Annotated in this window: 43 protein-coding genes (1 of these 43 cut by a window edge); 5 read left to right on the top strand and 38 right to left on the bottom strand. The window is 53.5% G+C overall.

Features of this window, described 5'->3' with window-relative positions; translation table 11 throughout:
• Positions 1–908: the 3' portion of an AraC family transcriptional regulator gene (locus ACQUTG_RS09800; RefSeq protein WP_428919203.1), read on the top strand. It extends 112 nt beyond the left edge of the window; the window shows 908 of its 1,020 coding nt (coding positions 113–1,020); its start codon lies beyond the left edge, outside the window; its stop codon occupies positions 906–908.
• Between the two features lie 228 nt (positions 909–1,136).
• Here ACQUTG_RS09800 and ACQUTG_RS09805 read toward each other — a convergent pair whose 3' ends face one another.
• The 6 genes from ACQUTG_RS09805 to ACQUTG_RS09830 all read right to left on the bottom strand — a co-directional run bounded on the left by ACQUTG_RS09805 (position 1,137) and on the right by ACQUTG_RS09830 (position 7,082).
• On the bottom strand, positions 1,137–2,348 hold the full coding sequence (locus ACQUTG_RS09805) for an argininosuccinate synthase (protein ID WP_428919204.1): 1,212 nt from the start codon (positions 2,346–2,348) through the stop codon (positions 1,137–1,139).
• Positions 2,349–2,683: 335 nt separating this feature from the next.
• Positions 2,684–4,132, bottom strand: coding sequence for an exodeoxyribonuclease I (gene sbcB, locus ACQUTG_RS09810; RefSeq protein WP_428919205.1), 1,449 nt, complete (start codon positions 4,130–4,132; stop codon positions 2,684–2,686).
• Positions 4,133–4,366: 234 nt separating this feature from the next.
• Complete coding sequence (locus tag ACQUTG_RS09815; RefSeq protein ID WP_428919206.1) at positions 4,367–4,609, bottom strand: DUF2442 domain-containing protein; 243 nt, start codon at positions 4,607–4,609, stop codon at positions 4,367–4,369.
• Entirely contained in the window at positions 4,590–4,820 is a 231-nt protein-coding gene (locus ACQUTG_RS09820; RefSeq protein WP_428919207.1) for a DUF4160 domain-containing protein, read from the bottom strand. Before ACQUTG_RS09820 ends, ACQUTG_RS09815 begins: the two co-directional genes overlap by 20 nt.
• A 180-nt stretch (positions 4,821–5,000) precedes the next feature.
• The gene (locus tag ACQUTG_RS09825) at positions 5,001–5,912 is read right to left on the bottom strand and encodes a hypothetical protein (protein ID WP_428919208.1); all 912 of its coding nucleotides are present in this window, start codon (positions 5,910–5,912) and stop codon (positions 5,001–5,003) included.
• A 432-nt stretch (positions 5,913–6,344) separates the two neighbouring features.
• Positions 6,345–7,082 (bottom strand): PEP-CTERM sorting domain-containing protein, encoded by a 738-nt coding sequence (locus tag ACQUTG_RS09830; protein ID WP_428919209.1) that lies wholly within the window; start codon positions 7,080–7,082, stop codon positions 6,345–6,347.
• Between the two features lie 360 nt (positions 7,083–7,442).
• On the opposite strand from ACQUTG_RS09830, the gene ACQUTG_RS09835 reads away from it, so the two are divergent.
• The 3 genes from ACQUTG_RS09835 (at position 7,443) to ACQUTG_RS09845 (ending at position 9,892) form a co-directional block, all read left to right on the top strand.
• Positions 7,443–7,691: a helix-turn-helix domain-containing protein gene (locus ACQUTG_RS09835; protein WP_428919210.1), complete on the top strand. Its 249-nt coding sequence runs from the start codon at positions 7,443–7,445 to the stop codon at positions 7,689–7,691.
• A gap of 3 nt (positions 7,692–7,694) precedes the next feature.
• On the top strand, positions 7,695–8,993 hold the full coding sequence (locus ACQUTG_RS09840; protein ID WP_428919211.1) for a type II toxin-antitoxin system HipA family toxin: 1,299 nt from the start codon (positions 7,695–7,697) through the stop codon (positions 8,991–8,993).
• A 251-nt stretch (positions 8,994–9,244) separates the two neighbouring features.
• Positions 9,245–9,892: a transposase gene (locus tag ACQUTG_RS09845; protein WP_428919212.1), complete on the top strand. Its 648-nt coding sequence runs from the start codon at positions 9,245–9,247 to the stop codon at positions 9,890–9,892.
• Positions 9,893–10,081: 189 nt separating this feature from the next.
• On the opposite strand, the gene ACQUTG_RS09850 is transcribed toward ACQUTG_RS09845, so the two are convergent.
• From ACQUTG_RS09850 to cysC, 6 genes are all read right to left on the bottom strand, one after another.
• Positions 10,082–10,450 carry a histone-like nucleoid-structuring protein, MvaT/MvaU family gene (locus ACQUTG_RS09850; RefSeq protein WP_113864292.1) on the bottom strand — a complete coding sequence of 123 codons (369 nt, stop codon included), beginning with the start codon at positions 10,448–10,450 and terminating at the stop codon, positions 10,082–10,084.
• 168 nt (positions 10,451–10,618) lie between these two features.
• A complete protein-coding gene (gene tviB / locus ACQUTG_RS09855) occupies positions 10,619–11,881 on the bottom strand; it encodes a Vi polysaccharide biosynthesis UDP-N-acetylglucosamine C-6 dehydrogenase TviB (protein ID WP_428919213.1) in 1,263 nt (420 codons plus the stop codon).
• 179 nt (positions 11,882–12,060) lie between these two features.
• Positions 12,061–13,563, bottom strand: a complete 1,503-nt coding sequence (locus ACQUTG_RS09860; RefSeq protein ID WP_428919214.1) for an MBL fold metallo-hydrolase — start codon at positions 13,561–13,563, stop codon at positions 12,061–12,063.
• Between the two features lie 224 nt (positions 13,564–13,787).
• On the bottom strand, positions 13,788–15,197 hold the full coding sequence (locus ACQUTG_RS09865) for a mannose-1-phosphate guanylyltransferase/mannose-6-phosphate isomerase (RefSeq protein ID WP_428919215.1): 1,410 nt from the start codon (positions 15,195–15,197) through the stop codon (positions 13,788–13,790).
• Between the two features lie 72 nt (positions 15,198–15,269).
• On the bottom strand, positions 15,270–17,039 hold the full coding sequence (locus tag ACQUTG_RS09870; RefSeq protein WP_428919216.1) for an SLC13 family permease: 1,770 nt from the start codon (positions 17,037–17,039) through the stop codon (positions 15,270–15,272).
• 12 nt (positions 17,040–17,051) lie between these two features.
• On the bottom strand, positions 17,052–17,660 hold the full coding sequence (gene cysC, locus ACQUTG_RS09875) for an adenylyl-sulfate kinase (RefSeq protein ID WP_428919217.1): 609 nt from the start codon (positions 17,658–17,660) through the stop codon (positions 17,052–17,054).
• Positions 17,661–17,886: 226 nt separating this feature from the next.
• On the opposite strand from cysC, the gene ACQUTG_RS09880 reads away from it, so the two are divergent.
• Positions 17,887–19,596: a hypothetical protein gene (locus ACQUTG_RS09880; RefSeq protein WP_428919218.1), complete on the top strand. Its 1,710-nt coding sequence runs from the start codon at positions 17,887–17,889 to the stop codon at positions 19,594–19,596.
• 66 nt (positions 19,597–19,662) lie between these two features.
• Here the strand turns inward: ACQUTG_RS09880 and ACQUTG_RS09885 are convergent, their stop codons facing one another.
• The 26 genes from ACQUTG_RS09885 to ACQUTG_RS10010 form a co-directional block, all read right to left on the bottom strand.
• Complete coding sequence (locus ACQUTG_RS09885; protein WP_428919219.1) at positions 19,663–20,412, bottom strand: hypothetical protein; 750 nt, start codon at positions 20,410–20,412, stop codon at positions 19,663–19,665.
• Between the two features lie 183 nt (positions 20,413–20,595).
• Positions 20,596–21,777, bottom strand: a complete 1,182-nt coding sequence (locus tag ACQUTG_RS09890; protein WP_428919220.1) for a hypothetical protein — start codon at positions 21,775–21,777, stop codon at positions 20,596–20,598.
• A gap of 94 nt (positions 21,778–21,871) precedes the next feature.
• Complete coding sequence (locus ACQUTG_RS09895) at positions 21,872–23,173, bottom strand: hypothetical protein (RefSeq protein WP_428919221.1); 1,302 nt, start codon at positions 23,171–23,173, stop codon at positions 21,872–21,874.
• An 83-nt stretch (positions 23,174–23,256) separates the two neighbouring features.
• A complete protein-coding gene (locus tag ACQUTG_RS09900; RefSeq protein WP_428919222.1) occupies positions 23,257–24,444 on the bottom strand; it encodes a glycosyltransferase family 4 protein in 1,188 nt (395 codons plus the stop codon).
• Positions 24,441–27,353, bottom strand: a complete 2,913-nt coding sequence (locus ACQUTG_RS09905) for a glycosyltransferase (protein WP_428919223.1) — start codon at positions 27,351–27,353, stop codon at positions 24,441–24,443. Before ACQUTG_RS09905 ends, ACQUTG_RS09900 begins: the two co-directional genes overlap by 4 nt.
• A gap of 3 nt (positions 27,354–27,356) precedes the next feature.
• The gene (locus ACQUTG_RS09910) at positions 27,357–28,544 is read right to left on the bottom strand and encodes a class I SAM-dependent methyltransferase (RefSeq protein ID WP_428919224.1); all 1,188 of its coding nucleotides are present in this window, start codon (positions 28,542–28,544) and stop codon (positions 27,357–27,359) included.
• 47 nt (positions 28,545–28,591) lie between these two features.
• On the bottom strand, positions 28,592–29,719 hold the full coding sequence (locus ACQUTG_RS09915; RefSeq protein WP_428919225.1) for a glycosyltransferase: 1,128 nt from the start codon (positions 29,717–29,719) through the stop codon (positions 28,592–28,594).
• Positions 29,720–29,722: 3 nt separating this feature from the next.
• On the bottom strand, positions 29,723–30,700 hold the full coding sequence (locus tag ACQUTG_RS09920) for an NAD-dependent epimerase/dehydratase family protein (RefSeq protein WP_428919226.1): 978 nt from the start codon (positions 30,698–30,700) through the stop codon (positions 29,723–29,725).
• 86 nt (positions 30,701–30,786) lie between these two features.
• Positions 30,787–32,199 (bottom strand): sulfate adenylyltransferase subunit CysN, encoded by a 1,413-nt coding sequence (cysN, locus tag ACQUTG_RS09925; protein ID WP_428919227.1) that lies wholly within the window; start codon positions 32,197–32,199, stop codon positions 30,787–30,789.
• Positions 32,200–32,358: 159 nt separating this feature from the next.
• Positions 32,359–33,273 (bottom strand): sulfate adenylyltransferase subunit CysD, encoded by a 915-nt coding sequence (gene cysD, locus ACQUTG_RS09930; protein ID WP_428919228.1) that lies wholly within the window; start codon positions 33,271–33,273, stop codon positions 32,359–32,361.
• 212 nt (positions 33,274–33,485) lie between these two features.
• A complete protein-coding gene (locus tag ACQUTG_RS09935; RefSeq protein ID WP_428919229.1) occupies positions 33,486–34,448 on the bottom strand; it encodes a DHH family phosphoesterase in 963 nt (320 codons plus the stop codon).
• A 145-nt stretch (positions 34,449–34,593) separates the two neighbouring features.
• Complete coding sequence (locus ACQUTG_RS09940; RefSeq protein WP_428919230.1) at positions 34,594–35,622, bottom strand: MraY family glycosyltransferase; 1,029 nt, start codon at positions 35,620–35,622, stop codon at positions 34,594–34,596.
• 228 nt (positions 35,623–35,850) lie between these two features.
• Entirely contained in the window at positions 35,851–37,788 is a 1,938-nt protein-coding gene (locus ACQUTG_RS09945) for a polysaccharide biosynthesis protein (protein WP_428919231.1), read from the bottom strand.
• A 92-nt stretch (positions 37,789–37,880) separates the two neighbouring features.
• Positions 37,881–39,092: a DegT/DnrJ/EryC1/StrS family aminotransferase gene (locus tag ACQUTG_RS09950; protein WP_428919232.1), complete on the bottom strand. Its 1,212-nt coding sequence runs from the start codon at positions 39,090–39,092 to the stop codon at positions 37,881–37,883.
• A gap of 134 nt (positions 39,093–39,226) precedes the next feature.
• The gene (locus tag ACQUTG_RS09955) at positions 39,227–39,856 is read right to left on the bottom strand and encodes an acetyltransferase (RefSeq protein WP_428919233.1); all 630 of its coding nucleotides are present in this window, start codon (positions 39,854–39,856) and stop codon (positions 39,227–39,229) included.
• Positions 39,856–40,452: a sugar transferase gene (locus ACQUTG_RS09960; RefSeq protein ID WP_428919234.1), complete on the bottom strand. Its 597-nt coding sequence runs from the start codon at positions 40,450–40,452 to the stop codon at positions 39,856–39,858. The genes ACQUTG_RS09955 and ACQUTG_RS09960 overlap by 1 nt, the downstream gene beginning before the upstream one ends.
• Entirely contained in the window at positions 40,449–41,573 is a 1,125-nt protein-coding gene (locus ACQUTG_RS09965; protein ID WP_428919235.1) for a glycosyltransferase family 4 protein, read from the bottom strand. The genes ACQUTG_RS09960 and ACQUTG_RS09965 overlap by 4 nt, the downstream gene beginning before the upstream one ends.
• Positions 41,570–42,832, bottom strand: a complete 1,263-nt coding sequence (gene tviB, locus ACQUTG_RS09970; protein ID WP_428919236.1) for a Vi polysaccharide biosynthesis UDP-N-acetylglucosamine C-6 dehydrogenase TviB — start codon at positions 42,830–42,832, stop codon at positions 41,570–41,572. The genes ACQUTG_RS09965 and tviB (ACQUTG_RS09970) overlap by 4 nt, the downstream gene beginning before the upstream one ends.
• A 55-nt stretch (positions 42,833–42,887) precedes the next feature.
• Positions 42,888–44,141 carry an acyltransferase family protein gene (locus ACQUTG_RS09975; protein WP_428919237.1) on the bottom strand — a complete coding sequence of 418 codons (1,254 nt, stop codon included), beginning with the start codon at positions 44,139–44,141 and terminating at the stop codon, positions 42,888–42,890.
• A 79-nt stretch (positions 44,142–44,220) separates the two neighbouring features.
• Positions 44,221–44,835, bottom strand: a complete 615-nt coding sequence (locus tag ACQUTG_RS09980) for an acyltransferase family protein (RefSeq protein WP_428919238.1) — start codon at positions 44,833–44,835, stop codon at positions 44,221–44,223.
• The gene (locus ACQUTG_RS09985) at positions 44,832–45,848 is read right to left on the bottom strand and encodes an SDR family oxidoreductase (RefSeq protein ID WP_428919239.1); all 1,017 of its coding nucleotides are present in this window, start codon (positions 45,846–45,848) and stop codon (positions 44,832–44,834) included. Before ACQUTG_RS09985 ends, ACQUTG_RS09980 begins: the two co-directional genes overlap by 4 nt.
• Positions 45,849–45,853: 5 nt before the next feature.
• Positions 45,854–47,017 carry a glycosyltransferase gene (locus tag ACQUTG_RS09990; protein WP_428919240.1) on the bottom strand — a complete coding sequence of 388 codons (1,164 nt, stop codon included), beginning with the start codon at positions 47,015–47,017 and terminating at the stop codon, positions 45,854–45,856.
• Positions 47,010–48,143 (bottom strand): non-hydrolyzing UDP-N-acetylglucosamine 2-epimerase, encoded by a 1,134-nt coding sequence (wecB, locus tag ACQUTG_RS09995; RefSeq protein ID WP_428919241.1) that lies wholly within the window; start codon positions 48,141–48,143, stop codon positions 47,010–47,012. Before wecB ends, ACQUTG_RS09990 begins: the two co-directional genes overlap by 8 nt.
• 17 nt (positions 48,144–48,160) lie before the next feature.
• Positions 48,161–49,279 carry a UDP-2-acetamido-2,6-beta-L-arabino-hexul-4-ose reductase gene (gene wbjC, locus ACQUTG_RS10000; protein WP_428919242.1) on the bottom strand — a complete coding sequence of 373 codons (1,119 nt, stop codon included), beginning with the start codon at positions 49,277–49,279 and terminating at the stop codon, positions 48,161–48,163.
• A 3-nt stretch (positions 49,280–49,282) separates the two neighbouring features.
• On the bottom strand, positions 49,283–50,317 hold the full coding sequence (locus ACQUTG_RS10005; protein WP_428919243.1) for a polysaccharide biosynthesis protein: 1,035 nt from the start codon (positions 50,315–50,317) through the stop codon (positions 49,283–49,285).
• A 12-nt stretch (positions 50,318–50,329) separates the two neighbouring features.
• Positions 50,330–50,655, bottom strand: a 326-nt coding sequence (locus tag ACQUTG_RS10010) for a hypothetical protein (RefSeq protein WP_428919244.1), incomplete at its 5' end; no start/stop codon positions are given.

A 50,655-nucleotide genomic window follows, 5' to 3' on the forward strand; every position in this document is an offset into this window, starting at 1 on the left:
CCATCCTGGAAACCGATGACGGCCGCATCAACGGCGAACAGTTCCAGAACTTCATCCGCCAGTTCGTCGAAGTGGCCAACAACCCCATCCTCGGCCTGGAAACCGGTGATTTCGTGCAACCCGGCTCCTACAGCGTACTCGGTTACATCACCATGAGCTGCTCCACCCTGGGTGAAGCCGTGGCGCGAATTGCCCCATTTGAAAAACTGGTCGGCGACATGGGCACCACCCGCCTGTCCGTGCACGGCGATACCCTCAAACTGACCTGGCACTGCAACTACGACGATCCGGTGGTGCGCCCGCACCTGGTGGATAACGTGTTCGCCTCCTGGATCAACTACGCCCGCTGGCTGGCGGATGACACCACCACCGCGCCAACCGCCGTCCAGTTGCGCCGGCAATCGCCAGGCCCAGAGCTGGAAGCCGCCTACCATCAGCGCTGGCACTGCCCTGTCGTGTTCGGGGCCGAGGAGGACTGCATCACCCTCCCCAAAGCCCTGCTGGACACCCGCCTGCGTCAGCCCGACCCCCAGCTCCGCAAAACCCTGGAGGCCCACGCCCTCACCCAGCTGGCCTCACTGGAGACCGACAGTGACCTCACCTCCCGGGTAAAACACAGCATCCAGAAACAACTCAACCATGGCATCACCCGCCAGGACCTGGTCGCCGAAGATCTCGGCCTCACCAGCCGCACCCTGCAACGGAAACTGAGTCAGGAAGGCGTGTCCTACCAGCGCTTACTGGATGATGTACGGCAACAGATGGCGGAGGACTATCTGCGGAACACCGACATGGCGATTCCGGACATTGCGCTGAGGCTGGGGTATAGCGAAACCACCTCGTTTCACCGGAAGTTCAAGGCGGTGGCGGGGAAGACGCCCGGGGAATTTCGGCGTGGGGAATCGTGAAGATGGGGTCAGATGAACGGAGTTCATCAGACCCCGGAGTAACTCAGGGGTCTGAAGAAAACCTTCTTCTGACCCCAACTTAGACTCAACGCCAAAGCCAAAACATAAAAAAAAGGGGTCAGAAGAAAGCGTTCTTCTGACCCCGGTGCTGCGGGCTAATCCCGGCGCTGGGCACATACTCAGGGGTCTGATGAACTCCGTTCATCTGACCCCATCTTAAAGCCTACCTCAAAGCTTACGCCCCTTCGAAGCAGCAATCCGCAACCGCAGCGCATTCAGCTTGATAAACCCTTCCGCATCCTTCTGATCATACGCACCTTCGTCTTCCTCAAAGGTCGCGATCTTCTCGTCGAACAGGGAATCCTCGGACTTCCGGCCAACCACATCCACGTTGCCCTTGTAGAGCTTCAGGCGAACCACGCCATTCACATACTCCTGGGTGTTGTCGATCAGCGCCTGCAGGGCCTCGCGCTCGGGGGACCACCAGTAACCGTTGTAGATCACCTCGGCGTAGCGCGGCATGATGCTGTCTTTCAGGTGCGCCACTTCACGGTCCAGGGTGATGGACTCGATGGCACGGTGGGCACGCAGCATGATGGTGCCACCCGGGGTCTCGTAACAGCCGCGGGACTTCATGCCCACGTAGCGGTTCTCGACAATGTCGATCCGGCCGATACCATTGGCGCCGGCCACCTTGTTCAGGTGCTCCAGAACCTCGTGGGGCTTCATGTCCTGACCGTCGATGGCCACGATGTCGCCCTTCTCGTAGGTCAGCTCGATGTAGGTCGGCTTGTCCGGCGCGTCTTCCGGAGCAACGCTCCAGCGCCACATGTCTTCCTCGGCTTCCGCCCAGGGATCTTCCAGGTTGATGCCTTCGTAGGAGATGTGCAGCAGGTTGGCATCCATGGAGTACGGGCTCTTGCCCTTCTTCTTCTCCACCGGAATGTTGCGCTCGTCGCAGTAGGCCATCAGCTTCTCGCGGGAGTTCAGATCCCACTCACGCCAGGGCGCAATCACCTTCACACCCGGCTTCAGCGCGTAGGCACCCAGCTCGAAACGCACCTGGTCGTTGCCCTTACCGGTGGCACCGTGGGAGATCGCATCGGCACCGGTCTCATTGGCGATCTCGATCAGCCGACGGGAAATCAGCGGGCGGGCAATGGAAGTACCCAGCAGGTACTCACCCTCATAAACGGTGTTGGCGCGGAACATCGGGAACACGTAATCGCGTACAAACTCCTCGCGCAGATCCTCGATGTAGATCTCCTTGACGCCCAGCGCTTCCGCCTTCGCACGCGCCGGCTCCACTTCCTCGCCCTGGCCGATGTCGGCAGTGAACGTCACCACCTCACAGTTATAGGTATCCTGCAACCACCGCACGATAACGGAAGTATCCAGGCCACCGGAATAGGCCAGAACCACCTTTTTAATATCAGACATGCCCTTGCTCCAGACTGAACAGAATGGATGTGTTGAAAAGAAGAGCGATATTGTACGGAAGTGCGGAAGGAAAGGCTATTGGGCGAATGGCGAGGGCGAGGCATGGCACAGGGGTTTGATTGGGCACAGGGGTTTGATTGGGCACAGGGGTTTGATTGGGCACAGGGGTTTGATTGGGCACAGGGGTCTGATGAAAGCCTTCATCTGACCCCATCTTAGACTTTGGCACTGGGGTCTGAAGAAAACCTTCTTCTGACCCCGAGTTAGATCTCTACCCCGGAGTTGGATGGAACTTGGGGTCAGATGAAGGCTTTCATCAGACCCCTGTTCATGAATCACACATAAGGAATCAACGATTCCCCATAAAAATGCAACTCCTCCAGAACATGCCGCTTCTCCGGCGTCAGCTCCGGATCGGCCGCCAGCCGCTGAAGCTCGTGGGCATAGGCCTCCAGCGACCGCCAGCCCTTCTTCGGGTGCATCAGCCGCTCGGAGCGGAACTGTTCCCAGCGCTCCATCTCCTCGCCAATCAGGGTGCTCGGGTAATTCCGGGCCCGGTAACGGAACAGCATCTCCTGCAGCCGCTCATCCTCGAACCGCACTTCCTGCTCCCCCAGCGTTTCCACCGGCTGGCTCAGGAGCCAGTTGAGTTTCTCCCGGTCAGTCTTGCTGATAAACCCGCCGGCATAGAGCTGCTCATCCGGATCGGTCAGGTCACTGCCCTCGAAATCCTGATCAAAGGCCTGGGCGATGCGAGCCGGCAAATCCGGCGCCTTGCGCAGTTTGGCCAGGTTGGCCCGAAGCACGTCACCGTCCAGCTCCAGCTCTTCCAGTCGCTCGGCAGAGAGCGTGGATAACATGTTCGCCGGCGCCAGCACTGGGCACTTGTTCAGCTGCACACCCTTGAGCGGGAACCGGCTCACGCCCTCCCCCAACTCCGCCTGTGAGGTAAACACCCGCTCACGAATCTGCTCCGGGGTGGCGCCAATCAGCTCGTCCGGATCTTCCCTCAGGTCATAGACAACCACCAGATTCTTGTTGGTGGGATGGTCCGCCACCGGCGCCACCAGCGCACAACAGCCCCGACTGGCCGGGTACTTGGCGGAGATATGGAACACCGGCTTCATGGTGCCGGTATCCAGCATCTGGCGGGCCGAGTGCTTGTCCTTATTCTGCAACACAAAGTCGAACAGCTTGGGCTGCTTCTCCTTGATCAGCTTGGCCACCGCAATGGTCGCTTCCACATCGGACATGGCATCGTGGGCACTCTCGTGAGCAATGCCATTGGCCACCGTCAGCTCCTCCAGTTTGAAACTGGGGCTGCCGTCTTCCTTCTTTGGCCAGTTGATGCCCTCGGGGCGCAGTGCATAGGTCAGCCGCACCATATCGATGATGTCCCAGCGGGAATTCCCGTTCTGCCACTCCCGGGCATAGGGGTCACGCAGATTCCGGTACAGCGTGTGCCGGGTCACCTCATCATCAAAGCGCAGGCTGTTGTACCCCACCACACAGGTTCCCGGCTGACTGAACGCCTCGTTGATCTGCGCAATAAATTCGGCCTCCGGGAAGCCCTCTTCCACCGCTTTCTGGGGCGTAATCCCGGTAATCAGGCAGGCTTCCGGGGAAGGCAGGTAGTCGTCCGCCGGCTTGCAGTAGATCACCAGCGGATCCTCGATAATATTCAGATCCGCATCCGTCCGAACCCCGGCAAACTGTGCAGGCCGATCATGCACCGGATCGACACCAAAGGTTTCGTAATCGTGCCAGTAGAACGAACGGATCAAGGGGAGACTCCTGGTAATTTGAATAATGCCCGGAGTTTAGAATGAACAAGGGGTGCGAGACAAACGAAGGGGTCAGATGAAAGCTTTCATCAGACCCCAGTGCCAAAGCCGATCTCCCGGGCGATCCCAAACTCAGGGGTCTGAAGAACTCGTTCTTCTGACCCCAACTTCAGATCTAACTCAGAGCCAGATTCCAAAACGGGGTCAGAAGAAAGCCTTCTTCTGACCCCACTTTCACGCCGCACTCTCGTTCAAATCCCGAGACAACATCGCCTCGATACTCAAATGGTAGTCCAACGTCTCCCACTCAATACCTGTGCCGTCACAAATAAATCGATACTTGCGAAAATCCGAAATCGAAGCCTGTTCAAGTTCCGGATACCAGGAGACCGGAGTCGAAATAACCCGTCCATCTGCCAGCTCAACGTGAAGATACCGATCGTCGATATGGACGTCCTTACCTTTTAAACCAGGCATCCCACTTCTCCTGAAATTCAGTCCGATACGTTTCAATGATCCTGAGGCATTCCTTCAGCTCCTGATTCTTCAGGGAACTGTAATTCACTCTCGAAGACCGCAACTCGATTTTAGCCCATCGCTCACCTTTCATCACATGCACGTGAGCGGGTTCGTGGTCATTGGCATAGAAAAAGAACTTGAAACCATTCAGGTAAAGAAGGGTAGGCACTGATCACTCCTTGATCTGGCCCTTGGATTTTTTGCGGTCGGAGTCGAAAGCCAAGACGGGGTCATAACTCAGGGGTCTGAAGAAAGCCTTCTTCTGACCCCAACTTCCGGCCGAACTCGGAGCCAAGGTCCCAAACGGGGTCAGAAGAAGGCTTTCTTCAGACCCCATGTGCAACAACTCCTAGAACAACTTCTCCCCCAAATCCGCCTGATGCGTCCGCAATCGAGGCACCCCAGCCCCCGTCAACGTACCCATATCCACCGTCATATTGGTAGGCAGGTTAATAAACACCCCCTGCCCGGCCTGAATCACATTCGCCCCGTCGGGACTCTGCCATTCCACACCTTCCCGCTGAAAACCTATAAAGAAATCATCGGTAAAGCCGGTTCCACCGGAGCCATCATCTGCACCGACAATCAGCGAACGCAATTGGGATAAAGCAGCGCAAGTTTCGCCGGGCACACAGGCACCATTTGCGTCAGCGATACCAATCTGCGTTGCGCGCTTTGAGGTTTCGAGATTATCTGGCCCGAACAGGGTCGCCTGCTGTGGGGTTCCCGAAGAGTCATTGATCATCAGACCAATATCGCCACTGAAGGAGGTGGTGTTTGAGGAAACAGAACCCCGAGCCTGCTTGAACCCCATCCGGAAACCGGAAAGCCGGCCAACCGAGTTATCCGGATTCACCTCATCCGGATCCACGGCGAGCTCGATATAGGGATCATAAGCTTCGAAAGGAACGGCGTCACCGGCCTCGTAGGTCACACCGTCATACTGAGCACCATCACCTTCGCGGGCAAGGTGCCCCAGCGCCACGTGGCTAGCGGCAAAATCCGCCCCACCATCAATCTGGCCCACTACGACATCATCAATATTGACCCTCGTCTCAATATCCATATTCAGGGTCATGCGCGTGAACTCATGCCCGGAGGCCGTGGTCCCCACCGGAAGGTTCTCAATGTTCATAAAAGCCTGCCCTGTCACCTCACCCATCCTTTCCTCGGAAATAGGCTCAAGCTCTGCATAGGCAAAGGGCGCCACACCCAGGCAGAACACGGCAAGGGCAGCGTATCCATACGCTCGCTGTTTCATAGGTTGTATCTCGGATTGTTGATTCAAGAGCCAGTTTCGACGCCCGACTCCACTGCCACCGCCGCTTATTCTTCTTTTTACCAGCGATCGCAGGCGGCCACTTTGTGTTCTTTTTGATCAGCCACGAAAGCACTATAGCCGAGAAGCTGTAGCCACTGGTGTGCGGTTATTCACAATCGAAGGAAGGAAGTGCAGTGCAGGCAGGGGGACTAGTGCAGCACAGGGGTCTGGTGCAGGCACAGGGGGCCGGTGCGGCACAGGGGGCTGATGAAAACCTTCATCTGACCCCAACTTCAGGCCAAACTCAGAGCCAAGTTCCAAGACGGGGTCAGAAGAAAGTGTTCTTCAGACCCCATGTTCAAGCCAAACTCAGAGCCAGACTCCAAAACGGGGTCAGAAGAAGGCTTTCTTCAGACCCCAGGTGCAAGCCAATCAGCCCGGGTTCCGGCGCCAAGCCAGCCCCAAAGCCAACAGCCCGATTGACAGCAACCCGATCGTACCAGGCTCAGGCACACTCGCCACCGGCGGCTTCTCCGGCTCCGGCGGCGCCGAATAGATCGCACCCACCGCATCAATATCGGCCCCAACGGTACCACCAGACTGCCCATCCTTGTCCGGGTCATCAATCAGCTGCACCGCATCGAACAGCAGCGAGCCGGCAGTAAAGCCACTGAAGATGGCGTCGATATCAAGGGAAGACGTCGAACCGGTCACGGACCCAACCTCGAAGAACCCATCACCATTGCCGTCGTAACCTGACCCCAGGAGGTCCAGGGTGTCCAACGTCGGGCGGATCGCCACAAAGGTATCTTCGATATCCGGGCCTACCTCGAAGATGTGAAGGTCATAGGCATCGTCGCCGCTGTTGGTGAGCGCATTATCGGTAAACGCAAGCTCAATCAGCCCCCCGCTACCCAGGGAAACCGAGCCAACAGAACCTCTGTAATTCGGAGCGCCCAGAGCCTCGTCCGGATCCATGTAATTTGGATCGGTCGGCACAGCCTCGCCACTGTAAGACGGATCATAATCAAGAACCCCATCGGCAAAGCTCACATCCCCATCCGGAAACGTAATCCCGTCATAAGTCACCGGCACCGCATATACCCTGGCCGAAAACGCCACCAACAGAATGATCAAACCAGCCTGCATCAATCGAACATATCCCTGCATAGTGTTACTCCATAACTCCTTATGAATTAATAACGTGCAGCGGTACAAAGGCAGGAACCATTCCGGTTACCGGGAATAACGCTCATTACAGTAGGTTGCGTCCGACCATGAACCCGCCCAGAACCCCATCCGTTAAAAATGTCGACGCAGGCACAGGGGGGCTGGGACCGGCACAGGGGTCTGAAGAAAACCTTCTTCTGACCCCAACTTCAGGCCTAACTCCGAGCCAGATTCCAAGACGGGGTCAGAAGAAAGCGTTCTTCAGACCCCAGGTGCCAACCCTCATCCCTAGAAGAGGATAAACTTGCCCTTACCCCCCACAAGGTATATCGTCAAACTTATCCTCCAAAGGGTATAACCATGAAAATCACCTCGCCCGAACAACTAGCCCAGGCCCTCAAAAACGCCCGAAAGGAACTTGGTCTGACCCAACAAGCTGCAGCCGATCTGGTTGGCATCAAACAGGCCACGGTATCAGCTCTCGAAAACAATCCGTGCAGCAGCCGCCTGGAAACACTCTTCAAGTTACTGGCCGCCCTTAACCTCGAGTTAAACCTGTCCGAGCGCGGCACGGCTGAGCAGTCATCCGGCTGGGATCAGGAGTGGTAGATCATGCCGCAGCTTATTGTCGCCCTTAACGGCCTTCATGTCGGCGCACTAACCCTGGACCGCTCCGGAGGAATGGAATTTCAGTACAACGCAGAATGGCTAGACAGGCCCGGCGCACGCGCCATCTCGCTTTCACTACCCTTGTCACGGTCACCCTACAGGGGTGAGCTGGTCTACAATTTTTTCGACAACCTCCTGCCAGACTCCGACGCCATTCGCGCACGGATGCAAGCCCGGTTCAAAATCCCATCCCGGCACCCGTTCGACCTACTGTCCACCATTGGCCGCGACTGCGTGGGCGCCATCCAGCTTTTCCCCGAGAACGCATCCGCTCCGGATGTCAGAGCAGTAACCGCCGAGCCGCTGGATACCCAAACCATTGCAAATTTGCTCAAGGGTTATCGAGACGCGCCCCTCGGAATGACAGGCGAACAGAATTTCAGAATTTCCCTGGCAGGAGCACAAGAGAAAACAGCCCTACTCTGGCACAACAACCAGTGGCAGCGCCCCGTTGGCAGCACACCGACAAGTCACATCTTCAAGCTTCCCATCGGGTTCCTCGACCACAGCAACATCGACCTTCGGGAAAGCGGCGAGAATGAATGGCTTTGCCTACAAATTCTGAAAGCCTTCGACATCCCCGTTCCCAACGCGAAACTCGCCGAATTCGCAGACCAGAAGGTATTGATTGTAGAGCGCTTCGATAGGCGCTGGTCTGGTGACGGTTCCTGGTTAATAAGGCTTCCCCAGGAGGATTTTTGCCAGGCATTGGGTATCGCCCCCGCCATCAAATATGAAAGCGACGGCGGACCGGGCATCCGGGAGGGCATGGACCTCTTACTGGGCTCCCAGCAGGCAACGCTGGATCGCGAGCGCTTCTTCAAAGCACAGATCCTGTTCTGGCTACTGAGTGCTATCGACGGGCATGCCAAGAACTTCAGCCTGTTCATAGAACCAGGCTCCGCTTACCGCATGACGCCTCTGTACGATGTCATATCCGCTTACCCACTGATGGCGCAGGGGAGCCTCCCTCCAGAAAGGGCCAAAATGGCCATGGCCGTCCGGGGCCAAAACAAACACTACCATTGGACCCGCATTCAGCCGAGACACTTCCTCAGCACTGCAAAACAGGTTGGCTACTCCGCCAACCATGCCAAGGCACTGATCGAAGAAATCGCAGCTCAGACAGACAGAGTCGTCACCGAAATCGAGGCGATGCTGCCTCAAGGCTTTCCTGAACACGTCAGCGGGCCGATTCTCGAAGGGATAAGGAAGCAAGCCAAAAAGCTAGAGGGCGCCTGAGGCAATCACAGGGGTCTGAAGAAAACCTTCTTCTGACCCCAATTCCAGTCCGCGGCACAGGGGTCTGATGAAAACCTTCATCTGACCCCTTTTTCAGGCCGATCTCACAGCCACAGTCCAAGACGGGGTCAGAAGAAAGCGTTCTTCAGACCCCAAATTCCCAACCCCGTGACCCAGTTCACGGCCCACTCCCCCATAACCCCCTAAAGTCCCGCCCCAAAGCAACCCAGCAGTCACAAGGATGTGATGAAATGCCCCGCACCCAACGCTTCTGCCCCGCCGGCATCCCGCAACACATCGTCCAACGCGGCAACAATCGCCAAGTCATCTTCCGAGGAAACAGCGACCAGGCTTTTTATACAAACCTCATGAAAAACTACGCCGATGAACACGGTGTATTACTGCATGCCTGGGTGCTTATGGACAACCACGTCCACTTTCTGGCCACACCAGAAACGGATAAAAGCATTTCATTATTCATGCAGGCCATTGGCCGGCGATATGTCCGCTATTTCAACAGACGATATGACCGCACGGGCAGCTTATGGGAAGGCAGATTCCGTTCCTGCCTGGTGGATTCAGAGAACTACTTGCTCACCTGCCAACGATATATCGAGATGAACCCGGTCAATGCGGGAATGGTAAATAACCCCGAGGATCACTGGTGGTCCAGCTATCAATGCCATGGGTTGGGTAAAACCAGCGAACTGCATCAGCCGCATCCGCTATATCTTGAACTGGACAAAAACCCGAGAGAAAGACTCCGCCAATACCGGCAATTATTTGCCCGGCCGATGGCAGAGAACACCAAAGAGATAATGCGGAGAACGGTAAATAGCGGGAAGATTTTGGGATCGGAGGGGTTTAAGAAAGAGATTGCTATGAAATATGGGTTTTAATTTGAATTGGGAGCTCTGTGTGAAGACGGGGTCAGATGAAAGCCTTCATCTGACCCCATTTTCATCTCGACTCCAACTCAGGGGTCTGAAGAGTTTACTCTTCTGACCCCATCTTAATGTCAGACTCCGAGATTTAATCTAACTCGGGGTCAGAAGAATAAATTCTTCTGACCCCAAGTTCAAATCAAATCAATCCTGCTGCCAGCTCTGAACAGCTTCCTTACCATACTTCTCCCGCCACTCATTCAGGGTTTTGTGGTTACCCCCACGGGTTTTAACCACTTCACCGGTATGCGGGTTCTTGTAGGTTTTCATCGGGCGCTTCGGGCGGCTGCCAGCGGCGGCTTCGGCTTTGGTGCCCGCGATGGAAGGATCAATGGCAGACAGAATCTGCAGTACATCCTTCGGAGACTTGTCATACTCCTTCATCAAATCGCGAACCTTGTTTTCAAAGTCCAGCTCCTTTTTCAGGGCCTGGTCTTTTTCGAGCTTTTCCAGCTCGGCCGCAAGCTTCTCCATAAGCTGTTTTTTCTGGTAGTAATCGTTAATCTTTGCCATGGAATCAAAAACCTTATTTGAAGAAGGGTTTTTAAAAAAGGGAATTGACCAGAAGTCGCCAACAATAATAGACAAATAAATTTGTATTGGCAAAAAGATTTGTTTAAAAAACCGTAAAATAAAAAAGCCGCCAAATGGCGGCTTTGCAGAATATACTTATGCTCAACATCAAAGCCGGAGATCGGCCTCCCCCATGGGAAGCACGCCTTTCAAATCGAAAAGTACACCATCACCCTTCATATATTGGCGAAGTTCAGAACTGGCCTTTTCTGCATATTCACGATGAGGCACCGCCAGAAATACGGCGTCGTATTCAGACTGCGCCGGCTTTTCAATTAAAGAAATGCCATATTCATGCCGAGCTTCTTCGTTATCTGCCCAACAGTCGGTGACATCTACCTTGCAACCAAAATCCTCCAGCTCGCGAATCACATCAATCACCCGTGTATTTCGCAAGTCCGGACAATTCTCTTTAAAGGTCAGCCCCATCACCAATACTTTGGAGTCGGCAATCGTAAGGCCTTTCTTGATCATCGCCTTGACCAATTCGGCTGCCGCATACGGCCCCATATTATCGTTAACCCGACGGCCCGCCAGGATAATCTCCGGATGATAACCAATGGCCTGGGCCTTATGGGTCAAATAATACGGATCCACACCAATACAATGACCGCCAACCAGTCCCGGTTTGAACGGCAGGAAGTTCCACTTGGTACCGGCCGCCGCCAGCACTTCATGGGTATCGATCTTCATCCGTGCAAAGATCATGGAAAGCTCGTTCATCAGCGCAATATTCAGATCCCGCTGAGTATTCTCGATCACCTTCGCCGCTTCCGCCACCTTGATGGAGCTGGCCTTGTGGGTCCCGGCGGTGATTACATCCGCATACAGAGCATCCACCTCATCGGCAATTTCCGGTGTGGAACCGGAAGTCACCTTCATGATGGAAGTAACCCGGTGCTCCTTGTCACCCGGATTGATGCGCTCCGGACTGTAGCCGGCGAAGAAATCCTGATTGAACCTGAGCCCGGAAACCTTCTCCAGCACCGGTACACAGACCTCTTCGGTCGCCCCCGGGAACACCGTGGATTCATAGATCACGATGTCGCCACGCTTGAGCACCTTGCCCACACTCTCGCTGGACTTGATCAAAGGCGTCAGATCCGGCGACTTGTACTCATCAATGGGCGTCGGCACCGTCACGATAAAAATCTGGCAATCGGCAATGTCATCCAGCTGATCGGTAAAGGACAGCCCCTTGGCCGCCGCCAGCTCCTCCCGGGACACCTCCCGGGTGAAATCCACGCCATCCTTCAGCTCGGCAATGCGCTTGGGATTTATATCGAACCCAATGACTTTTCGCTTCTCGCCGAATGCAGCCGCCAGCGGCAAGCCCACGTAGCCCAGGCCGATTACCGCGATTTTTTTCATTATTCCTCCTGATAATGCACTGGGGTCTGATGAACTTCGTTCATCTGACCCCAACTTAGAATTAAACTCGGGGTCAGAAGAAAGTTTTCTTCAGACCCCAGGCGCACACCTGAGCCCAACTTAAAATCAAACCTCGGGGTCAGAAGAAAGCGTTCTTCAGACCCCTGGGGTGACGCCCCCTACTCGGGAATCAAAACCCGAGAAGAAACCCTCGCCTCAAGCAATTCCTTAAACGCCACCTTAGCCCCAGAATCCCCATGCACAACCCGAATCTCCCTCGGCGCCACAGGAATCCCCTCAACAAACCTCAGCAAATCACCCTGCCCCGCATGGGCTGAATAGCCACCCACCTGATGAACCCGGGCACGAATATCATACCGCTCACCATCCAGCTCAACCCAACCACCTTGCGGGCCGAACGTAAGAATATCACGCCCGGGCGTGCCAGCGGCCTGGTAACCCACAAAGAGGACATCATTGCGCTTGTCGCCAAGCATTGCCTTCAGATAATTCACCACCCGACCGCCGGCACACATGCCGGAGCCGGCCAGCACGACGCAAGGCCGATGAGACTTGGCGAGATAGTCAACAGCGTTCAGGTGATCTTCGTGGGAATCGATCACCGTGAGCTGATCGAAGGAGAGCGGATGCCGGCCGGAACGCACCAGCTCCTGGGCCTCGGCGTCCCAGAAGGGCTTCAGGTCCCGATAGATCTGGGTGAAGTTGGCTGCGAGGGGTGAATCAACAACAATTTCCAGGTGCTCCCAGTCAAACCCGGGGTCTGATGAAAAACGCTCGCGTTTTCCATCTGACCCCATCTTCACCTCACCCGAAGCCTCCGCAATAATCCCCTCAATCTCATACAACAACTCCTGCGTCCGCCCAATACTGAACGCCGGAATCAAAACCGTCCCACCATCAGCCAGTGCATTCTCAAACACTGCCTTCAAGCGATCCCGCCGAGTCTCCCGATCCTCATGGTCACGATCCCCATACGTACTCTCGATAACCAAACGATCCGCCCGCTCCGGCGATCTCGGCTCCGGCAACAAGGGCGAATGCGGTGCACCGAGATCGCCGGAAAACACAATCCGCTCCTCAACATCTCCTATCCGCGCATCACATTCCACATACGCCGAGCCCAGAATATGCCCGGCCCGTTGAAGCCGCACTGAGAGCGAACACCCACCCTCCTCAAACACCAAATGCCACTGCCCATAAGGCACCGGTACCATACGCTCCCGAATCAGACCCAGCACCCGCTCAATCAGATGTCGATCCCGGGTAAAACCAATCTTGAGGGCATCTTCCAGGATCTCGGGCAACATGACTGCGGAAGGCTCGGAGCAGATAATCGGCCCCTCAAACCCGGCTGCCAGCAAATAGGGAATCCGGCCCACATGGTCAATGTGCACGTGAGTTACAACGAGTGCGCGGATGTGGTCGATGGGGAAATCAATCGTGAGGTCGGCAGCGGAGGCCTCTCGGCCCTCGTCCTGGCCCTGGAACAGGCCGCAGTCGACGAGGATGCCTTGGTGGGGGCACTTAGGCGGTGGGATGGTATCCAAGTCGGGGTCAGATGAAAAACGCGGGCGTTTTTCATCTGACCCCATGTTCAAACTCAGTTCATGACAAGAGCCCGTCACACCAGACGTGGCTCCATGATGTTTAATCTCAATCATTTCCAACATTCCTTGTCGTTAACCAGGGGGCAGAAGAAAGCTTTCTTCTGACCCCTAACTTTGTTCATCGCTCTAAAAGGGCCAGAACACCTGAATCAGCGTCACTGCAATCACCCCAACCAGCAGGCTCAGCGGCACACCGCTCCGCAAGTAATCCGTAAATCGACACCACCCAGGAGCAAATCACCGCGCGGTCGAATGAATCAATTCATCGGCCCATTCATTTACTCTCGTCCGTAACGATCCTCGAACCGGACAATATCATCTTCTCCCAAATAGGAACCCGACTGCACTTCGATTAATTCCAGGTTGATCACGCCAGGGTTCTCCAGAGTATGCAGCTGGCCAATAGGAATATAAGTGGACTGATTTTCAGTCACCAGGTAGGAATCCTCGCCATTGGTCACTTTTGCAGTACCACTCACCACAATCCAGTGCTCGGCACGGTGGTGATGCATCTGCAACGACAACTTCTGCCCCGGTTTCACGGTAATTCGTTTGACCTGGTAACGGTGACCATTGTCAATCGAATCGTAAATCCCCCAAGGACGATAAACCTCCCGGTGATTGATGTGCTCGTGGCGGGAATCACTTTTCAGTCGCTCCACCACTTTCTTCACATCTTGAACCTTCTCTTTGTGCGCCACCAACACTGCGTCTTTGGTCTCTACTACCACCAGGTCTTTTACCCCTAGAGTGGCTACTAGCCGGTGATCGGCGCGTACCAGCGTATCCTCAGTCTCCACCGTTATCACGTCACCGGACAGAGCATTGCGCTTCGCATCCCGATCACTTACTGACCATAAAGAAGACCAGGAGCCGATATCACTCCAACCCGCATCCAGAGGCACAACCGCAGCGTCTTTTGTTTTCTCCATGACGGCGTAGTCAACCGAATCCTCGGGGCAAACCCCAAAGGCACCAGCATCAACCCGCACAAAGTCCATATCCTGTGTCCTGGAAGACATGGCTGAATGACAGGCATTGAGAATATCCGGCTGAAACTTTTTCAACTCCTCGAGATAACGGCTGGCACGAAACATAAACATGCCACTGTTCCAGAAATACTCATCGGAATCCACATACTCTGTAGCCGTCTTCAGATCCGGCTTTTCAACGAACCGGGATACCGCAAACGCACCCTCACCGACTTCGACGCCTCTCTGGATGTAACCATATCCGGTCTCGGGACAAGTCGGAACAATTCCAAAGGTAATCAGCTTGCCCTTCTTCGCCAGCGGTAGTGCTACCGCCACCTGCTGTTGAAAGGCATCGATATCGGCAATAAGGTGATCCGCCGCCAGCACCAAGAGAACTGGATCATCACCTCCTGCAGTCGCCTCCAACGCAGCCAGCGCAATGGCCGGTGCGGTATTACGCCCCATAGGCTCCAGAATGATCCGGGACTGAGTGCACTCCGCCTGGCGCATTTGCTCGGCAGCCAGAAATCGATGCTCATCATTGCAGATGATTGTGGGGTCAGAGGCCTTTATGCCCTCCAACCGCCCCAATGTGGCCTGAAGCATCGTCCGGTCCCGTTCGACGAGGTTTAAAAATTGCTTGGGGTTCAACTGCCTGGAAAGTGGCCATAACCGCGAGCCGGTTCCGCCGGCGAGAATAACTGGATGTAACATAGGCAAACCTTTAATCGATCAATGAAGGGTAAGAAGAACGCTTTCTTCTGCCCCCCAAACTTCTCTTCACACTCAAAACGGCCAAAACACCGGAATCAGCGTCACGGCAATCCCCCCAACCAACAGGCTCAGAGGCACACCGATCCGCATATAGTCCGTAAACCGATACCGCCCCGGACCATAAACCATCAAATTGGTCTGATACCCCAGCGGAGTAATGAAACTGGCCGAAGCTGCAAACATCACCGCCACCGCAAAAGGCAGAAAGCTGACCCCCAAATGCTCCGAAAGCGCTAATGCGATCGGAAACATCAGCACCGCAGCAGCGTTGTTGGTTATCACTTCAGTAAAGAAGGCGGTCAGCACATAAATCATAACCAGTGCCAACCAGGGCGAAAATCCCTCACCATTTCCAAGCAAGGTACCGACAATCGTAGCCGCCGCTCCGGTTTCCGACATCGCGTTACCAAGGGCAAAGGAAGCTGCAATCACCACCAGCACAGGCAAATCCACACTTCGCCGTGCGTGACTTGCCGTGATACAGCGCGAAACAATCATCGCACCAGCCGCCATGAAAGCAGCCTCCATAATACTCAGCAACCCACTGGCACTGGCCAGCACCATTGCCAGCAGAATCCCCAAAGCAAGCGGCGCCTTGCGAAAATCCGGAGGCGTGGAGTCGTTCAAGGCACTCACCAGCAGAAAATCCCGCCGGAACTTATACTGCTCGGCAAACTCATGGCTGGCTTCAAGCAGGAGCGTATCGCCCATCTTGAATTCGATATCCCCCAGCTTGCCTTGCACACGTCGTCCCTCCCGGGACACCGACAGAATGACTGCATTAAATCGACTGCGGAAACGGCTGTCCCGCACCGTTTTGTTCAGCCCCGGGAACTCGGGTCCAAGCACCACCTCCACCAGACAACGCTGGTGATTGGCGATATCCAGCTTGTGCACATTGCCACTGGCCGGGTTTAAACCATGGATGCGCCGAAGCTCACTGGCACATTCCGGTGCACCGACGAAATACAACTTGTCACCCGCCTGCAGGGTACGGTCAGGCTCGACCGCCGTAATCAAACGCCCCTGCCGATCAATTTCGGTCAGGTAACCATACGTCAACGCACGAAGACCGGCCTCGGCAATCGTTTTCCCCACCAGCGGCCCCCGGCTTGCCACTTCGACTTCAACCCCATACTCCCGGACGGCCTCGAGTTCCTCGTCCAGGCCACCACGGTCAGGCAACAGGCGAGAGCCAAACAACACTAGGAAACCGCCACCAATCACAAGTAGGGGCACGCCCACCCAGGCCAGCTCAAAAAGGCCCAGATTGATCCCCAGCCGACTCTGCAACATCCCATCTACAACCAGGTTGGTACTGGTGCCAATGAGAGTGCAGGTCCCACCCAGGATTGCAGCGTAACTGAGAGGAAGAAGAAGCTTCGAGGCAGGTATCTGAAGCCGCTGGGCCCAATCCTGAATGGCCGGAATAAACATTGCCACCACAGCGGTGTTATTCATGAACGCGCTCAGGATACCGGTAGGAGCCACCATTCGCAGTTGTGCGCCACTAGTGGACTTGGGATGGCCCAGCAACTTCCGCGCAATCCACTGAACCGCACCGGTTTCTTTCAAACCAGAGGCAACTATATATAGGGTGGCAATAGTGATGACGCCGGGGTTAGCAAAGCCGGCCAAGGCAGAAGCTGGCGTCAGCACACCAAAGATTACCAACAGAGCCAACGCTGCCATCAGCGTCAAATCCGCCGATACCCGGGTAAAGACTAACGTACCCAGTACAGCTCCCAGAACCGCTAGGGTAAAAATCGCCTCCCATTCCATCGGGAGCCTCCCCTAGTCTTTGTGTTCCAGAATCAGCTTCCGGTCCTGGAGGTATTGGATGAGCTGCTCAATGCAGTCATCGACACTTTGCAAGGAGGTATCCAGAACAACCTCGGGACGCTCCGGAATCTCATAGGGCGAGTCGATACCAGTGAAGTCCTTGATCTTACCCGCACGAGCTTTCTGGTACAGCCCCTTCGGATCACGCTGCTCACAGGTTTCGATCGGGGTGTTCATGAACACCTCGATGAACTCGCCTTCCGGGAACAGGTTACGAACCAAACGGCGATCACTGGCAAACGGAGAAATGAAAGCACTCAGCACGATCAATCCAGCATCAGCGAATAGCTTGCTCACCTCGCCAACTCTCCGGATGTTTTCTACACGGTCCGAATCAGAGAACCCCAGATCACGGTTCAAGCCGTGACGAACATTGTCCCCATCCAACAAAAACGTATGATACCCACGCTGATAGAGAGCGACATCGAGTGCATTGGCTATGGTAGACTTGCCGGAACCGCTTAGGCCAGTGAACCACAACAGACAAGGTCTTTGACTCTTGGGCTCAGCGCGCTCAGCGCGGGTGACTTTGTGGTCGTGCCAGACAATGTTATTGCTCAAAACTGGATCCTTTAAAACGCATAAGATTAGGCTGGGCTGTAATATACCAGAAAAAACCGGTTCCGGGCCTTAGTGGTGTTCTGATTTTACCGTTGCCACTAACGCGCCGATAGCTGCCAAAGTACGATTCGCGACCGTTCCCAAATCAACCGGTCACGCACTGCCCCCGCGGGGTCAATACTGTTCCCAAGACGCCAGTCATACCAGAGGACTATCAAAGGGACACATGAAGCAAAAGAAACGACAGGCAAAATCCAATATCAGCGATGCAGTTTCACGGTCTTTACCGTGGCCTTTACTTTTTGGCGCAAAGTACCTTCAAGTTAACTTTCTAGAGACACTTCTAGGTACCCTACTGGCCCTGACTGCCCAGATAGCATTCATAGCTTCGTTCTTGCTACCGCTTAAAATCGTCATGCTGATGGCCTCCAATGGGACTCCACGGTTCCTGAGGCTCTTACCGATCTCGATGGAAAAAGATCAGCTTATAATCATGCTCGCCACGTTCTCGATTGCAGCATATATCTTCTATCAGTTTGCAAATAAGATCATCGATAAAGTCACGACTCGAGGAGCGGCAAAGCTCGAATCCCGTAACCGTAAACTCGTCCTTTTTGAAGGACAACATGACTTAATCAGAAAATCCTACAGAAACTACGTTGAGATCGCCGGCAACATCTGCTTTTGCCTGCTGGCTGCCTTACCTCTTTTCTTTCTGTATCCGGAAGTTTTCTATGTTGTTCTCGCGGTACTTCTTACGACTACCCTGGTAATAATCACCTTGTGGATCTCTATACCCAGTAATCGAGAAGCAATCCTTTCGACCATGCCTGCCACTCTTAACACAAGCTCGACGGCTGGCTTCTTCTTCATATTTGCTACGATCATACTTGACTATGCTTTCTTCACCTTGCCAAACAGTATATTAACAATACTGCTCTCCATGATCCTCGGCCGGCAAATTCTCAACCAAGCGCAGCAAGCAGCAAACAAATTTCTCTTTCTTAACAGGAACCGACAAAGGCTGACAGCACTGCTTTTCCATAATCAGGCACTTTCGAATCCAGCACCGAAGAACCATCAAATCTATCAATTCCTCCAGCCAGAACATGAGGTTCAAGTCCAACTAAAAAAATTCCTGAGAGAATTGGATGACACAATGGACAACCGGGAAGGCCTGAAGTGGATTGACTCAGGACTGAACAACATCTTCTTCTTCACAACTCGATCGAAAATCACCAATGCCAGTTTTCTTGTCAAAGTTTTCAATAAAAACAAAACTCAAGAAGCCAGACACGAAGAGACACTACTCAGATCGACTCCGAGTGAACTTCCCTCGCCCCCATTAATCGAGACAACCGTTATAAGTGGATTCCACGTTCACGTTCTAGATATTACCGGGCTTAACTTTACCCAGCCAGCTCCGGAATACGAAAAGAGTTTCCGATTATCGCTTGCGGAGGTCAAAGTGCCACCGTCCCTCTGGTCTTCCTACAGGAGATCCAAAAAACTGATTTGGGACAGGATCAACGAAGACACCTTGAAGCACCTTAAACTGGCTCTTCCCGACCAAGATGCCGTGGCTCAATTCGAGAACAACCTGCCGCTGATCAGGAAAACCGTAAAGCTGCTCCCGATAAAGATCTCCCTGCCCAAAAACCAGCAGAACTTTTTGGTCGGGAACTCAAATCAGAACCAAGTGGTCTGTGCCCACTGGGGAAAATGGTGTATTGAACCAATAGGTCACGGATGGAATAAGGTGCTTGGACTGTCAGCAGAGAATGACAAATCAGTGGAAGCCATCGGCCTTGCTATAAACTTGTTCAAGATCGAAAACAGCCTTGAGAAGCAATGCTTCAACAACGCACTCAGCTTGATGTCAGACACAAACGAGTTGCTCAAAAAGACCACTGATCTATCAATTGTTCAAGAGTGATATCAGCAATATTTGATGCTGAATTTAGACCAGTACGAGGGCGGACTGACTCAAAGACAGGGCAAGCTAGACTGACCTAACCATTTTTTCCAACGCCAACTTTTTTTCATTGTAGAAATTTCTGTATAGAAAATCCTCTTTGTCGATTAGTCTTCGCAACAGATCGCGTGGTGCCTCACTCTCTTTCACTTTGAAGCCCAAGCCCGGCTTGTCGACCGGCATTTCGTCAAGAACACTCTTCGCATACTCCCGGTCAGCGATCCATGGGGCCAGTTCATTATCAACCGCCTTTTTTAGATTGTCGGTGAGTCCTTCTTGGCGGATCATAAAAGACCAAATTCGATTTTCGTGAAAAATGTCAGAAACTTCTGAATATTTCTTGCCCTTAATTTTGGCGAGAGGATCGCTCATGGAAAGCGCAATAAACCGAAATGACATTAAACCAATCGATTCAACATCGGTTAACTTATATTTCCCACCCAAAAGGTGGCTGTTCTTCGGATCCAGAACCAAATCGAGCCACTCAAAAAAACCATCAGCGCTAGCGTCAGAGTAAAGATCAGCCTTGTCTCTCTTCTGAAGTGTTGTGTAAAGCGATCCGCGCTTCGCCAAGCCGAATTTGTAGAGAGATAGGTATTGTGAAAAAGGATTTCTAGCGGTTATAAAATAGGTTGCATCCGGCTTAAAGGGCGTTACAACCTCACCATTTACCCGTTCCCCGATTCGCGCATGTTTCCTGCGAGATACTTCCCTTTCTGGCATGATCGCACTTAAAAACTTGGAAACAAACCCTGACCCCGTTTTGTGGACGTCCAAGTAAACCAAATCCCCAAAGTCATGCATTAAAGCTTCTCCATTTATCATTGACGGAAGTGACCTTTACTCCATGTCATTCCAGCCAGCGTTTTTTTGAAAAGTCTAGTTTCAGTAGTTGTTGTTTTCGCCGAGAAACCGCATGTCTCCCAGCGCAATCAGAGCAGGTGGACCACTCCACTGCGGTTATCTATTAATGCTTTGCGCAATTTTTTCTTGATACTCTCTGATCTTACCCCTGATAAAGGGCCCATTAGGCCTGATTTCCGCCGCCAACTTCATAAGCCCCAGGGCCTGCTTCAGGTCCGTTTTTTCGAGGAGCAGAGCTGACTGCCTCAAGGTTTCAACATAGCTGTCGAAACCTGATTTATCGTCCGAGAGATCTTCGAACTGATCAGCATTGGACAACAGATGGTTACCTATATGGAAAAAGGTTTTTTCCGAGGCCTCTGCATGTCTGAATTTAGTCTCGCCCAAAAAGAGTTGATCGCGCGCAAAGTACTTCTTTGCCAAAGCCTCATCATCGGCTTTGAACCTCTCGTCCATCTCTCTCAAGAACTCTTCGGGAACCCTGGATTGATTTTTTTCTTCTTTGTTATCAGATTCCTGTATCAGTGCCTTAACTTTTCTGAGCTTCACGATGTCGTTAGTCAGCATAGAGCAAAGCGCCATCATATCCTGGGCTGCCAATGACAAACTGGGGTTAACCTGACCCTCTCCCGACCTTTTAGCCTCATAGCGTGAAAGCAGATGATCAATTTCAGAATCTTTCAAGCCTATCTTTGTATAGAAATCGACCAGAAGATCTCCGCGCCGTAGAGATTCTTTTTCATAGATACCTATGTGCATCTGGCTGTTCCCAAAATTGGCGAGACCGTCCTCCCAGCGTTTGACGATGGACGGGTAATCGAAAACCTCGGGCTTGAAGATGCTGTGATAATCTTGCTTTTGGTATAGGTCTTTAACCAGAGCCGGGTTGGCTCCACTTTCAAACTTCAGTCGCTGGCCAAGCCCAGAGCTCATCTTGTCTGGGCGCTGCCTGAGGTAGATGATTACCTGAACCGAAAACCCTTTAAATGCCGACAGTAAAGTCTCGATGTGACGCTGTCCGTAGCGATAAAACCCCTCAAAGCTAAGCAAATGGCACTTCGCGTCAGACGTACTAATCGTCCTTCTTAAATCGTTCAGAACCGCCTTGTCACCTTGCTTGACAGCACGACTTACAAAGCCATGGTGGACCTGCCTTGTCGGTATCCAGTAATAACCATACCCCAATAGCTCCTCACTTAGGAGTGCACAGCTCTGCTGAATGGCCGTACTACCAGTTTTGTCCAGACCTATGTGTAAAAACACCACTTTTTCAGACACGAAATACCCTTACCCTATTTAATCAGCGCAACTTCCAATCGCTAAAATTTCAAGAGCTTTACAGATCCAATTCCAGGAACTCAGTGGATCACTCCTATTTCGCATTCCGGATTAACTGATCTATGGCCGCCAATCTCTGGTTTATCGCAGGACCGCCCGGACGGATCGCTTTTGCTACGGTCAAAACTTTACGCGCTTTTACAAGATCCCGCTCTTCCATCACATGTGAGGCCTCTTTCAAAGCCTCAACACAATTATCATATTTGGTAAATTCTGACGCACCCTGTCCACCGAACTGGAAGTAATTGATCGCATAGGACAGGGCACTTTCCTGTTCCTCAGACAGCTGGCGACAGGTATCACCCTTGAAATCGTTCGAGAACAGGAAGGGATCCTCAGGAAACCAAAGTTTCCTGACTGCTTCATTGGATTCATCAAAACGGGATTGATACATCGCTGCCTCGTCGGCGGTCGGCTGCTGCCCCTTGCCACGAAACGCCTCGATCACTTGCTTACGAATTCGCTTGCGATCTCTGTCCAGAGTGAGCGTCTCAAGCCTCGACCTCGTGGCCCTCACTCTCAAAAGTCGCAGGATCCGTGACAACAAACCTTCAACCTTCCCGCTGCGATCAGCTCTTGCCTTATCCATTAAATTCATCTCTCTCAAGATGAATTGGCCGAAATGGGTGAGGGACTCGTTCACCGAATCAGTGCTGTGTTCGATGCAATTTTTGTCAACGCCAATATCTGAAAGAAAATCATCGATGATATTACCGTTCAAAAGCTCTGACCGGTCGAACCGCTTTACTCGCATAGAGGATTCTGAAAAGACATTGCCCCACTTCTCCAGCATCATCTGATAGTTGCAGTAATGGTTATCCTCTCTAAGCATGGTGTCCATCACGTCGTCAAAAGATTTGATCCCTCCCCCCTTCAGCAGAGTCGAGTAAAATGATGTGACCATATCGACTTGGCGACGCAGATAACAAAAAACCGTGAATTGATCGGAGAATGGCTCCAACCACTTTTTAAGCTTCAGGACCGAAGACTCGTCTCTTAACCGTGAATGGAAGTGCTCACTGGAGATGATAATCGTATGAATTTTATCCCCAGCTTGTTCGATGTCTCGTTTGAGCTTGTCATAGATTTTTTCGCGAAATCGGCTTCGGCCTTCGACATTTGTCCCTATACCCAAAGAATTAAGATAGTCGTCCTCCTGCGAATCCGGGAGCATGGCCGCGGCGATATCCCGGCTATTGATCAGGTCATCACCGTGTAAGTAAAGAACACCCTGGGTTTTCAACTGCGCTACATTGTCCAAAAGGTTTTTTTGTAATGTCGTCGTACCCGTTTTCTCGGTACCAATATGTATAACAATTCGCTTTTTAACAGTCACAAACTACTCCACCCTTATAGTGCGGCAATAGGGTTAATCCGTTGAGAGATGGCCCGATTTCGGCCAGCCACCTCCTGAAAAATTTATACTATCTCGGCAAAGGCACACCGATAGATTTCTGCTGTCTTTCTCGCGGTGTCAGCCCACGAGTAACGATACACTTCAATAGGTCGAGCCTCCGTATCGAGCGCTTTTTGAAGAGCATCACCGAAATCTTCAGGGTCTATCAGCGCCGCATCTTTCCCCGCAACCTCTTTTGTGGCTCCTCTATCACTAGTCATCACAGGGACTCCAGATGCACGCGCCTCAGCAATTGGCAGACCAAACCCCTCGTAAAAAGAAGGATAAACAAATAACCTTGCACCAGACATCAGTGCGGCCAGTGAACTCCTTGGCAGCCGGCCCGTCAGAATGATCCGGCAATCTTTATTGTCCTGGCGCGCCAGCAAAGATTTGAGTTCCTGGTTTTTCCACCCTTCGCCGCCCGCCAATACCAGAGGAAAGGCCCTTTTCAGAGCTGAAGGCAAAGAGCTGTATGCCCGAACCAGGCCTGCCAGGTTCTTGCGAGGCTCGAGTGTCGCTGCAGAGAATATGTAGCCACCGTGCTCCAACCCCCATTCGGCGAGCACGTTTTCGGTTTCAGCAGCGCTTCTAACCCGGAATATGTCGTCAACGCCCAGGTGAATCGCGGTGGTTTTGCTTTCTGCCTCAGGAAAAAAATGGCAGAGTTCGCGGCGGGTGAACTCACTGACTGTAATAATGTGCCTCGCATTTCTCACTGCACCCGGAAGGTACTTGTTCAGGTAAGCCACTCGCTCACGCGGGTGGTATTCAGGGTGCCGGATATGGGACATATCATGGACCGTCAAAACCGTGGGGCATGGTACATCGAGCGGAATGTAGTTCGGTTCGTGGTACAGACAGTTTTCTGTATCACCCAGGCCTCGGCGAAATCGAACATTCCTGAGATATTGCCGAGCCTGATACGCCCCCGGGATAGACCTGATCACTGGCTTCAGGCCGCTTACAAGTCTCCTTTTCAGTGAATTCTCGCCGCCCTCACCACTATTCCCGGGCGGTCCGATAGACTCAGGTTGATCGATCAACGCTGACATCTCATTAATGTCGAGCAGTCGACCATGAAAGATTCCCTCTATTCGGTATGTACACCCACTAGCCATCAACTCGGAAATCAAATGCTCAGTGTAATACCCGATACCAGTTCGAGGTGCGACCAAAGAATCAAGGCCAATCAATAAGCGAGAACTCATACCTTCTTCTCATTCAGTACAATCGACATCAGACAATCCGCAGATTCCCGCCATGTCTTCCAACGCATAGCCCTGGGGTCAGGATGCTCATTACGAGCATAGAGAACTAACCAATCTTGCAGTTGTGACGCCATTTCCGAAATATCGGCTTCCGCTGGTTCGCCCAGTCTGGAAGCGCAGCTCAGAAACCACGCTCCGTCTCCGGCAACCTCTCTGAAAACCTCTATATCCCGGGCAATAACGGGCAGCTCCCTTTGAGAGGCCTCAATAAGGGGGAGCCCGAAGCCCTCATCGTCAGAGAGAGCCAGTAGAGCGCTCGCACGCCGGTACAGCTCGCTCAACGCCTGGTCTCCAATCCCATTAAACCAGAACAGTCGCTTACCCTGCTGCGGATGGTTTCGGAGACGCTCCACGAGAGAAGGGATATTGCGCCTCTTGTCATCGGGCTGATCCTGCCAACCTTCCTTGCCAACGATGACCAATATCAGATCTTCGCCGCTATGCCATAGCTCATCGAACAGATCCAAAGCCAAGTCATAGCGCTTGCGGGGCTCAATCGTCCCCACCATAAGAAATACCGGAGCAGATGACTCAGTCGGAAATTGAAGTAAGTCACTGGCTCTGGTTTCGCTATCAAAGGGCGAAGCGGAAAAATCTGCCCCGTGGTGTGACCAGAAAAACTCGGGCGGGGGATTTTTTCCTGGCGTTTCCCGCATCATCCAGCTCTGAACGTTATCAGAAACGGTTTTAGTCACGCCTATAATCTGATCGGCCGCCCCTCCCACGGCATTAAGCCATTGTTTGAATCCTGTCCCCGCATCCGGCGGGAATACCTCCGGTTGCATCAGAGGAAGGATATCGTGAACGAGGAAAGTGACTTGCACTCCATTGGCCCTGAGATTTTTGTAAACACCCTGGCGTTCAGCCTCGATGACAGGTTGTCCTGCAACATCAAGCGCAACCAGGCAATCTCCAGCTGCGGGCTCCATCGGTGAATCGTCAAGATCGAGCCCGGTTATTCCTAGCAGCTCGCTCGTGAATCTTCGCGCATAACAATAACGCCAACCACAGGCGGTCTTGCGCAGAGTGACTGCCTCTACGCGAACGCCCTCCCTGCCATACGAAGCCATCTCCCGCAGGAGGGCTCTCGCAACTCGTTCGATCCCGGTTTTAAGCTCTGTTGCTGCCGTCGCCGTAACATCCACATGAACCGTTCTCTGTATCTGAGTACCGCCGAAAGTAAGAGCAGCCGCTCTGAAAATTTCTCTGGCGCAATTATCATCGCCCTGCGCTTTTTCTGAAGAGATGGCATTGTGGACAATTTCATTTGGCGTGGACGGTCCACTTGCGACTGATCCGGCTATTACTGACGCGTATTTTTCCGCACAAAGTCTTGGGCAGTAATACTCGAGGATCGCCTGCCTGCCTTGCTCAGACAGACACCGTGCGAGTTCGGGCCGCATGGCTATGGCATCGAGAGCTTCTACCAACTCAGCATTATCGAACTTATCTCTGAGCATGTAGACACATTCGGATGGCAGCTCGGACATTGAGCCATTTGCATTCACAATCGTCGGCACGGAATAGTTCATGCAGTCCAGAATCGTCCCGGAGGTCTCGCCCCTGGAATTCGCGCGCAACTGGACCGCCAGGTCAGCAGCCGCCAGATAATCATGAAAGAGTTCGGTCTCGGCCCACCCGGTAATCCAGACACTTTCCGGGGAAGCACCAATATCAATTCGTTTTCTCAGCTCCTCTCCGTAGAGCCCCCCGGCCTCTCCGACAAAAGCAAGTTTTGACCCGGGCCTTGCAGATAACCTGGACGCTTGCCATGCCTCAAGCAACTCAAGCGCAAGCTTGTTCGGACCGACAACCCCAAAGGTACATGTGAGAAAATCCCCCTCTGACAAGCCGAGGCGCGCACGAGCCTCGTCTCTGGATCTTTTGACCTCAGGTTGACGAAGATGAGGAATAACATGGACCTTTCGCCGATCAATCGCCGGGTACTGCTGTTTAAAAAGTTGGCGAGAAAAATCCGAGTGGACGATCACTCCTCTGGAATAACGCGCCACATCGTAATTGGCAGGATAATCACGGATAAGCTCTGCAGGCCTGTTCTCACTCTTGCCAACCAGAGCCGGGTAGCCGTCGGAGCGATACACCGATCGCCACAAAAAAGGTATTGAGGGCTCTGCCTGCTGCCGGGCGAACTGTAAATCCCCCAGGAAAAAATCATGTAGAACAACGATACCGGGCGCTCGCCTGATCAAGGGCATTTGATAGGCATGGAACGCGGAATTGCCAATGTGGTAAATAATGCTGTCATAGTCATGCTGATTGTCGACCAACCATTTGGCAGACCTCACCTGACAATGCTGCCTGATGAACGGGTCAGATACTTCGTCCTGATCGACAACAACTTCAACGGAAAAACGCTCGCATAATTCCCGCAAAAGTTCCGCGCTGTAGTCCGCTATGCCGGTTCGGGAAGGAGGAAGCGGCGACACAAAGGCGATTTTTTGGGCCGAAGCCGGCTGAACTCGGCCCTCTGCAAGCTCAATCAATTTCGCTGATAAATCAGCAGGCGGAACAGCCCTGATTGTCTCGAAATCAACGATAAGATCAGCCCCAAGGTAGCCCAGAAATCCTCGGTACCACTGATCAGCTGTCCCAGGGGAAACATTCTCCGGCATAGCGCAAGTCACTATCTTGCTGGCATCAATGCCGTGCGAAACCATCTTCCTGATTTGGATTGCTTCGTCCGGAAAATCCCCTCTTAGCGCAACCCGCAAATCTTCATCCACAAGGCTATGAAGCAGACGATCCAACGCTTTCAATAAGCTTGCTTGTTCCTCAGACGAAGCCGCTAACTCGCGTTGGAGACCGGATGCATCAATTAACAATCGCATATCTCAAAGGCCTTTCTTGTTTTTAGAACGGTCCTGACGGTCAATAACTTCCGCGTAGAAGACTCTTTCGGACTCTGACATCTCGCTCAACTCTGGCGTGACAGAGTGTTTCAGCCCAAGCTCATCCAGGGGTGTCAGTCCTTGAGGGAACGATGCTCCCGGTAAACCCTGATTCCGGGCAAACGCCAGAATGTGTCCCCGTAACACCGGAAATCTCGCCAAAGCTCTCTCAAAAGCCTTTCTTTTCCAGCCAGCAGTCAGCGCCTTCCCAATGACCCACCGTGCAACGGGACGGAGTAGTGACTTGAGAAAAGAAGCGCTCCTGGCGGCTTCTAATTCGCCGATCCGTTTTTCCAATTGAGCTATCTTCGCCAAATGCTCAGTTTTAGAGACACATTGCTCTCGCATCTTGTCCAGCTCTTGCGATACCGCCTCTAACCGGTTCCGGAGCTCGTCATCATATCGATTGGCAGCCCCATCGAGGGACATGCCGGTCTCCATAGCAAAGGGCACATCGAAAGCAACCATTTCATTCACAGGCGCTTTTTTCTGGGCCACGACGGCATAGTCCGGACTCACGCCCTCGAGGACGTCGATCAGGCGCAGATCCTCGTTAACACCATCTGATTTCGGTTCATTGAGGCGGAGGATTCTTGAACGGGCGAAACCGCAATGATCAGCAACAAACTTCAGAAGCTCCCCTGGGATCGGCTGCCGGTGGGTCGGATCCATATAAAATTTATGTGAGCCCACAGTGACGTTTTCCGGGTTCGGTGTTTCCAGAATCAAAACGCCCCCCGGCCGAAGAACTCTAAACGCCTCTTTTATCAGGTCCTGCAAATATGGAAAAGGAACATGCTCAGCCACATGAAAACCAGACACCACCCCGACACTCGCGTCGTCCAGCTCCCTCAAAAACTCCAGCGCGTCTTGCTGACGAGCCGGCAATTCACGCGATTCGCAGTCCTCAAGCATCCCTTCGTCAAGGTCAACCCCCTGCGCCTTAAACCCGTTTTCAAGCACCAGCTCCAGCCACTCGCCCCGACCACAGCCGAGATCCACCGCAAAGCTCTCCGGATTCAGCTGTAGAAGAGGCTTGATAAAAGGCAGATAAACGGTCAGGCGTCGCTTGATTTCAGACCGATCGCCCCTGAATCGCTCCTCAAATGCGCTGTAAAATTCAGAACCCATTTTGCTTGCTCCAAGGCCTCCATTTGTCTGCACCAACGCGGTTCGGATTATTCTTTCGGCAGGTCCCGGCCCAGCAATTGACGGTAAACTTTCATGTATCGTTTTCCGACCAACTCCCCGGAAAATTCATTGGTAAACCGGACGCGGCCCGCTTCACCCATCTTGCGCGCAAGCTCGGGAGCTTCGTTTATCTGTTTCATCGCGACTGCCAGTGCAGCCACATCACTGGGCGGAACCACCAAGCCGGTTTGTCCATGTTGGTTGACATAGGAGGTACCTGTACCGATGTCACAAGTGATAAGCGGTAACCCATGCATCTGCCCCTCCAACAAGGTCACTCCGAATGCTTCAGAACGCTCGCACGAAGGAAACACAATTGCTTTTGCGCGCGCCATGAGAGCTTGTTTGATGTCGTTACTGACAAACCCTGCAAAGCGGACGCAGTCTGCACCCTGATCCCTCGCTTGCCGTTTCAACGCCGCTTCTTCCGGGCCATGACCGGCAATAACCACATTCAGCCCTGTCCGGGCCGCTGCCTCGACCAGGTAACGCAACCCTTTGTAGTAACGGAGTACTCCAATGAACAAGAAGAACCCATCTCCGTACTCCCGTTCCACTGCCTCCAACGCTTCCTGGCTGGGCCGTTCGTAACTTTCAGGGGCGAGGCCAAGTGGAATGACATCGACGGGCTTGTGCAGCTTGCGAAGCAGCTGACTGGTTTCAACGTACTTCGGCGATGTCGCAACGAACCTGGAAACCTTCCTGAAGAACAGCCAACGCAAAGGCGCATAAAGCTTCTCCAGGGCCGTCTGCCGAATAATGTCCGAATGATAGGTCACCAATACCGGCTTGTTACAGCCGGACAGAAGATGAACGAGATCTGCAAAGGGCCAGGGGTAATGAATATGGATCAGATCTGCCCAGGCCGCCTGCTCCCGATACGCCCGAAAAGCTCCCGCCCCCATGGAACACGAGGCTGGCTCAATCTGGACTGGCACCCGAATCACCTTTCCCTCGGGCAGGTCCAGTGTCTCTACCTCCGGCACATTGGCAAGAGTCAGCACCCGCTGCTCTACACCTAATTTGCCGGTTGCCAGACAGATCTGGTGAATGGCTTCCTCAACCCCACCATGGGTTTCCGGCAAGTAGGTTCGGTAGAACTGCAGTACGCGCATCGTTTAGAAGCCCCCGCTGTTGTTGGAACGGGCAGGGAGAGCATCTGACTTCAAAGCCTGTTCGGTGGACAACAGCCGGAGCTCAGGAACTGCTTGTTTCAAAAGGTTCACACTAATTTCCATGTCTCCCGTGAGCTTCTCAATAGTGCCCTCAGCCCCAATGATTCGGCCGATAAACAGTAGAAGTGACACCGGACAAGGAAACAGCCAGGCGCGCTCGCCGTTGGCTTCCGCCAAATAGGTGATCAGCTGGGAAACCGAGACCGCCTGAGGGTCTGCAACATTCAACTCGAAAAATGGCCAGGACTTCATGTCCAGAAGGGCTTTAATCACAGTGGCCAGATTGACCAGTGCAAGGAAGCTCCTGCGGTTACGCACGCTCGCGAGGGGTAAAGGGAGCGATGACGTCGCAAGCTTCTGCAACTTTCTGAAATTAGCCTTGTTTCCCGGACCATAAACGAGGGGCAATCGGAGGGCGCAGATTTCAATCTCACTCCCCGCAAAGCCACGTAGGAGTTCCTCTGCCTGAGCTTTGCTGAGCCCGTAGTCATCTTTTGGCGAGGGCGGATCTGTTTCCCGGAAAGGTTCGCCAGGAGGCGAACTTTCCCCGTAGACCTTCACACTACTCAGGAAGATGAGCCTTCGAACCTCCTGTTTAACACAGGCATCGGCCAAAGAACGGACCGCATCCCGATTTACCCTATAAATCCGGTCAGTCAAGGATGGATCCTCATTCAGGGGCTGATGGGCCACGGCGGCACAATGTATAACCGCATCGACACCCGAGAGCGCATCGTTCCAGTTCGGGCTGTCTGCCAAATCACCGTACCCGTAACTGTCCACTCCGCGGCAGGCACTCCTCGCAAGGGCTCTGACCTGAAAGCCAGACCCAACCAGGGACTGGACAAGAAAGCGGCCAATAAAACCAGTCGCCCCGGTTACTGCAACCACTCCTTGTCTTGCGGAATGTCTTGACGCCATTTCAACCACTGCCCACACACTAAAAATGCCCCGCCCCACCCAGCCAATGCCGAATGGAGGGGGGCTCCTGTTGCCCAAAGAGGGATTTAGATGGCCTTACATCCCCACTCGGGATAATTCTCCCGAATAAACTTGTTCAGATTCCGCTCAGCCTCGCTATATTCCCGCTTCGGCATTTCACCCGAAGCATCCAGCGCCCGCTCCACCATACCGGCGGCCACAGTCACGTTGGTCATCTTGTCGATGAGGATGAAGTTCCCGGTTCCAAAGTGATGCAGGTAATCCTCGACCACCACGGATTCCGCCAATTCGACATCACACAGCCCAATGGCATTGAGTTCCAAGCCACTATCAACATTGGCATTGCGCTCGAGGGTATTTACATCCACTTCCTCAAGCACCTTGTTCACGTAGCAGTTGGTAACTTTGGTACCAATCTTGATGCCATACTCACGGCCCGGCACCAAAGCGTTTTCGTTCATCCACACGATGTGGGCGGCGAAACGATTTCCGAGCGCCGGCTGGCTGTTGGCGTGCACCAAAAGATCGCCGCGGGAGATATCCACCTCATCTTCCAGGGTGATCGTAACGGCATCACCGGGCCAGGCGCGTTCAATCTCACCTTCGTAGGTGTGAATACCGGCCACTTTGGAGGTCTTGCCGGACGGCAACACCGCCACTTCATCACCTTTGTGAACCACACCGCTGGCGATGGTGCCGCAATAGCCCCGGAAATCCAGGTTCGGGCGATTGACATACTGCACCGGCAGGCGGAAATCGGTCACGTTCTGGTCTTCCCGAACCTCTACCTGCTCCAGAATATTCATCAGGGTTTCACCGTGGTACCAGGGCGTGTTCTCGCTACGGTTAACCACGTTGTCACCGTTCAGGGCCGAAATGGGCACATAGTAAACATCCTTTAGCCCAAGCTGATCGGCCAGCTTGTCGTATTCAGCCCGGATCTCGTTAAAACGCTCCTCACTGAAATCCACAAGATCCATCTTGTTGATGGCCACCACCACATGCTTCAGGCCCAGCAGGCTCACAATAAAGCTGTGCCGGCGAGACTGGGTCAGCACCCCCTTCCGGGCATCAATCATCACCACCGCCAGCTCACAGGTGGAAGCACCGGTGGCCATGTTGCGCGTGTACTGCTCGTGCCCCGGGCAATCGGCAATGATGAACTTGCGCTTATCGGTGGAGAAGTAACGGTAGGCAACATCAATAGTAATGCCCTGCTCCCGCTCGGAAGCCAGGCCGTCCACCAACAACGCCAGATCCAGCGCCTCCCCGGCGTTCCCCATGCGCTCGCTGTCCTTGTGCAGGGCGGCGAGGTGGTCTTCGAAAATCAGCTTGGAATCGAACAGCAGGCGACCAATGAGGGTGGACTTGCCGTCATCAACGCTGCCGCAGGTCAGGAAGCGGAGCAGGTCCTTGTTTTCGTGCTGGTCCAGGTACTGGAGGATGTCGGATTCGATCAGTTCAGATGCGTGGGACATTTTAATTTCAACTCGGATGTCTGGTGTGAACACGGGGTCTGTGCCCCTGCGGGGTCTGAAGAACTTGTTCTTCTGACCCCACTTTCATGATTTCAACTCGGGAGCCTGCCTTGAGCTTGGGGTCTGAAGAACGAAGTTCTTCAGACCCCTGAGGGCTACCTAGAAATACCCTTCCCGCTTCTTCTGCTCCATGGAGGCCGCCGAGTCATGGTCAATTACCCGCCCTTGCCGTTCGGAGGTCTTCGTCAGCAGCATCTCCTGAATAATATCCGGCAGTGTCGCGGCCTCGGACTCCACGGCACCAGTCAACGGATAACAGCCCAGGGTACGGAACCGCACCATCTTCATTTCGGGCTTCTCACCGGGCTCGAGTGGCATGCGGTCATCATCCACCATGATCAAGGTGCCATCGCGTTCAACCACCGGCCGCTCAGCAGCATAGTACAGCGGAACAATATCGATGTTCTCAAGGTAGATGTACTGCCAGATATCCAGCTCCGTCCAGTTGGAGAGCGGAAATACGCGAATGCTCTCGCCTTTATTCACCTTACCGTTATACAGATTCCACAGCTCCGGGCGCTGGTTCTTGGGATCCCACCGATGGAACTTGTCACGGAAAGAATACACCCGCTCCTTGGCCCGGGACTTCTCTTCATCACGGCGGGCGCCGCCAAAGGCGGCATCGAATCCGTATTTATCCAGCGCCTGCTTCAAAGCCTGGGTCTTCATGACATCGGTGTGCTTGGCACTGCCGTGGGTGAAAGGACCAATGCCCTGCTTCACACCCTCTTCATTCGTGTGAACAATCAGCTTCAACCCCAGCATCTCGGCCATCCTGTCCCGGAACTCGATCATCTCCCGGAATTTCCAGGTGGTGTCCACGTGCATCAGCGGGAACGGCGGCTTGCCGGGAGCGAAGGCTTTCATCGCCAGATGCAGCATGACTGCGGAATCCTTGCCGATGGAATAGAGCATCACCGGGTTATCGAACTCGGCGGCCACCTCGCGAATGATGTGAATCGATTCCGCTTCAAGTTGCTTGAGGTGGGTTTTTCTGGGGGGTGTCAAGGTCATTGCAGATCCTGGAAATTAACTCGGGTTCTGATTCTAAGAGGGAGCCAGATTAAAGCGTTCATCTGACCCCATTTTCAAATTCGTCGTCTGGCGTCGGCTTTGGTGCCCGAATCTAACTCGGGGTCAGAAGAACAAGTTCTTCAGCCCCCTGGGGCAAGGTCAGGCCCGTGCACTGGGATCTGATGAAAACCTTCATCTGACCCCGTTCTACTTCACGCCCAAAATCCCGCCATTGTATCAAGAAAGCCATCCAACTGCTCACCGGGCAACGCATTGATCCCGGCCGCCGCCTTACGGCCACCGCCAGTCGGGAATTGCCGGGCCACTTCATCGGCACCGGAGCGGTTATTGAGTGGCGCGCGAATGCTCACAAGATAGCTGCCATCCGCCTTCTCAGTCACAATCGCGCATGCCTTGTCCGGATTGCGGTTCGCCAACTCATTCCCCAGCACGCCACTCACCCGCCGGGCCCAGGCCTCGTCGGGCAGTTTGACCACGAGAGAGGTTGCGGTCTCTTTCAAAACCGGCGCCGCAAGTCCTTCGGCCATATCCTTTTCATATCCATCCCGGAGCTGCTTCCAAGCGACCGGCTCCGAAGCGATCAGCTCCAGCGGATCCGGGAACTTCACGAATTCCCGGTAAAGATCGGCCGGATGAAAATGCAGGTCCTCCAGCGAAGAGCCGTAACCGTTGTAGTTAATGCAAATACCCAACATCTTCAACGATTCAGTCTGCTCCGCGCTCAAACCGGCCTTGCCAGCCAGATCCTCACCCACCGCATTCAGGTTGTCGCCAAACGCCGCAACAATGGCCCAATTATGAAACCGACCGTTCAGGTGCTGATCAACAAGGAGACTGGTGCACGTTGTGGGCTGGGTATCGATGAGCGCTGTGAATCCGGGATGATCCGGCAATTCATCGCCGGGAAAATGGTGATCCACATAAAACACCGAGGAACCGGCCTCCAACAGCGCTTCCACCGCCTCCCGGTTTTTCTCCAGGCTGACATCCAGGATATTCGCCTGCACAGGCTCCGAAGTTGGCACCTGTTTGGCCAGGGCGATGTCCCGCTTCACTCCGGTAATCAGAGTGCTCTCAGCCGGCTCGGCCAAGCGTAGCTGGATCAGGGCACAGATGCCGTCGGCATCTCCGTTGAATACGTCGTAAATCTGCATAACTTTCCAAAATTCGAGAGTCTAAAGAAGTCGCCATAAAGAAGGGGTCAGATGAACGCTTTCATCTGACCCCATTTTCAAGCCTTACTCAGAAGTTGCCGCCAACCGGGGGGGGGCACAAGAAACCTTTCTTCTGCCCCCTGCTTCAAGCCTGCTGCCGCCCAGCCCCCAACTTAAAGGCAATAAACGAAAACAAACCGAACAGCACCGAAAACACCAAAAGCCCGGAGCCCGGCACTGCATTAGCCAACATAGACCCGGGGAGAAGCACAACCAGCATTACGAGGCCATATCCGGACGTCACAGGTAAGTGACTCCCGGCGCGCTGGGCCAATTTCTGATAAGCATGTAAACGATGTGCCTGAAGCACATTCTGACCGGTAAATAGCCGTACCAGTAACGTGGTCGTGGCGTCAGCAATAAACAGCGTTAGCAGGATGATCCAGCTCCACATGCTGACGGTAGTTGTGGACGCTGACAGTAGCATCAGAAAACCCAATGCAAAGCCTAAAAACCCACTACCACCATCACCCATGAAAATCCGCGCAGGTGGCCAGTTCCAAATGACAAACCCCAGAACCGATGCCAGCGTCAACAAACAGATCCAGGTCCAGGTTTGTGGTCCCCAGATGGCAAAGTTCAAGGCCATTCCACCAAGCACCACAATGGCCTGCACCGCCGCGAGGCCATCGATACCATCCATAAAGTTATACAGGTTGATCAGCCAGGCCCATCCCAGCACCAGGATCGGCCAAAGTACGAATGCAGAGGAACTGTCTACCTCAAAGTCGAGAACCGAGAATACTGGTAGGGTAGGAATCGCCAGCATACCGAGCACCACGACCACAAGATGCACGCCCAGCCTGAGCTTTGCGGGAAGATCCCCGAAATCGTCCCAAACACCAACTGCCAACATAACGAGGCCCAACGTCAGCATTGCCGCCATGGATAAATCCGGGACCCAGTTGGAAATTGCAAAAGGAACAGTCAGGGCCAAGGCAAGAACACCAATCGCGATGCCGCCACCGTGAGGCGTTGGGACAGTATGGGAGCATCGTTCGGAAGGCTCGACCAAGGCTTTTCGGCTGAGCGCCCATTTGCGCAGGCCATAGGTCAACCCGCAGCTCGCCACCGCGATCAGCAAAAAATACCCAATCAATATCGACGTTGCCAAAGTCCCGCACCCAATTTGGTATCAACAAAAACGCCGCTCGAACTTGCAGAAGTCACCAAATTTTACTGACTTTTGCAAACTCGCGCGGCGTTGAGGCTACCACATTAAAAGATCAATTTGTCATGAAAACCTATCCACTTCGTAACAAACGGAAACATGGGAGCAGAAAAAGGGGTCAGATGAAAGCCTTCATCTGACCCCAACTTCACGCCTGCGCCCACAGAGACGTCAATAAATCACCCGAATCTTGCCGTCATCCCCATCACGACTCCCACCAACACTCTTGATCCGATGACACCAAACCAGATCCGCCAAATCCCCATTCGGCGAATACCCGGTCGGCGCCGAATCAATCAGCTCCAGAATCCGCTCACAATCAAAATTCTGGCTAGCCAGGGCAAGCCGATCCAGAAGCTTGGAGACATCTTCCCATTCCAACGCAACCTCGCGCGCCATCATGACTCGGGGGTGTGAAGTCCATTGGGGATCATCGCCAATCAGCAGCTCCTCAAACAGCTTCTCTCCCGGGCGTAAGCCGGTGTAAGTGATCTCGATATCTCCGGCGGGATTCTCTTCGGTTTTCTCAGTCAGGCCCATGAGACGGATCATCTTCCGCGCCAGATCGGCAATCTTCACCGGTTCACCCATATCCAGCACAAACACTTCACCACCCTGCCCCATGGCCCCCGCCTGGAGTACCAGCTGGCTGGCTTCCGGAATGGTCATGAAGTAGCGAATGATATCCGGGTGGGTAACCGTCACCGGCCCGCCATCGCGAATCTGGTCCCGGAAAAGGGGCACAACGGAACCGGAGGACCCCAGCACGTTACCAAAACGCACCATGGAGAAAACCGTGCCATTCTGGCGCCCAGCCAAGCCTTGAAGCACCAACTCGGCCAATCGTTTACTGGCCCCCATCACATTGGTAGGGCGCACGGCTTTGTCCGTCGAGACCAGAACAAACCGCCCAACACCGGCTGCTACGGCTGCTTCGGCGGCATGCCACGTACCGAAAACGTTGTTCTGCACACCCTCGATGATGTTGTGCTCAACCAGAGGCACATGCTTGTAAGCCGCAGCGTGATAAACAATATCGGTCTCAAACGCCTTCATCACCGCTTCACAGCGCCGGCGATGAGTCACGCTGCCCAATATGGGGTGCAACTCAACGCCGTAAGCGCCGACTCTGTTAGAGGATTTGAGTTCACGCTCAATGGCGTACAGCGCGTACTCCGACTGCTCGAACAGAACTAACCGCTTGGGCTTGTGTCGCAGGATTTGCCGGCACAGCTCAGAACCAATGGAACCGCCGGCACCAGTGACCATCACTGACTTGCCCTGAAGGGTTGCCTCCACAAGCTTTGGATCCGGGCGCACTGGCTCCCTGCCGAGCAAATCCTCAATCTCCAGATCCCTGATGTCATTAATCCGGGCTTTACCCGCCACCAGTTCGGAGACGCTCGGGACGGTCTGCACAGGTACATTCACCGGTTCAAGCTTCTCGAGGATTGCCCTGCGGTCGCCCAGGGAATCTTCGTCCAGGGCGAGCAGCACCCGGTTTACATCGTAACGGGCCACACCTTTCTGAATATGCCGGATATCAAACACCGGAATTCCATTAATGGTTGCGCGGTGATTGGCGGAATTAGCCGTGATGAACAGAACCGGTCGATACTCCGTACCATGGGACAACGCCGAAGCCAGCTGGCGCCCGGTATCTCCGGTGCCAATAATCGCCACCCGAATCTTGTTACGCTGGACAGGTGCCTGCACCAGCAACCGCACCCCCATTCGGGAGCCAGCTACAAAGATAAATGCCAGCGCTCCATAAACCACGGGCACAGTCCTAGGCACCTGCACCTGAAAGAAGTACCCGTAGACAACCAAAGCAATCGAAGACGCAACCACGCATCCCACAATGGTCATGAAGGCCCGGTCGTTCAGAAAACGTACCACGGCCCGGTACAACCCCATTCGCCCGAAAATCATCACTGTGGTGACGACAGTGGCTACAAACACCATGACATGCTCAAGCGACGGCACCCAGAACTCGACAAACCTCAGGCCAAACGAAACCCAAAGCGCGAGCGTAAGCACCACCACATCAGAGGCAACGGAAATAATCCGCTTGTAAAAGCGGGGAAGATTCAGAAAGGCATTAATCATCAGAGTTCCATCTCAATTGCGCACAAGGCACATAACAGACGCTTCTAAAAGTTTGTGAATCATGTCACAGACCCGCCTATGAGGACAGATTGTTACGTTGCTAACGCCACCACTTCACGCAACACCTGACAAGTTTTTACAATCTCCTCGTCCTTGAGAGTAGGATGCACCAGAAACATCAGACTGGTCTCCCCCAATTCCCTGGCGACTGGCAAAGGCTCCTTTGGCCGATATCCAGTGCCATCAAACGCCTTCTCGAGATAAACCTCGGAGCAAGATCCGGAAAAACACGGCACCCCACGCTCTACCAGTTCCTCAATAATCCGGTCCCGGTCCCAGCCAGACTGAAGCTCTTCCGGTTTCACAAATACATAACACTTATAGCCCGCATGCTCACATGCCGTAGTTACATCGAGTTTACATTCACACCCGGAACAGAACCCCTGAAACTCCGGCACCCGCAGTCCCTTCAACTCCCGGGCCGTTTCCCAGATGGCATTCTGGTTGGCTTTCCGGCGGGCAAACCACTTCGGCATCCGCTTCAACTGAATCCGCCCAATGACTCCCTGCATCTCCGTCATCCGCCAGTTGGTGCCAAAACTCTCATGCAACCACCGGAAACCAGGTTCGTGATCACGATCATACACCGCATCCCAGCTCTTGCCGTGATCTTTGTAAGACCACATCTTTGACCACAATTCCCGGTCATTGGTCGTCACCATGCCCCCTTCCCCGCCAGTGGTCATGATCTTGTCCTGGCAGAACGACCAGCAGCCCACATGGCCAATCGAACCCACAGACCGCCCCTTATATCGGGCACCATGGGCCTGGGCACAGTCTTCAATCACAGACAACCCGAACTCCTCCGCCAGCGCCATAAACCCATCCATATCACATGGCCAGCCCGCGAGGTGTACGCAGACAATGGCACGAGTTCGAGGCGTAATGACCTTGCGCACGGATTCGGGGGTGATGTTCTGGGAATCCGGATCGACGTCTGCAAAGACCGGCACCGCGCCAGCGGTCACAATGCTAGATGCCGACGCCAGGAAAGTTCTGGGAGTAACCACCACCTCATCACCCTCACCAATGCCCAGCGCTTTCAATGCCAGATCGAGGGCCAAAGTGCCGTTGGCCAAGGCAATTGCGTATTCGGACTCTGCAAAAGCAGAGAACTCCCGCTCAAATTTCCGGCATTCCTCGCCGGTCCAGTAGTTCACCTTATTGGAAAGCAGAACATCACGTACTGCGTTAGCCTCTTCCTCGGTAAAGGAAGGCCACGGGGAGAAAGGTCCGTTTAACATGATTACTCGATTTTTTCGTTTCTGAAATTTGAAGCGAGGGTTTGCCTTTATCGCGAGACGCTGCAAGCAAAGCACGGACTAGGATTTAAGGTCGGGGTCTGACCCCAAACGGGGTCAGACTCCATTTTCGGCTTTTAATCTTTATGAGGCTCAAGCACCCGAGCCGGATTCCCAGCAACCGTAACACCTGCGGGCACATCTTTAATCACAACCGCCCCCATACCAACAGTGGCACTTTTACCAACCTCAACCAGCTGCCGCACCGAAGCACATCCGCCAATCCAAGTGAGAGCGCCAAGCTTTACGCCGCCCGCCAAAGCAGCATTGGGACTGATGTGACTGAAATCATCCACATGGCAATCGTGCTCAACCACAGCCCCCGTATTCACGATACAACCCTTACCAACAGAGGCGCAGGCATTGATGACCGCATTGGCAAAGACCACCGTCCCAGCGCCAACCGTGGCATGGGCACTAATAACCGCAGAAGGATGAATAACCGAACAGAGCTCAGCGCCTGCCGCTAACAAAGTCTGCTGCTTAGCCTGGCGAATCCGGTTATTACCAATCGCAACCACCACACCATCGAAAGACGCAAGATCGGCCAGCAACGCAGAAGTATCACCCACCACACGCCAGGGACCATTCTCTTTCAAGCCGGGCCAGGCATCATCAAAGAAAACCACCTCACCCCAACCAGCAAGCTCGGCAGCATCCGCCACAACCTTTCCATGGCCACTGGCACCAAGAATGGCGAGGCGCATCAATCCTTACTCCCGGTGAACTTCGACATCGTCACCTCACCGTCTCCACTAATCCCATCCCGAACCAAAACCTTCTTCACAGTCAGGAACAGAATCTTCAAATCCAGCCAAAGCGACTGATTGTCCACATACCAGACATCCAGCCGGAACTTGTCTTCCCACGAAATTGCATTACGCCCATTCACCTGCGCCCAGCCAGTTACTCCCGGGCGAACTTCGTGGCGGCGGAACTGTTCTTTCGAATACAGTGACAGGTATTCCATCAACAACGGTCGGGGACCAACCAGGCTCATATCACCCTTGAGTACATTCCAGAGTTCCGGCAGCTCATCCAGGCTGGTGGAGCGCAGAAAGCTCCCAAACGGAGTCATGCGCTCATCATCGGGCAGTGGGCTACCGTGTTTGTCGATGGCGTCCAGCATGGTCCGAAATTTGACCATCTGAAACGGCTCGCCATCTTTGCCCGGACGGGTCTGATGGAAGAACACAGGGGAACCAAGTTTGAGCCAGATCAGCAAGGCAACCATGGCAATCAGCGGCCACAAAACCATCAGCGCAGTGGCCGCTGCCAGTACATCAAGAATACGTTTGATCACTGAATCCCCATTTCACCCAACATGAATTCATTTACCTTGTGCACGTCATACTTCTGTTCTGCAATCTGTCTGGAGCGCTCACCCATGCGATTCACAAGCTCAGGATCTTCGATGAATCGAATCATTGCCTCAGCCAATTCATTAACCGCCTGAACCGGCACCAGAAAACCGTTATCACCATGCACTACAGTTTCCCTACACCCCGGTGCATCCGTAGTGATCACCGGCCGCCCCATAGCCATGGATTCCAGCACGGTGCGGGGTGTGCCTTCGCGATAGGAAGGCAGCACATACACATTGGAGTTGGCAATGGCTGGGCGTACATCTGCCAGTTTGCCGAGAAACTTCAGCGTCCCCGAGTTCACCCATTCATCCAGTTCCTGCTGACTAATGGCATCCGGGTTGCCGTCTATCCAGCCGACCAGGCGGAACACTGCATTCGGGTGCTGGGCTTTCACCATTTTGGCCGCCTGGGCATACTCCCGCACCCCCTTGTCGCCCAACAAACGGGCAATCAGCAGAAACGAAGGTTCCGCGGGCAGAGGTGCCAACGAATAATCCGCGACATCTACACCAGAACCATTAACCATACACGACGGAATACTGACTGGTAGCAACCCCTGCTGCCGAAATAACGCCTCGTCATCCGGGTTCTGGAAGAACACCTTACGGCTTTGAGAAAGCCCGAACCGGTACAACCGCTGAATCAGTTTTCGTAGTAGGCCTCGCTTGCCTGAAGCTTCACCTGTAAAGGCATAACCCAGGCCGGTAACAAGCGCAAACCGGTTCGGAACACCCGCAAGCCACGCCGCCAAAGAGCCATAGATCACCGGCTTAATGGTATACCCCAGCACATAATCCGCCCGAATGCGACGCATCAATCCCCAAAGCTCCGCTACCGTGCCTAGATCCACCACTGGATTGGTTCCAGTGCGCGTCAATCCAATTTCATGCAGGGTAATGCACAGCGCTTCCAGCTCGAAACGGATATCCGGCACATCAGCCAAATCCGGTGCAGCCACGTGCACATCCAACCCCTTCGCCACCAAAGCCCGCAACAACGGCCCGCGAAACTTGATCAGCGAATCGGGAAAACTGGCAATCAGCAAAAACGTCTTCAAAGCCGCAAATCCGCCTCACCCAAGGGCAGCAAACCCTTCAGGTCAAACAACACACCATCCGCCTTCAGGTAGCCCCGCAGATCACCGGCACTCATAGCCGCGTATTCTTTGTGCGGCACCGCCACAATCACTCCGCTGAAGCTGCCCTGCTCCGGCTTATCCACCAGGCTGATGCCGTATTCATGTTCCGCCTCGGCGCCATCTGCCCAGCAGTCGGTTACATCCACCTGACAGCCGAAGTCTTGCAGTTCTTTGACCACATCAATCACCCGGGTATTGCGTAAATCCGGGCAGTTTTCCTTAAAGGTAAAGCCCATTACCAGCACCCGGGCGTCGGCGATGGTGTGGCCGGCTTTGATCATCGCTTTTACCAGTTCCGAAGCCACATAAGGCCCCATCCCATCATTCGTGCGGCGGCCGGCCAGGATGATTTCCGGGTGGTAGCCAATGGCCTGGGCTTTGTGGGTGAGGTAGTACGGGTCTACCCCAATGCAGTGGCCGCCTACCAGGCCAGGCTTGAACGGCAGGAAGTTCCATTTAGTGCCGGCGGCGGACAGCACTTCGTGGGTATCAATACGCAGCCGAGCGAAGATCATCGCCAGCTCGTTCATCAGCGCAATGTTCAGATCCCGCTGGGTGTTCTCAATCACCTTCGCCGCTTCCGCCACTTTGATGGAGCTAGCCTTGTGGGTACCGGCGGTGATGATATCCGCGTACAGGGCATCCACTTCCTCGGCAATGGCCAGGGTTGAGCCGGAAGTCACCTTCTTGATGGTGGTTACCCGGTGTTCCTTATCCCCCGGGTTAATCCGCTCCGGGCTGTAACCGGCGTAGAAATCCTCGTTGAGCTTAAGGGCAGACACCCGTTCCAGCACCGGCACACACACCTCTTCCGTTGCACCTGGATACACGGTGGATTCGTAAATCACAATATCGCCGGATTTGAGCACATTGCCCACGCTCTCGCTGGCCTTCACCAGCGGCGTGAGATCCGGGGCTTTGTAGTCATCAATGGGCGTGGGCACGGTAACGATGAACACCGTGCAGTCTGCGATCTCGTCCAGGGAATCGGTAAACGACAGATGGGAGGCGGCAGCCAGCTCTATGGCGGAAACTTCGCGGGTGAAATCCTCGCCTTTCTGCAGCTCGGCAATACGCTTGGCGTTGATATCAAAACCCACAACCGGGCGTTTTTCACCCAAGGCTACGGCGAGTGGCAGGCCTACGTAACCCAGGCCGATAACAGCAATTTTTTTCACAAAGTACTTCCGTGCATACTAGATTGAAATTAAAAGAGGTAAATGACCGAGACGTTCATATACCCGGGCGGACAGGGTTAGCTGCCAGAATCGCTTTGAGTTTTGTCGTCACAAAATCGCTTGAAGCGGATGATATGTGGTGACTGTCGCTAAAATATGACCACCTGCCATCAGTCAACTCACATGCGTCACCCTCACAGAAAATGTCATAGGGATTAATCACACGTACCGAGTGTTGATCTGAAAGCTTAGAAAAGAACACTCCAGCGTTCACGATAGTTTCACGGCTTTCCACTTGAAGCTCCCGAAGCTGCGCGCTCAATGACTCCCTACTGATTTGTACCGACGGTTGAACACCTGTAGCTCCAGTCACCTTCAGATGGCCTCCCACTACAACCACTTCATCGGCGTACTTCTTGAAGTGTAATACCGTGTTTGCAAGAAACGGCTCCCACCGCTCAATGCCAGAAACGCCGTCGGGGGCATTTATGAGCTCACCTCCGTATCCTTCCCATTGCTGAGACACGACAACCAGATCGTATTTCTTTTCCAAGCTGTAAAGCCGGTCACGTAAGTCATCACAAGAGATGTCAGAGAACTGGTCTTTGAAGTCGACACCTTTAAGCAAAACACAGCCGCCCCGGGTAACAAAGTCGGCCTGCGCCCGATCAATACCAAGAGCGCTCATCATCGGAAATGCGTACTGCTGCAGAACCGAGTCCCCAACAAATAGGACTCGGGCATTGTTGCTTTCGCCGACTACGAAACCTCTGCGGTAGTACCGATGAAAAGTAGCGCCATGTGCTTCTGCAACTTCCATGGCAAACGGGTTTAAAAGTTTAAATCGCTCTGGAACCCCGCCCGACTTGGCCACGGCTAGGCCGGATACCGCGAAAAAAGGAATCGAAGCCACCAAACCAGCAGTTAAAATCCTCCGCGCAATCTTTGGACCACGCTTCACGTAATTTCGCACCGGCAGCTCTATATACCGATAGGTCATCCAAGACATCAGAATTGAAACAGGGAATACGATCAATAGAGCTACCATTGTTGGGTAGTCCGGATTCGAAAATACCAGAAACGATATAATTGGCTGATGGAACAGATAAAGTGGATAAGAAATCAACCCAATCCAGACCAGCACTCTGTTCGACAGAACACGGGTAACTGAGGCTTTTCCGGAAGAAGGAAAAGCAACAATCAAACCGGCACCAACACACACCAGCAGCGCATTGTAGCCTGGGAATGCCGAGGACTTATCCAGCAAAAACATAGGAAGTAGCACTAAACCGGCGCCAATCAGGCTCAAAGCGGCCTTGTATCCATCATTCAACCCACCGAAGTACCCTCTGTGCAAACAGATCGCAAGAAAACAGCCGCTCAAAAGCTCAAAAGCTCAAAAGCTCAAAAGCTCTGTAGTGTGGCCAAAAATAACCAGCCAGATAGTCCTGGCTAACACCTTGTATAGATAGCGTGAACGAAAGAGCGAACAGCAGCAAAGTGACCGGCACTAACAGATTTTTGGAAAGCTTATACACCGCCAGCATCACCACAGGCCAAACAACATAGAACTGTTCTTCGACCCCAAGCGACCAAAGGTGAATCAACGGCTGATAAGCTGCGTCTTGAGCGAAATAGTTAACACCTTGCGCAAAATGCAGGTTTGCTGCCCCAAAAGCTGAGAAAAAGATATCCTTACCTAAGCTATCGAACTGCCGACTGCCGTAAAAAAAGAACCCAAAAACAACCACCATTAACAAAGTGACTGACAGGGCCGGAAGCAAACGGGCCACTCTACGCTTGTAAAACTCGGCAAACGAGAATCTTTGGCCCTCCATCTCCGACAGTAGCAAGGCCGTTATCAGAAAACCGCTGATGACAAAGAATACATCGACACCTACAAAACCACCGGGCATCAAGGTCGCATCAACGTGGAAGAGCACAACGGGCAATACGGCTAATGCTCGCAGGCCATCAATGTCAGGTCTGTATATTGAACTCATACCTTCAAGTACCAAGGCATAGCCTTAGCAATCCCCTCGCGAACCCTAAACTCCGGCGCATACCCCAGCTTACTCGCCGCCTTACCAATATCCGCCTGTGAATGCCGAACATCCCCCGGCCGGAAATCGCGGTACACCGGCTCTTTGTCATACACCACGCCATTCTCCGCCAAGGCACTCTTCAGCGCGTTGAACAGATCATTCAGCGTGGTGCGATCACCCACCGCCACGTTGTAAACCTCGTTCTTCGCAGAATCCTCCGCCGTGGCCGCCAGCAGGTTCGCCTGCACTGCATTCTCGATAAAACAGAAATCCCGGCTGGTTTCACCATCGCCGTTGATGAACATACCCTCGCCGCCCATCATGGCTGCGGTCCATTTCGGGATAACGGCGGCATAGGCACCATTCGGATCCTGGCGCTTGCCGAACACATTAAAATAACGCAGGCCAATGGCCTTGAAACCGTAACTGCGGGCGAACACCTCTGCATACAGCTCATTCACATACTTGGTGACGGCATAAGGCGACAGCGGCTTGCCAATGTTCTCCTCCACCTTCGGCAACGCCGGTTGATCGCCGTAGGTAGAGCTGGACGCCGCATACGTAAAACTCTTCACCCCCGCATCCCGCGCTGAAACCAGCATGTTCAGAAAGCCGGTGATGTTGGCGGCATTGGTAGTGATGGGGGCATTTAAAGACCGCGGCACCGAACCCAGCGCCGCCTGGTGCAGCACATAATCCACACCCTCACAGGCCCGGGCACAATCCTCCTGATTGCAAATATCGCCTTCGATGAAGGTGAAGCGGGACCACTGCTCCGGCGACACCAGAGACTGAACTTCATCGAGATTGCTTTGGTGGCCGGTGGCAAAGTTGTCCAGGCCGATTACACGTTGGTTCAGTTTTAGGAGGTGTTCGAGGAGGTTGGAGCCTATGAAGCCGGCAGTGCCGGTGATTAGCCAAGTTCCGGTATTATTCTTAAGATTATCAAGCATACTCCTATAAATATTCATTGCACCTAACCAATTAGATAATTAAAGTCTTTAGCATAACTCTCTGGCGTAAAATACACATCGGCAGTTTCTTTAGCCTTTACCCTCAAATCCCCATCTCTGCATAAGTCAACAGCTTTATCAATTACCCTGGCTAAGCTATCGACATTCGAATCAGGACAAACTAGACCATTGACGCCATCGTCCAGGTAGGCACTCAGATCACTCGTTATATTCGCTATAACAGGTGTCCCAAGAGCCATACTCTCTACAAATTTTGTAGGAAACCCTGCTTCCACGCTTCTAATATTTGGGCGAATTATTATTGAATAATCTGACACTTCCACAAGATTAACTGTATCACTATGATTCAACACCCCATGGCACTTGACAACTTCATCAATTACCGCCTGACTAAAACCCGACGACGGGGTGTACTCACTAAGCTTTTCTCTTGAGATGCCAGCTATATGTAACTCAACATTTTGCCCTGCATCATGAGCAGTTAGAACGGCAGAAACAATGGAAGACAGAGAGTCCTTCTTTCCTGGAGTGCCGGCGTAGACGAACTTCACTGGTTCGGTGCCCTCAGCCGAACTGGACAAACCATTAACATCAAAACTTGCTGTCGGCGGGACCTTTATTATATTTTTAGAATGAGGGGCATAGTAATTTTTCAAATACTCGCTAATAACAATTAAGCCATCACACCTCTTGACCAAAACTCGCATCGCCAACTCAATATTAAGAAAGTATGGCGATAAAAATTTGGATATTAGCCCAGGCGGGTCGTACCACTCAACAGCATCAAATATTAGCTTAACGTTATTTTTACGCGCCCAAGGCAGCAAACGAATCAGGTACGGGGAGTAGCCGCTATAGAGAATAACCGCATCAGGTTTTCTCTCCAACGACTCCAGCCAGCGAACAGTGCTCTTGCCGGCGGTAAAGTACATCAAATGCTTCAACAGTGTTGGCAAGTTTTCATGCCGCCGTTCATTCAACGACACAACTGGGATTCCGTTGTAGTCTTGCATAGGCGCGTCGGAAAGCTGGCCGGAACTAACCACCACATCATAACCTGCACATTGCAACGAACGACAATTGCCATAGATCCTTCGTGCAGCAGCCCCCCCATTAGGGAAGCTGTAAGGGCCAACATAGGCCACAAGTTTCCTACCCTCAGTCATACTGCTTCCAAACCGTCTGCATCACATAATCCCGATAGCTGTGGATAATGCGAACCACTTTTTCCGCTACATTCGGCATGCTGTAGTCTTCTACCAACCGCATGTAGCGGTCATCACCCCTACCCTGGTTTTCCAGAATGGCCAGGCCCTGCAGCACACGTTCGGTGCTCAGCCCCACCATCATGGCGGCGGTTTCTTCCATGCCTTCGGGGCGTTCGTGAGCTTCCCGGATGTTCAGAGCCGGGAAGTTGAGGATGGAGGCTTCTTCGCTGATGGTGCCGCTGTCAGACAACACCGCCCTGGCGCTCAGCTGCAGTTTGTTGTAGTCCTTGAAGCCCAACGGCTTCAACAGGCGCACGTTTTCGTGGAACTGCACACCCATGGCATCCACCCGCTTCTGGGTGCGGGGGTGAGTGGAGACAATCACCGGGTAGCCGTATTGTTCGGCAATCGCATTCAAGGTGTCCACCAGGGCCAGGAAGTTCTTTTCAGAATCGACATTTTCCTCCCGATGGGCGCTTACCACAAAAAACTCTCTTTCTTTCAGACCCAGGCGCTCCAGTACATCTGAGCCATCGATACCATCGCGGAAGTAGTTCAGTACTTCAAACATGGGGCTGCCGGTTTTGATCACCCGATCGGGCAGCAAGCCTTCTCGCAGCAAATAATCCCGGGCTATGGTGCTGTAGGTCAGGTTGATATCGGCAGTGTGGTCGACAATGCGGCGGTTGATCTCTTCCGGTACCCGCATATCAAAGCAACGGTTGCCGGCTTCCATGTGGAAGGTGGGGACCTTGCGGCGTTTGGCGGGAATCACCGCCATACAGCTGTTGGTATCCCCCAGTACCAGCAGAGCATCGGGCTGCACGTCGGCCAGCACTTTATCCACCGCGATAATCACGTTACCGATGGTTTCCGCACCACTGGCGCCGGCGGCGCTCAGGAAGTGGTCTGGCTTGCGGATGCCCAGGTCCTGGAAAAAGATTTCATTCAGTTCGAAGTCGTAGTTCTGGCCGGTGTGCACCAAAATGTGCTCGCAATACTCGTCCAGCTTGGCCATCACGCGGGACAGGCGAATAATCTCCGGCCGGGTGCCGACCACGGTCATCACTTTCAGTTTTTTCATGGCAGTTCCAGGTTCGTTCAGGCTTCGGTACCCACCGGGCACGCGAAGGTATCCGGGTTGTCCCGGTCAAAAATTTCATTAGCCCAGAGCATACACACCAGCTCGTCGTCGCCCACGTTGGTAATGTCATGGGTCCAGCCTGGCACGGTTTCCACAATCTCCGGTTTAGAGCCTTCGGTGAACAACTCGTAGAACTCCCCGGTGAGCATATGGCGGAAGCGGAAGCAGGCCTTGCCCTTGATCACCAGAAACTTCTCGGTTTTCGAGTGGTGGTAATGGCCGCCACGGGTTACACCCGGGTGGGCGGTGAAAAAAGAGAACTGGCCAGCATCCGGGGTCTTCAGCATTTCCACAAAAACACCGCGCTCGTCGCCATGCTGCGGCACGGTGTAGGTGAACCGATCCGGCGGCAGGTAGCTCACGTAGGTGGAATACAGCGCCCTTACCAACCCGTTACCCACCGGTTCGGTAATCAGATTATCCCGGCTGGCCTTGAAACGGCTCAGCTGGCTGGCCAGCTCGCCCACAGTAATCTGGTAAACCGGCTCCACATCCACAAACGAGTCATTCTTTGGCTCGCCGCCCAGCAGGCTGAGGAAGCTGGCGATAACGTCGTCTACATACACCAGGTTGATCACAGCATTCGGGTCGTTAATCTGTACCGGCAAATCCCGGGCGATATTGTGGCAGAAGGTAGCCACCGCCGAGTTGTAATTGGGCCGTGCCCATTTGCCGAACACGTTGGCCAGGCGATAGATGTAGACCGGGTTGCCGGTGGCTTCGTGCAGGGCCAGCAGGGCTTCTTCCGCTTCGCGCTTGCTGGTGCCGTAGTCATTATCCTGCTCCGCCTGAATCGACGAGCTATAAATCACCGGGATGTGCCGGTCAGTGGCTTGCACTGCGTTACACAAAGCCCGGGTAAGCCCGACGTTGCCGGTGATAAATTCGGCCGGATCCTGTGGGCGGTTGATGCCGGCCAAGTGGACGATCCAGTCCACCCCTTCCAGCAAGCCCGGCAGGTCTTGCTCGGTGTGCTCCCGGGTGAAAGGCACCATCTCAAAGCCGCCTTTCTCTTCAAGATGCATTTGCAGGTTCTTGCCGATGAAACCGTTAGCGCCGGTTACCAGTACTTTCATCAATCAGTCCTCCGGGCTCTGGTACTCACCCCGTTCCAGGGCACGAATGAATTCCAGCTTACGCAGCAAGGTTTGCATTCCGACGACATCCAGGCGTTCTGTATTGTGGGAGTTGTAATCCTCAGTATGTGAGATCTTCTCCTCGCCCTGCTCCACAAACTTACCATAGTTTAAGTCCCGCAAATCTGGCGGCACCCGGTAATAACCACCCAGATCTTCCGCGCAGGCCATTTCTTCCCGGCTGAGCAGGGCTTCAAACAGCTTCTCACCGTGTCGGGTGCCAATCACATTGATGGGGTGATCCGGCTTGCCCACCAAATCCGTCAATGCCTGGGCCAGAGTTTCGATGGTGGCAGCCGGGGCCTTCTGCACGAACAGGTCACCATTGCTCCCGTGCTCGAAGGCATACAGCACCAAGTCAACCGCGTTCGCCAGAGTCATCATGAAACGGGTCATGTTGGGGTCGGTAATGGTGAGAGACTTACCCGCACGAATCTGGTCCACAAACAACGGAATAACCGATCCCCGGGAGGCCATCACGTTGCCGTAACGGGTACCACAGATGACGGTTTTTTTCGGGTCCACATTGCGGGACTTGGCCACCATCACCTTTTCCATCATCGCCTTGGAAATGCCCATGGCGTTGATGGGATACACCGCCTTATCTGTACTCAGGCACACCACCCGCTTCACTTCGTTCTGGATGGCCGCTTCCAGCACATTCTCGGTGCCAATTACGTTGGATTTTACCGCCTCCATAGGGTGGAACTCGCAAGACGGCACCTGCTTAAGCGCCGCCGCATGGAAAATGAAATCCACTCCCCGGGTTGCATTCAGAATGCTGTTGTAGTCCCGCACATCGCCAATGTAAAACTTTAGCTTGGGATTGGCGTAACGCTTGCGCATATCATCCTGTTTTTTCTCATCCCGGCTGAAGATGCGGATTTCTTCAATGTCTGTATCCAGGAAGCGTTTTAGAACGGCGTTGCCGAAGGAGCCGGTACCGCCTGTGATTAACAACCGCATTTTCGAAAACATGGCAGAATCAACCTAAATTAAAGAGTTAAAAATTACAGAAATCTGGGGTCCACTGATATAGGACGAAAGAAAAATCAAACCAAAAAGCAGCACAATCTTCGCCATAAAAATCCACATGACATTCTTTACATTACCCACAACCATTACCAAAAAAACACCAGCCAAGGGCAGAAAATAGAACGCTAACCTTGCAACCAGCCATATAGATGTTCCAAGCCAAAACAAATAGCAAACAAAAACAACGCCAAATGCACAGAGCGAGACAAACCTATCGTCAGAAACCTTCTCTTTGATATTACAAACCCACAACCTTTCAGGAAGAAAAGCAATAAATAAGG

The sequence above is a fragment of the Marinobacter sp. DUT-1 genome, assembly GCF_050379415.1.
Classification (GTDB): domain Bacteria; phylum Pseudomonadota; class Gammaproteobacteria; order Pseudomonadales; family Oleiphilaceae; genus Marinobacter.

What these genes read in the sequence shown, in the direction of transcription:
- ACQUTG_RS09805 (WP_428919204.1), bottom strand. Translation starts at nt 2,348, where the DNA reads ATGTCTGATATTAAAAAGGTGGTTCTGGCCTATTCCGGTGGCCTGGAT.
- ACQUTG_RS09815 (WP_428919206.1), bottom strand. Translation starts at nt 4,609, where the DNA reads ATGCCTGGTTTAAAAGGTAAGGACGTCCATATCGACGATCGGTATCTT.
- ACQUTG_RS09825 (WP_428919208.1), bottom strand. Translation starts at nt 5,912, where the DNA reads ATGAAACAGCGAGCGTATGGATACGCTGCCCTTGCCGTGTTCTGCCTG.
- ACQUTG_RS09830 (WP_428919209.1), bottom strand. Translation starts at nt 7,082, where the DNA reads ATGCAGGGATATGTTCGATTGATGCAGGCTGGTTTGATCATTCTGTTG.
- ACQUTG_RS09835 (WP_428919210.1), top strand. Translation starts at nt 7,443, where the DNA reads ATGAAAATCACCTCGCCCGAACAACTAGCCCAGGCCCTCAAAAACGCC.
- ACQUTG_RS09840 (WP_428919211.1), top strand. Translation starts at nt 7,695, where the DNA reads ATGCCGCAGCTTATTGTCGCCCTTAACGGCCTTCATGTCGGCGCACTA.
- ACQUTG_RS09845 (WP_428919212.1), top strand. Translation starts at nt 9,245, where the DNA reads ATGCCCCGCACCCAACGCTTCTGCCCCGCCGGCATCCCGCAACACATC.
- ACQUTG_RS09850 (WP_113864292.1), bottom strand. Translation starts at nt 10,450, where the DNA reads ATGGCAAAGATTAACGATTACTACCAGAAAAAACAGCTTATGGAGAAG.
- tviB (WP_428919213.1), bottom strand. Translation starts at nt 11,881, where the DNA reads ATGAAAAAAATCGCGGTAATCGGCCTGGGCTACGTGGGCTTGCCGCTG.
- ACQUTG_RS09860 (WP_428919214.1), bottom strand. Translation starts at nt 13,563, where the DNA reads ATGATTGAGATTAAACATCATGGAGCCACGTCTGGTGTGACGGGCTCT.
- ACQUTG_RS09865 (WP_428919215.1), bottom strand. Translation starts at nt 15,197, where the DNA reads ATGTTACATCCAGTTATTCTCGCCGGCGGAACCGGCTCGCGGTTATGG.
- ACQUTG_RS09870 (WP_428919216.1), bottom strand. Translation starts at nt 17,039, where the DNA reads ATGGAATGGGAGGCGATTTTTACCCTAGCGGTTCTGGGAGCTGTACTG.
- ACQUTG_RS09880 (WP_428919218.1), top strand. Translation starts at nt 17,887, where the DNA reads ATGAAGCAAAAGAAACGACAGGCAAAATCCAATATCAGCGATGCAGTT.
- ACQUTG_RS09900 (WP_428919222.1), bottom strand. Translation starts at nt 24,444, where the DNA reads ATGAGTTCTCGCTTATTGATTGGCCTTGATTCTTTGGTCGCACCTCGA.
- ACQUTG_RS09905 (WP_428919223.1), bottom strand. Translation starts at nt 27,353, where the DNA reads ATGCGATTGTTAATTGATGCATCCGGTCTCCAACGCGAGTTAGCGGCT.
- ACQUTG_RS09910 (WP_428919224.1), bottom strand. Translation starts at nt 28,544, where the DNA reads ATGGGTTCTGAATTTTACAGCGCATTTGAGGAGCGATTCAGGGGCGAT.
- ACQUTG_RS09915 (WP_428919225.1), bottom strand. Translation starts at nt 29,719, where the DNA reads ATGCGCGTACTGCAGTTCTACCGAACCTACTTGCCGGAAACCCATGGT.
- ACQUTG_RS09920 (WP_428919226.1), bottom strand. Translation starts at nt 30,700, where the DNA reads ATGGCGTCAAGACATTCCGCAAGACAAGGAGTGGTTGCAGTAACCGGG.
- cysN (WP_428919227.1), bottom strand. Translation starts at nt 32,199, where the DNA reads ATGTCCCACGCATCTGAACTGATCGAATCCGACATCCTCCAGTACCTG.
- cysD (WP_428919228.1), bottom strand. Translation starts at nt 33,273, where the DNA reads ATGACCTTGACACCCCCCAGAAAAACCCACCTCAAGCAACTTGAAGCG.
- ACQUTG_RS09935 (WP_428919229.1), bottom strand. Translation starts at nt 34,448, where the DNA reads ATGCAGATTTACGACGTATTCAACGGAGATGCCGACGGCATCTGTGCC.
- ACQUTG_RS09945 (WP_428919231.1), bottom strand. Translation starts at nt 37,788, where the DNA reads ATGATTAATGCCTTTCTGAATCTTCCCCGCTTTTACAAGCGGATTATT.
- ACQUTG_RS09950 (WP_428919232.1), bottom strand. Translation starts at nt 39,092, where the DNA reads ATGTTAAACGGACCTTTCTCCCCGTGGCCTTCCTTTACCGAGGAAGAG.
- ACQUTG_RS09955 (WP_428919233.1), bottom strand. Translation starts at nt 39,856, where the DNA reads ATGCGCCTCGCCATTCTTGGTGCCAGTGGCCATGGAAAGGTTGTGGCG.
- ACQUTG_RS09980 (WP_428919238.1), bottom strand. Translation starts at nt 44,835, where the DNA reads ATGAGTTCAATATACAGACCTGACATTGATGGCCTGCGAGCATTAGCC.
- ACQUTG_RS09985 (WP_428919239.1), bottom strand. Translation starts at nt 45,848, where the DNA reads ATGAATATTTATAGGAGTATGCTTGATAATCTTAAGAATAATACCGGA.
- ACQUTG_RS09990 (WP_428919240.1), bottom strand. Translation starts at nt 47,017, where the DNA reads ATGACTGAGGGTAGGAAACTTGTGGCCTATGTTGGCCCTTACAGCTTC.
- wecB (WP_428919241.1), bottom strand. Translation starts at nt 48,143, where the DNA reads ATGAAAAAACTGAAAGTGATGACCGTGGTCGGCACCCGGCCGGAGATT.
- wbjC (WP_428919242.1), bottom strand. Translation starts at nt 49,279, where the DNA reads ATGAAAGTACTGGTAACCGGCGCTAACGGTTTCATCGGCAAGAACCTG.
- ACQUTG_RS10005 (WP_428919243.1), bottom strand. Translation starts at nt 50,317, where the DNA reads ATGTTTTCGAAAATGCGGTTGTTAATCACAGGCGGTACCGGCTCCTTC.